Source organism: Rouxiella sp. S1S-2 (assembly GCF_009208105.1).
Classification (GTDB): Bacteria; Pseudomonadota; Gammaproteobacteria; order Enterobacterales; family Enterobacteriaceae; genus Rouxiella.
This window is the reverse complement of record NZ_WFKL01000001.1, coordinates 1498259-1555929: the sequence shown is the minus strand read 5'-3', so window position 1 is coordinate 1555929 and position 57671 is coordinate 1498259. Positions and strand designations below refer to the sequence as shown.

At 52.1% G+C, this 57671-nt stretch carries 54 protein-coding genes (1 of these 54 cut by a window edge); 26 read left to right on the top strand and 28 right to left on the bottom strand.

The window, feature by feature from the left end; translation table 11 throughout:
- The 4 genes from rbsK to GA565_RS07150 all read left to right on the top strand — a co-directional run.
- Window positions 1-1077, top strand: the 3' portion of a protein-coding gene (rbsK, locus tag GA565_RS07165) for a ribokinase (protein ID WP_152197912.1). The gene continues 138 nt to the left of window position 1, outside the view; the window shows 1077 of its 1215 coding nt (coding positions 139-1215); the start codon falls outside the window, past its left edge; the stop codon is at window positions 1075-1077.
- A gap of 94 nt (window positions 1078-1171) precedes the next feature.
- Window positions 1172-2101: a dihydrodipicolinate synthase family protein gene (locus tag GA565_RS07160; protein WP_152197911.1), complete on the top strand. Its 930-nt coding sequence runs from the start codon at window positions 1172-1174 to the stop codon at window positions 2099-2101.
- Window positions 2102-2277: 176 nt separating this feature from the next.
- Entirely contained in the window at window positions 2278-2775 is a 498-nt protein-coding gene (locus GA565_RS07155; protein ID WP_152197910.1) for a YhcH/YjgK/YiaL family protein, read from the top strand.
- A gap of 15 nt (window positions 2776-2790) precedes the next feature.
- A complete protein-coding gene (locus GA565_RS07150; protein WP_193311972.1) occupies window positions 2791-4104 on the top strand; it encodes an MFS transporter in 1314 nt (437 codons plus the stop codon).
- A 120-nt stretch (window positions 4105-4224) separates the two neighbouring features.
- Here GA565_RS07150 and maeB read toward each other — a convergent pair whose 3' ends face one another.
- From maeB to GA565_RS07115, 7 genes are all read right to left on the bottom strand, one after another.
- The gene (gene maeB, locus GA565_RS07145) at window positions 4225-6504 is read right to left on the bottom strand and encodes an NADP-dependent oxaloacetate-decarboxylating malate dehydrogenase (protein ID WP_152197908.1); all 2280 of its coding nucleotides are present in this window, start codon (window positions 6502-6504) and stop codon (window positions 4225-4227) included.
- 159 nt (window positions 6505-6663) lie between these two features.
- Window positions 6664-7626, bottom strand: a complete 963-nt coding sequence (locus GA565_RS07140; protein ID WP_152197907.1) for a sugar-binding transcriptional regulator — start codon at window positions 7624-7626, stop codon at window positions 6664-6666.
- Window positions 7627-7786: 160 nt separating this feature from the next.
- Window positions 7787-8644 (bottom strand): phosphogluconate dehydrogenase C-terminal domain-containing protein, encoded by an 858-nt coding sequence (locus GA565_RS07135; protein WP_152197906.1) that lies wholly within the window; start codon window positions 8642-8644, stop codon window positions 7787-7789.
- 79 nt (window positions 8645-8723) lie between these two features.
- Window positions 8724-9524 (bottom strand): sugar phosphate isomerase/epimerase, encoded by an 801-nt coding sequence (locus GA565_RS07130; RefSeq protein WP_152197905.1) that lies wholly within the window; start codon window positions 9522-9524, stop codon window positions 8724-8726.
- The gene (locus GA565_RS07125; protein ID WP_152201355.1) at window positions 9524-10312 is read right to left on the bottom strand and encodes a triose-phosphate isomerase family protein; all 789 of its coding nucleotides are present in this window, start codon (window positions 10310-10312) and stop codon (window positions 9524-9526) included. The genes GA565_RS07130 and GA565_RS07125 overlap by 1 nt, the downstream gene beginning before the upstream one ends.
- Window positions 10312-12072: a dihydroxyacetone kinase family protein gene (locus tag GA565_RS07120; protein WP_152197904.1), complete on the bottom strand. Its 1761-nt coding sequence runs from the start codon at window positions 12070-12072 to the stop codon at window positions 10312-10314. The genes GA565_RS07125 and GA565_RS07120 overlap by 1 nt, the downstream gene beginning before the upstream one ends.
- 10 nt (window positions 12073-12082) lie before the next feature.
- Window positions 12083-13450 carry an MFS transporter gene (locus tag GA565_RS07115; protein WP_152197903.1) on the bottom strand — a complete coding sequence of 456 codons (1368 nt, stop codon included), beginning with the start codon at window positions 13448-13450 and terminating at the stop codon, window positions 12083-12085.
- A gap of 523 nt (window positions 13451-13973) precedes the next feature.
- On the opposite strand from GA565_RS07115, the gene rpiB reads away from it, so the two are divergent.
- From rpiB to tkt, 3 genes are all read left to right on the top strand, one after another.
- The gene (gene rpiB / locus GA565_RS07110) at window positions 13974-14423 is read left to right on the top strand and encodes a ribose 5-phosphate isomerase B (protein ID WP_152197902.1); all 450 of its coding nucleotides are present in this window, start codon (window positions 13974-13976) and stop codon (window positions 14421-14423) included.
- Window positions 14424-14633: 210 nt separating this feature from the next.
- Window positions 14634-15584, top strand: a complete 951-nt coding sequence (tal, locus tag GA565_RS07105; RefSeq protein ID WP_152197901.1) for a transaldolase — start codon at window positions 14634-14636, stop codon at window positions 15582-15584.
- Window positions 15585-15600: 16 nt separating this feature from the next.
- Window positions 15601-17595 (top strand): transketolase, encoded by a 1995-nt coding sequence (gene tkt, locus GA565_RS07100; RefSeq protein ID WP_152197546.1) that lies wholly within the window; start codon window positions 15601-15603, stop codon window positions 17593-17595.
- 166 nt (window positions 17596-17761) lie between these two features.
- Here the strand turns inward: tkt and GA565_RS07095 are convergent, their stop codons facing one another.
- A complete protein-coding gene (locus tag GA565_RS07095) occupies window positions 17762-18835 on the bottom strand; it encodes a DUF1176 domain-containing protein (protein ID WP_193311881.1) in 1074 nt (357 codons plus the stop codon).
- A gap of 327 nt (window positions 18836-19162) precedes the next feature.
- On the opposite strand from GA565_RS07095, the gene GA565_RS07090 reads away from it, so the two are divergent.
- On the top strand, window positions 19163-20311 hold the full coding sequence (locus GA565_RS07090; protein ID WP_226950922.1) for a hypothetical protein: 1149 nt from the start codon (window positions 19163-19165) through the stop codon (window positions 20309-20311).
- A 48-nt stretch (window positions 20312-20359) separates the two neighbouring features.
- Here the strand turns inward: GA565_RS07090 and nudK are convergent, their stop codons facing one another.
- A complete protein-coding gene (gene nudK / locus GA565_RS07085) occupies window positions 20360-20935 on the bottom strand; it encodes a GDP-mannose pyrophosphatase NudK (RefSeq protein WP_152197900.1) in 576 nt (191 codons plus the stop codon).
- A gap of 167 nt (window positions 20936-21102) precedes the next feature.
- Window positions 21103-21387 (bottom strand): helix-turn-helix domain-containing protein, encoded by a 285-nt coding sequence (locus GA565_RS07080; RefSeq protein WP_193311971.1) that lies wholly within the window; start codon window positions 21385-21387, stop codon window positions 21103-21105.
- A 336-nt stretch (window positions 21388-21723) separates the two neighbouring features.
- Between GA565_RS07080 and acrD the strand changes: the two genes are divergently transcribed.
- Entirely contained in the window at window positions 21724-24891 is a 3168-nt protein-coding gene (gene acrD, locus GA565_RS07075) for a multidrug efflux RND transporter permease AcrD (protein WP_152197898.1), read from the top strand.
- Between the two features lie 316 nt (window positions 24892-25207).
- Here acrD and ypfM read toward each other — a convergent pair whose 3' ends face one another.
- Entirely contained in the window at window positions 25208-25267 is a 60-nt protein-coding gene (ypfM, locus tag GA565_RS07070; protein WP_139804174.1) for a protein YpfM, read from the bottom strand.
- Window positions 25268-25493: 226 nt separating this feature from the next.
- Here ypfM and GA565_RS07065 point away from each other — a divergent pair, with 226 nt between their 5' ends.
- The 6 genes from GA565_RS07065 (at window position 25494) to GA565_RS07040 (ending at window position 28704) form a co-directional block, all read left to right on the top strand.
- Window positions 25494-25940 (top strand): GNAT family N-acetyltransferase, encoded by a 447-nt coding sequence (locus GA565_RS07065; RefSeq protein WP_152197897.1) that lies wholly within the window; start codon window positions 25494-25496, stop codon window positions 25938-25940.
- A 73-nt stretch (window positions 25941-26013) separates the two neighbouring features.
- Complete coding sequence (locus tag GA565_RS07060; RefSeq protein ID WP_152197896.1) at window positions 26014-26247, top strand: hypothetical protein; 234 nt, start codon at window positions 26014-26016, stop codon at window positions 26245-26247.
- Between the two features lie 45 nt (window positions 26248-26292).
- Complete coding sequence (locus tag GA565_RS07055; protein WP_152197895.1) at window positions 26293-26667, top strand: ArsC family reductase; 375 nt, start codon at window positions 26293-26295, stop codon at window positions 26665-26667.
- Window positions 26668-27795 (top strand): succinyl-diaminopimelate desuccinylase, encoded by a 1128-nt coding sequence (dapE, locus tag GA565_RS07050; RefSeq protein WP_152197894.1) that lies wholly within the window; start codon window positions 26668-26670, stop codon window positions 27793-27795.
- Complete coding sequence (locus GA565_RS07045; protein ID WP_152197893.1) at window positions 27792-28472, top strand: M15 family metallopeptidase; 681 nt, start codon at window positions 27792-27794, stop codon at window positions 28470-28472. The genes dapE and GA565_RS07045 overlap by 4 nt, the downstream gene beginning before the upstream one ends.
- A gap of 40 nt (window positions 28473-28512) precedes the next feature.
- On the top strand, window positions 28513-28704 hold the full coding sequence (locus GA565_RS07040; RefSeq protein ID WP_152197892.1) for a YpfN family protein: 192 nt from the start codon (window positions 28513-28515) through the stop codon (window positions 28702-28704).
- A gap of 98 nt (window positions 28705-28802) precedes the next feature.
- Here the strand turns inward: GA565_RS07040 and GA565_RS07035 are convergent, their stop codons facing one another.
- The 8 genes from GA565_RS07035 to GA565_RS07000 all read right to left on the bottom strand — a co-directional run bounded on the left by GA565_RS07035 (window position 28803) and on the right by GA565_RS07000 (window position 36346).
- Complete coding sequence (locus GA565_RS07035; protein WP_152197891.1) at window positions 28803-29465, bottom strand: hypothetical protein; 663 nt, start codon at window positions 29463-29465, stop codon at window positions 28803-28805.
- A gap of 33 nt (window positions 29466-29498) precedes the next feature.
- Window positions 29499-31571 (bottom strand): tRNA(Met) cytidine acetyltransferase TmcA, encoded by a 2073-nt coding sequence (locus GA565_RS07030; protein WP_152201350.1) that lies wholly within the window; start codon window positions 31569-31571, stop codon window positions 29499-29501.
- Window positions 31572-31647: 76 nt separating this feature from the next.
- Window positions 31648-32100 (bottom strand): DUF441 domain-containing protein, encoded by a 453-nt coding sequence (locus GA565_RS07025; protein ID WP_152197890.1) that lies wholly within the window; start codon window positions 32098-32100, stop codon window positions 31648-31650.
- A 116-nt stretch (window positions 32101-32216) separates the two neighbouring features.
- Complete coding sequence (locus GA565_RS07020) at window positions 32217-33101, bottom strand: neutral zinc metallopeptidase (RefSeq protein ID WP_152197889.1); 885 nt, start codon at window positions 33099-33101, stop codon at window positions 32217-32219.
- A gap of 206 nt (window positions 33102-33307) precedes the next feature.
- Window positions 33308-34021, bottom strand: a complete 714-nt coding sequence (purC, locus tag GA565_RS07015; RefSeq protein WP_152197888.1) for a phosphoribosylaminoimidazolesuccinocarboxamide synthase — start codon at window positions 34019-34021, stop codon at window positions 33308-33310.
- Between the two features lie 101 nt (window positions 34022-34122).
- Window positions 34123-35193, bottom strand: coding sequence for an outer membrane protein assembly factor BamC (gene bamC / locus GA565_RS07010; RefSeq protein WP_152197887.1), 1071 nt, complete (start codon window positions 35191-35193; stop codon window positions 34123-34125).
- Between the two features lie 61 nt (window positions 35194-35254).
- Window positions 35255-36136 carry a 4-hydroxy-tetrahydrodipicolinate synthase gene (gene dapA, locus GA565_RS07005; protein WP_055781808.1) on the bottom strand — a complete coding sequence of 294 codons (882 nt, stop codon included), beginning with the start codon at window positions 36134-36136 and terminating at the stop codon, window positions 35255-35257.
- Between the two features lie 27 nt (window positions 36137-36163).
- A complete protein-coding gene (locus GA565_RS07000) occupies window positions 36164-36346 on the bottom strand; it encodes a hypothetical protein (RefSeq protein ID WP_152197886.1) in 183 nt (60 codons plus the stop codon).
- 47 nt (window positions 36347-36393) lie between these two features.
- On the opposite strand from GA565_RS07000, the gene GA565_RS06995 reads away from it, so the two are divergent.
- Window positions 36394-36972, top strand: coding sequence for a glycine cleavage system transcriptional repressor (locus GA565_RS06995; RefSeq protein ID WP_084984484.1), 579 nt, complete (start codon window positions 36394-36396; stop codon window positions 36970-36972).
- On the top strand, window positions 36972-37439 hold the full coding sequence (bcp, locus tag GA565_RS06990; RefSeq protein WP_055781799.1) for a thioredoxin-dependent thiol peroxidase: 468 nt from the start codon (window positions 36972-36974) through the stop codon (window positions 37437-37439). Before GA565_RS06995 ends, bcp begins: the two co-directional genes overlap by 1 nt.
- 218 nt (window positions 37440-37657) lie before the next feature.
- On the opposite strand, the gene GA565_RS06985 is transcribed toward bcp, so the two are convergent.
- Window positions 37658-38731, bottom strand: a complete 1074-nt coding sequence (locus tag GA565_RS06985) for an AI-2E family transporter (protein WP_152197885.1) — start codon at window positions 38729-38731, stop codon at window positions 37658-37660.
- 301 nt (window positions 38732-39032) lie between these two features.
- Here GA565_RS06985 and GA565_RS06980 point away from each other — a divergent pair, with 301 nt between their 5' ends.
- Both GA565_RS06980 and arsC read left to right on the top strand, forming a co-directional pair.
- Complete coding sequence (locus GA565_RS06980) at window positions 39033-40463, top strand: M48 family metallopeptidase (RefSeq protein WP_152201348.1); 1431 nt, start codon at window positions 39033-39035, stop codon at window positions 40461-40463.
- A 52-nt stretch (window positions 40464-40515) separates the two neighbouring features.
- Complete coding sequence (arsC, locus tag GA565_RS06975) at window positions 40516-40872, top strand: arsenate reductase (glutaredoxin) (protein WP_152197884.1); 357 nt, start codon at window positions 40516-40518, stop codon at window positions 40870-40872.
- A gap of 20 nt (window positions 40873-40892) precedes the next feature.
- Here arsC and hda read toward each other — a convergent pair whose 3' ends face one another.
- From hda to upp, 3 genes are all read right to left on the bottom strand, one after another.
- Window positions 40893-41600 (bottom strand): DnaA inactivator Hda, encoded by a 708-nt coding sequence (gene hda, locus GA565_RS06970; RefSeq protein ID WP_055781785.1) that lies wholly within the window; start codon window positions 41598-41600, stop codon window positions 40893-40895.
- 177 nt (window positions 41601-41777) lie between these two features.
- Window positions 41778-43070 (bottom strand): uracil permease, encoded by a 1293-nt coding sequence (gene uraA, locus GA565_RS06965; RefSeq protein WP_152197883.1) that lies wholly within the window; start codon window positions 43068-43070, stop codon window positions 41778-41780.
- A gap of 71 nt (window positions 43071-43141) precedes the next feature.
- A complete protein-coding gene (gene upp, locus GA565_RS06960) occupies window positions 43142-43768 on the bottom strand; it encodes a uracil phosphoribosyltransferase (protein WP_152197882.1) in 627 nt (208 codons plus the stop codon).
- Between the two features lie 288 nt (window positions 43769-44056).
- On the opposite strand from upp, the gene purM reads away from it, so the two are divergent.
- The 6 genes from purM (at window position 44057) to mgtE (ending at window position 52252) form a co-directional block, all read left to right on the top strand.
- Window positions 44057-45094, top strand: coding sequence for a phosphoribosylformylglycinamidine cyclo-ligase (purM, locus tag GA565_RS06955; protein WP_152197881.1), 1038 nt, complete (start codon window positions 44057-44059; stop codon window positions 45092-45094).
- A gap of 159 nt (window positions 45095-45253) precedes the next feature.
- Window positions 45254-45892: a phosphoribosylglycinamide formyltransferase gene (gene purN / locus GA565_RS06950; RefSeq protein WP_152197880.1), complete on the top strand. Its 639-nt coding sequence runs from the start codon at window positions 45254-45256 to the stop codon at window positions 45890-45892.
- A 183-nt stretch (window positions 45893-46075) separates the two neighbouring features.
- On the top strand, window positions 46076-46651 hold the full coding sequence (gene speG, locus GA565_RS06945; RefSeq protein WP_152197879.1) for a spermidine N1-acetyltransferase: 576 nt from the start codon (window positions 46076-46078) through the stop codon (window positions 46649-46651).
- A gap of 190 nt (window positions 46652-46841) precedes the next feature.
- Window positions 46842-48926, top strand: coding sequence for a polyphosphate kinase 1 (gene ppk1 / locus GA565_RS06940; protein WP_152197878.1), 2085 nt, complete (start codon window positions 46842-46844; stop codon window positions 48924-48926).
- A 21-nt stretch (window positions 48927-48947) separates the two neighbouring features.
- Window positions 48948-50489, top strand: coding sequence for an exopolyphosphatase (gene ppx, locus GA565_RS06935; protein ID WP_055781766.1), 1542 nt, complete (start codon window positions 48948-48950; stop codon window positions 50487-50489).
- Window positions 50490-50818: 329 nt separating this feature from the next.
- The gene (mgtE, locus tag GA565_RS06925; protein WP_152197876.1) at window positions 50819-52252 is read left to right on the top strand and encodes a magnesium transporter; all 1434 of its coding nucleotides are present in this window, start codon (window positions 50819-50821) and stop codon (window positions 52250-52252) included.
- Window positions 52253-52370: 118 nt separating this feature from the next.
- Here the strand turns inward: mgtE and GA565_RS06920 are convergent, their stop codons facing one another.
- The 5 genes from GA565_RS06920 to alkA all read right to left on the bottom strand — a co-directional run bounded on the left by GA565_RS06920 (window position 52371) and on the right by alkA (window position 56836).
- A complete protein-coding gene (locus tag GA565_RS06920; protein ID WP_139804148.1) occupies window positions 52371-52526 on the bottom strand; it encodes a DUF2474 domain-containing protein in 156 nt (51 codons plus the stop codon).
- A gap of 100 nt (window positions 52527-52626) precedes the next feature.
- Window positions 52627-53634: a cytochrome d ubiquinol oxidase subunit II gene (gene cydB, locus GA565_RS06915; RefSeq protein ID WP_152197875.1), complete on the bottom strand. Its 1008-nt coding sequence runs from the start codon at window positions 53632-53634 to the stop codon at window positions 52627-52629.
- A gap of 2 nt (window positions 53635-53636) precedes the next feature.
- A complete protein-coding gene (locus tag GA565_RS06910) occupies window positions 53637-55052 on the bottom strand; it encodes a cytochrome ubiquinol oxidase subunit I (protein WP_055781753.1) in 1416 nt (471 codons plus the stop codon).
- 215 nt (window positions 55053-55267) lie between these two features.
- Complete coding sequence (locus GA565_RS06905) at window positions 55268-55663, bottom strand: hypothetical protein (RefSeq protein ID WP_152197874.1); 396 nt, start codon at window positions 55661-55663, stop codon at window positions 55268-55270.
- A gap of 273 nt (window positions 55664-55936) precedes the next feature.
- On the bottom strand, window positions 55937-56836 hold the full coding sequence (gene alkA, locus GA565_RS06900; protein ID WP_226950921.1) for a DNA-3-methyladenine glycosylase 2: 900 nt from the start codon (window positions 56834-56836) through the stop codon (window positions 55937-55939).
- A gap of 61 nt (window positions 56837-56897) precedes the next feature.
- On the opposite strand from alkA, the gene GA565_RS06895 reads away from it, so the two are divergent.
- The gene (locus GA565_RS06895) at window positions 56898-57350 is read left to right on the top strand and encodes an acyltransferase (RefSeq protein ID WP_152197873.1); all 453 of its coding nucleotides are present in this window, start codon (window positions 56898-56900) and stop codon (window positions 57348-57350) included.
- The last annotated feature ends 321 nt before the right edge of the window (window positions 57351-57671 follow it).

Below are 57671 nucleotides of genomic sequence, written 5' to 3'. Positions count from 1 at the left end.
AATTTGGTTCAGCGCTGTCACGGCGGGGCGCGGGTTAATCGCCGCAGTTTGCAGTCGAAGCTGATTACCGGCACCGGCGACAATTTTGAAGTATTGCTAAAACGACTGCAGAATCAGAAAAGAAAGCAGGCCGGGCAGCAGAATAAAGGAAAGAACATGAAAGGTAAGGTCTGCATTCTGGGTTCATTTAACGTCGATATCGTGGCGAAGGTTGAGCGCTTTCCAAAAGGCGGAGAATCACTGATGGCGCTGGGCAGTACGCTCGGTCCCGGAGGAAAAGGTGCCAATCAGGCTACGGCGGTCAGTCGCGCCGGTGCCAAAGTGCATTTCGTGTCTAAAGTAGGAAAAGATCAGTTCAGCCAGTTTGCTTACGATCACCTGACCTCCTCCGAAATTCACTCTTTTACCCTTTATCAGTCGGAAACCGAGCCGACGGGCAATGCCATCATCTATGTCTCGCAGGAGAACGGCGAGAACATGATTGCTATTTACTCCGGTGCCAATAAAACCATCAGCGAAGACGAGGTCGCGGCCATTGCTCCCGAGCTTGAAGATTCGGACGTGTTGCTGGTACAGCTCGAGAATAATTTTTCCGCCACCCTGCGCGCGATGAAATTGGCCAAGGCGCTGGGGGTCAAGGTGATCCTCAACCCGGCACCTTTTTCGACACACGCGCTAGAGTGCCTGGAATACGTTGACGTGATTACACCTAACGAAACCGAGGCATCGCAGCTGTCGGGCATCGACGTGCAGGATTTAGCCAGCGCTAAAGAGGCCGCACAGCGCATTGTCAGCCAGGGCGCAAAGCGGGTCATTATTACCATGGGCTCACGCGGTGCCCTGCTGCTCGACGGCAACCAGTTTCAACACATTCCGGCCTTCCCGGCCCTGAGCGTTGACACCACTGGCGCGGGCGATGCCTTTAACGGCGCGTTGGCGTCGAGCATTGCCAATGGGCAAAGTCTGATTCAGGCGGCGACCTACGCCTCGGCATTTGCCTCACTGGCAGTCGAGCGTGAAGGTGCATCGAACATGCCTGATAACGCACAGGTTTTAGCACGTTTGGCGCAGCGATAAATGCTGCGTTCACTGTTTAGTTTCTTGTGGCGGTCGCTGCCTTGATGCATCACGTTTAGCGGCCACGTAATCGATTACGTTTTAAGGAGCAGTAATGACTAAAAGTATTGAAGGTATCGTGCCGGTGATGTTGACCCCTTTCACCGAAGACAACCAGATTGACTATCCGGGGCTGACCCGTTTGATCGACTGGTATCTTGAGAAAGGCGTAGATGCGCTATTTGCCGTGTGTCAGTCGAGTGAGATGCAGTTTCTGACCCTGGAAGAGCGCGTTGAGCTGGCCGAGTTTGTGGTCAAGCAAGTGGCAGGTCGCGTGCCGGTGATTGCTTCTGGCCACATCAGTGATGATATCAATGACCAAATCAATGAACTGAGCGCGATGGCGAAAACCGGTGCCGACGCACTGGTGCTGGTAACCAACCATCTCGACCCTAAAAATCAGGGCAGTGAGACCTTCTTTGCCACGCTGGATAAGCTGCTGAACGCCCTGCCCGAGTCCATGCCGCTGGGCCTGTATGAGTGTCCAGCCCCGTATCGCCGCCTGCTGACCGACGAAGAGCTGACTTACTGCGCTAACACGGGCCGCTTCGTGGTGCTGAAAGACGTGAGCTGTGACCTGGCAACCGTGACCCGCCGCGTGCAGCTGGTGGCGAATACGCCGTTGAACATCATTAATGCTAATGCCGCGATTGCTTATCCAGCGATGCAGGCGGGTTCTAAAGGATTCAGCGGCGTGTTCACTAACTTCCACCCCGAGCTTTACAGCTGGCTGTATCACAAGGCGAAAACCCAGCCGCAGCTCGCCGACGAGTTGGCCATTTTCCTGTCGCTGGGGGCGGTGACTGAAACCTTGGGTTATCCGAAGAATGCCAAGATTTATCATCAGCGTCTGGGCACGTTCGACAGTGAATTCTGCCGCGTGAATAAAGACAATGTGCTGGAAAAATTCTGGGGACTGACCGTGTTGCTGGATCAAATTCACAGCGGCACGGCGGTGTGGCAGAAAAAAATTGCCGCCGTATAAGGCGCAATAGCGTTAAGTGAGTGATGCGGATGAGCCGTCGTCTTATCCGCTGATTAATTGCCTGGTGGACTATTTTATTCAAATGATTACCCCTCCAGGCCGTAAGTTTTAAATTTATAACGTTTTTAGCTGTAATCCGACCCTAGGTATAAATAAATATAAAAGGATTATTCAACATGATCGTATGTTGCCTGCGAGACTGGGAACGCGAGAAATTCGCTTTCCATCCGATTATTAATAAAGGTATTGAGTATATTACTCAAACTGATTTTTCAACGCTAACACCAGGGAAATTCGACATTATTCCGGGCAAGATGTTTTGCCTTCTTCAAGAAATGAACACCGTTCCTGCTAATGAAATGCGAGCTGAGTCACATTTTAAGTTTGTAGATATTCAATTTCTCTTGCAGGGAGAAGAAACCATCGGCGTGGCACGCGGTGCGGCTGAGCATGAGGTGGTAGAAGACCGGGCAGAGAAGCACGACATTGTGTTTTATCAGGAAACGAATAATGAATCGCTGATCCGTTTGGAACCCGGCATGTTTGCTGTTTTATTTCCGCAAGATTTACACCGTCCTTGTTGTAATACCAAAAACGAGTCTTTTATTCGTAAAGCTGTGATTAAAATTCACCTAAGTCTGTTCAATGATGACTTATTTATGAATAACCAATAGTGGATAATTAAAATGATGAAAGACGCAACCTCTTCTCTCGATACCCCTCTGGTTAAAACGGCCGCCCCCGTTGTTTCGCGCTTGCGCTGGGGCATTATTTTTATTTTGTTAATGGCGGCGGTAATTAATTACCTCGACCGCGCCAATTTAAGTATTGCCAATACCACCATCGCCAGGGAGTTTGGTTTCAGCCAAACGGAAATGGGCCTGCTGCTGTCGGCGTTCCTGTGGCCTTATGCGTTGGCAAACCTGCCGGCGGGCTGGCTGGTTGACCGTTTTGGTCCTAAAAAGATGTTCTCGTGGGGTGTGGGCCTATGGTCCACCTTCACGGTGATGGCCGGTTTCGTGAATGGTTATTCCATGTTCTATGCCCTGCGCGTGCTGCTGGGCATTTCCGAATCCCCATTTTTTACCTCCGGCATCAAGATCACTCACCGCTGGTTCTCTGACAAAGAGCGCGCACTGCCGACCTCCATCATCAACACCGGCTCGCAGATTGCCAATGCCATTGCGCCGCCAATCCTGACCGTGCTGCTGTTAACGCTCGGCTGGCGTGGCATGTTTATTGCGATCGGTCTAGCCGGTATTCCTCTGCTGCTGGTATGGCTAAAATTCTATCGCAACCCGACAGAGCGCGAAGAAAAGGTAATTCACGCCAACTCTCAGTTGGTGCAGCAACCGGTGGCCGACATTCATGGCAATAACAAGGCGAGCTGGGGTGCGTTGTTTAAGCACAAAACCACCTGGTTTATGGTGATCGGCAACTTCTCGATTATGTTCACCATTTGGGTTTATTTGACCTGGCTGCCGGGTTATCTGGAGAAATCGCTGGGCTTTAGCCTAAAACAAACTGGCTGGCTGGCCGCTATCCCCTTCTTTGCGGGTATTTTGGGCGTGCTGTGTGGCGGGATGATTTCCGACCGCCTTATCCGTCGTGGTGTGAAAACCATTACGGCGCGTAAGGTGCCGATCGTTGCCGGTGCTGCGCTGGCGGCCTGTTTTGTGGCGCCAATTCCGTTCGTGCATAACACCACATTGAGCATCGCACTGCTGTCGATTGGCTATTTCTTCTCGCAGTTGCCGCAGGGCGTTATTTGGACGCTGGCCTCAGACATTGCGCCGAAAGAGCAGGTGGCATCAATGGGGGCAATCCAGAACTTTGGGGGCTTCCTGGGCGCAGCCTGTGCGCCCATTGTCACCGGGATAATCCTTGATGCTACCGGCCAGTTCACCAACGTCTTCTTCCTCGGCGCCGGTTTACTGATGCTGGGTGCGCTAAGCTACGGACTGTTTGTGAAAAAACCGATTTTGGTGACCCTACAGAAGTAATTCATGACCGCCCCCAGCGTCTTTGGGGGCATTCTGGCCTTCACTGGCGAAGGCCATTCTCCCGTTTTAATCAGATAGTCAATGTGGGTGAGTCGCCAAAATCTGCCAGCAACGGTAGGCTTACAGCGGCTCGGCCTGCGCCTCAACCACGGCCAGTGCAACCATATTAACAATTCGTCTTACCGAGGCGATGGGCGTTAAAATATGCACCGGCTTCGCGACGCCCATCAGTACCGGCCCCACAGTGACCCCCTCAGAACTGGTGACGCGCAGCAGGTTATAGCTGATTCGTGCCGACTCCATATTGGGCATAACCAGAATGTTAGCCGAGCCTTTTAGCGGACTGTCTGGCATCAGGTCATGGCGGATGCTTTCAACCAGCGCCGCGTCGCCATGCATTTCTCCGTCAATTTCCAGCTCTGGCGCGAGCTTGTTAACCTGCTCCAGCGTTTTACGCATCTTGCGCGCCGTTTGCCCGTCTGAGGTGCCAAAACTTGAGTGCGACAGCAGCGCGACCTTAGGCTCAATACCAAATCGCCGCACGGTTTCAGCCGCCAGCAGGGTTATCTCGGCCAATTGCTCGGCGGTGGGGTCTTCATTCACATAAGTATCGGTGATGAATGTATTACCGCTCGGCAAGAGCAGCGCATTCATTGCTCCCGCCACGCGCACGCCCTCGCGAAAACCAAACACTTTTTCTACCACCTCGTAATGCTCGTGATAGGTACCAATGGTGCCACAAATCATCGCATCGGCCTCTCCGCGCAGCAGCATAATGGCGGCGATCAGCGTGGGATTACCGATAACAGCTCGTCGCGCCTGCTCCTGTGACACCCCGCGTCGTTTCATCAATTGGTAATACTCGCTCCAGTATTCATTAAAACGCGGATCGGATTCGTTGTTTACCACGTCAAAATCTCGGCCAGCTTCAATTTGCAGTCCCAACTTTTTAATGCGCATATCAATTACGCCGGGCCTGCCCACCAGAATTGGCTTAGCCAGTCCGAGTGAAATAATCTCCTGCGTGGCATGCAGCACCCTCGCCTCTTCTCCTTCTGCCAGCACCACTTTTTTGGCCTCTTTTTTAGCCTGCGAAAAAATCGGCTTCATAAACAGGTTGGTTTTATAGACAAACTCGGAGAGCTTTTCTCTGTAGGCGTCAAAGTCGGTAATCGGCCGAGTCGCCACGCCGGAGTCCATCGCCGCCTTAGCTACCGCTGGCGCAATGTTCACAATCAGGCGCGGATCAAAAGGTTTAGGTATCAGATACTCCGGGCCAAAAGACAGCTCTTCTTCACCATAGGCCGACGCCACCACGTCGTTTTGCTCGGCCAGCGCCAGGTCGGCAATGGCGTGTACGCAGGCCAGCTTCATCTCTTCATTAATGGTAGTAGCACCTACGTCGAGCGCACCGCGAAAGATGAACGGGAAACACAGTACGTTGTTGACCTGATTAGGATAATCAGAGCGGCCGGTGCAAATAATAGCGTCAGGACGCACCTCTTTTGCCAGCGGTGGCAAAATTTCCGGCTCGGGATTGGCCAGAGCCAGAATCAGTGGGCTGCGGCCCATCGCTTTCACCATCGGCTGGGTGAGCACGCCGGGACCTGAGCAACCAAGAAAGATATCCGCCCCGGGAATGGCGTCGCCCAGGCTGCGCTGTCCGTTGTCGTCAATCGCGTAGGCGGCTTTGGTCTCGGCCATGTTCTCTTCACGGCCTTTATAAATCACACCACGTGAGTCGCAGGCGGTGATATTTTCGCGTTTAAGGCCAAGCGCCACCAGCAGATTCAGGCAGGCAATCGCCGAGGCACCGGCGCCCGACACCACCAGGCGAACCTCGGCAATATTTTTCTCGACGATACGCAGGCCGTTAAGCACCGCTGCGGTGCAGATAATCGCCGTACCGTGCTGATCGTCGTGGAATACCGGAATTTTCATGCGCTCGCGCAGCTTTTTCTCGATGTAAAAACACTCAGGCGCCTTGATATCCTCCAGATTAATACCGCCGAACGTCGGCTCCAGCGAGGCAATCGCCTCAATCAGCTTGTCGGGGTCATTCTGATCAATTTCGATATCAAACACGTCGATGCCGGCAAACTTTTTGAAGAGCACGCCCTTGCCTTCCATTACCGGCTTGCCGGCCAGTGCGCCAATGTTACCCAGTCCCAACACCGCGGTACCGTTAGAAATCACCCCCACCAAATTGCCTTTTGCGGTGTATTTGTAGGCAGCAAGGGGGTCTTTTTCGATTTCAAGACAGGGTGCCGCCACGCCGGGTGAATAGGCCAGCGCGAGGTCACGTTGAGTTGCCAGCGGCTTGGTGGGGGAGACCTGAATTTTACCGGGAACGGGAAACTCATGAAAATCGAGCGCACTCTGCTTCAATTGATCGTCCATTATCGGTTCCTTTTAATGTTGGCACTGACTGAGAAATTCCAGTTAACCAGTATAAGGAGCTCAAAAAGACAAACCTTGAAGCGGCTCGAAAAGCGGAAAAACAGCTTGCCCGAAGGACTCGGGCAATGCGGGAAGGACTATTTCGACGCCTTTAAAGGACTATTGCGACATGTTCAAAATGGTGCGGATATTCAGCGCCGTGGTGGCGATAATATCAATCGCGCCGGTGCGCAGCGCCCCGAGAATGGCCAGCGCCTTGGTGTTCTCAGCGGCGATGGCTATCACGCAGGGTATTTGTCGCAGCTCGTCAATGCTCAGGCCAATCACCCGTTCGTTCATCACTGTATCAACGTGCTGACCTTGCGCGTTGAAAAAGTCATAACCTGCCACGTCGCCGATCACACCTTGATTGAGGTTGGCGTCGATAATTTCATGCGGAGTGAACCAGCCCAGCTTGACCATGTAGCTGTTTTCGTTCATGTCACCGATGCCCACCAGTGCGATGTCTGCCTTGCGCGCGCGGTCGAGCGTTTCGTTAATGGTGCCATTGCGCATAAACGCCTCACGCTGGGACTTCTCCTCAACGTAGGCTGGGGCGTAAAGCGTTTCGCTGATGCCGCCAAACTTCTTGGCCAAACGACGGCTGATGTGATCAGCATTAATCGAATCACCGGGGCGGTGGGTGCCGCCGATGCCACAAATAAATTTGCACTGGCGTTCCGGCATACTGCCCGGATGGTCGGCGATGGCCGCCACATTGCGGCCCTGCCCGACGGTGACCACGGTATTGTCTTTTAGCGTAGAGGCCAGATAGTTGGAAACCAGTGCTGCGACTTGGCGACGCTGCTCCTCTTCGTCCTGATGGTCGAGGGCAATCAGTGCACGTTTTATCGCAAAGCGTTCCATCATCTGCTGTTCGAGACGAGTGCTGAATACCGGATGGTAGCGCACGTTTATCTCAACAATGCCCTCTTCCTTGGCTCGCTTGAGCAAGCGCCCGACTTTAATCCGCGAAATACCAAATTTTTTTGCGATTTCTTCCTGAGTAATTTCGTCCTGATAGTAAGCGACGGCAATCTCAGTCAGCAGTTCGTTATCTTGAATGACAGTTTGCTTTTCCATCCGGGGCTCAATTCTCCTGGCAAATTCTGCCTTTTTATACGCTAATCAGGGAAACTTGACTACAGCAGGGCATCGACGAGACGGGAAAAAGATCACGGGGCGGGAAAGTGAAGGTGGCGCAAACCTCGTGGGCCTGCGCCACCTGCTGCTGCGTGCTAAATTAGCGTTTTATGGCATCAATTTTCAACATGCGGGCAATCACAATATCCAGCTCTTTTTCCTCGAAGATCTGCTTCCAGTCCTCTTTAATAATTTTTTCACGACCATACTCCATCGCAATCATACAGGCATCAGAGAAAGGATTCGTGCTGCGGAATGCGACGGCCAGCGCAATTTGAATATGGCCGTAGAGCATGGCTTTAGCCGCTTCTTCCGGTACGCCGCAGGACTTAACGGTTTCGTCGAGTGCCTCTTTCATGAAAGAACCGACCATGCAGGCCACGGTTTCGACCAGCGTCGGCTCAAGATAGGCCAGCTGTTTAACGCTCACCCAATGCACCTGCTCAACCGGACCGTACATTACGCTGACCACTTTAGCTAATTCAGTGCGATCGGCATCGCTGCCCTGCTCATAGGAAGCCGCAACGTGCTGAATAGCCGCAATGCCGCCAAAGGCATCGGCGTGCTCTTCTTTGGTATAACGCTCAAGAAACACTGACGGATGACAAGGATGCGCCACCGCATACTTAATGTCATCACGCTGAGAAATCAGGTTAGCGTAGGCCGCCGCAGGGTCCAGCGTCAACAGAACAGCACCCGCTTTCATTTTCGGCACGATGGCGGTAGAAACGGCACCGAGTGCAATATCAGGCACGGCAAGAATAACCACGTCGCTGTGCGGCACAACAGTGTCGGCATCCGATATTTCACGACCCTGTGCGGCAACCTGCTCCTGCGCGCGCGGAGAATTCTCGCAGTAGAACACCTGATAATCGCTATTCTGGAAATTGGCAGAAATACGCATGCCCATTTTACCACCGGCACCCAGTACAGTAATTGTTTTCAATGTTGTCGTCATGATGTGTTCCTCACTTAATATTTAAAATTCAAAGTTGTACTTAAAAGAAGGGGTAATCGATAACCTGCCTGCCGATGCGCTATGCATTTCGCGACAGCAGGTAATCGAGGTTGTGACGCGTCCACGCGTCTTCCATCGCACAGGTTGCGTCGGCATCTTCCTGCCACGGCAACCAATGCTCAATAATCTGGTTAATGCCGCGCGACTGGGGGTTCACCTCAGCAATCATCGCGTCGTAATCCAGCAATCCTTCACCCAGCGGACAGCCGGCAAAGGTAAAGCCCACCCAGCCGTCACGACGGGAAAAGGCAAAGTCTTTAACGTGCAGATTCAGCACATAGGGCGTGGTCAGGGTAATCACCTCTTTCGGTGCTTCCAGTGCCGCCACGCAGTTGGCTGGGTCGAGACAAATGCCCAGCCACGGTGAGTTGAAGTGTTTCACCACCTCAAGATTGCTGGCGGTAGGAACCTGTTCATAGGTTTCGATACACAGCGCCACTTCGCTGCGCTCGAAATCCGGCAAAATCTGCGACAGCTGCTGCTGCGCCTGAGCAATCGTCGGACGCAAATCCGGGCTGTTAAACATTGAGCGCAGAATTTTGGCGTCCAGCGATTTAGCCAGATTTAAATACAGCCCGAGGTGATCCGCTTTCAGACCGCGCGTTCCCAGCTCTAGCACCACGCCAAGCGATTCGGCACGCTGTCTCAGTTTTTCCAGGCTTTCTGCCGACAGTTTTTCAATTTTGGGATAATCGCAAATTTGAAAAACCTGACCGCCCAGCTCGGCAGTTTGTTCGAGCATCGCATCTAGCCCCATCGGGACGGGAACACGGTCTGAATGTCGCCAAAAATAGGCGTAAGTACTCAGTCCAATCGCCATTATCCGTTCCCTTTAGTCGAGGCGTTTAACAGCGTGAAAGCTTCATCGAGGATGGCTTTGTAGGCCGCAGGCTGATGTGAAAACCGCCCGAGGAACAGTCCGCCGCTGCGGTGCCCAAGCTGTGAAAGTAGGCCCGGTCCAGCACTGCCGCCATAAATAACCCGACGCGCGCCGCTGGCATCGCGGGTCAATCGTTCGGCCAAGCCTTGACACACCTCACCGATAAACTCGGCCGAAGCCGGTTCTTTAGCACCGATCGCCCACTGCGGTTCATAGGCCAGAATGGCATCACCGTTCAGCCCGAGTTTTTCAGCCGGTCCCAGCGCCTGATGGGCCTGTTCAACCGCCTGCTCAATCGCCTCGGCGGCAGAGCAGCGTTCGGCCTCACCCATGCAGATAACCGGTATCAGTTGGTTGCGCAACGCGGCGGTGGTTTTATCGGCAATTTGTCGATCGGTCTCGGCAAAATAGCGGCGGCGCTCGGCGTGCCCAATTTCGACATAGCCACAGCCCATCTCATGCAACATTGCCCCACTCACTTCACCGGTATAGGCACCGGTGTCTTCCCAAAACATGTTTTGCGCCCCCACCCTCACCGGCGTGTCGCGAAAAGCTTCGAGCGTACCGGCAATAGCGGGTAGAGAAGGAAACACGAACAGCTCAACCTGCCCGTCGCGCGTCGCCGGATGGTGGCTGACAATTTCGGCTATCTGACGTGACCATTCGAGCGTCTGCTGATAGCCGAAATACATTTTGAGGCTCACCCCCAGCGTCAGTTGCGGTTTCATCACACTTTTTCCTCACGTGGTTTTACACCGTCGCCGGTTTTATCAGCAAACAGCGGCAGCAGTGCATTAACAATCAGCGCCAGCGACACGGCACCGGCATCCGGAGTCCCTAAACTCTTTTCTGCCAACGGTCTGGCACGGCCCACTTTAGGGCGCAGATGGGCGGTCGCTTTCGCCTGAACGTCGGCCTCCTGCGCCGCATGCTGCCACGCAGCACCAAAACTGTCGCCGCGCTGAACGCAGGCGCTTAAGGTATCGCTAAACGGAACCAGCACGTCGACCAGCGTTTTATCGCCGACCTTGGCTTTACCAAAGTGCATGATGCCGTCTTTCGCCTTGCTTACGCCTTCGGCGACAGTGTGCGCATCGGGATATTTTTCATCGCCAATCACCGTGCCCAGCGCGTTAAGTGCCATTCCCCACAGCGCCCCCGAGGTTCCTCCGGCGCGGTCGGCCCAGGCATCGGCGGAATGCTGCAATAATGTGCCCGCACCCGCACCGCGCAGCTGCATTTCGGCAGCTTTTTCCGCCGCCGCCAGCGCACCGCGCTCCATGCCGATTCCATGGTCACCGTCTCCGGCAACGGCATCGATACGCCCCAGCTCGTCGGCGTGGGTTACTACGGTCTGCGCCAAAGTATTCAATACGCCAACCAAACACTGTGCTGCTTTCTTCGATGCTTCGCTGGAAGGTGGCACGCTCACCGCCGCCGTTTCAACAATCTTTTGCGCCTCAAGCGGCTCGGCAGCAATCACCGACCCTTTGCGGAAGGCTGGCGCATCGGCCGGTGCACGCCACAGCGCTTCTAGCTCGTCGTCCAGCCAGAACAGCGTTAAGGATGCCCCCGCCATATTAAAGCTAGTCACAAATTCGCCAACTTCCGCATCGACCGCAACAATTCCTGCTTCATCCAGCAGTTGGGCAATGCGGCGATAAACCACGAACAGCTCTTCGTACTTCACCGAACCGAGACCGTTAAGGATCACGCCAACCCGCTGGCCCTTGGCGCTGGCAATGTCGTCTGGCAATTCATCAAGCAGACTTTTGACCAGCACTTCAGCCAGTTCGTCAGCGGTAGGAATGTCTGACTCACCAATTCCCGGTTCGCCGTGAATGCCCATACCCAGCGCCATTTTACCCTGCGGCACGCTAAATAAAGGATGGTCGGCACCCGGCAAAGTACAGCCGCTGAAGGCGACGCCAAACGAGCGAATACGCTGGTTGGCAAGGCGGGCAATGCGCGTAACCTCTTCTAATGAAAGACCCTGCTCAGCAGCAACTGAAGCCGCTTTGAATACCACTAGGTCACCGGCTACGCCGCGTCTTTTTTCACGCTCGGCCTTGCTGGCGCTGGAGATGTCATCGGTAACCAACACAGTTTCACACGGAATGCCTTCTGAAATCAGGCGATCTCGCGCCAGGCCAAAGTGCAGCACATCACCGGCATAGTTGCCGAAGGTCAACAGCACGCCGCCGCCGTTGTTGGCCGCACGCGCCACTGAACAAATCTGCTGGGCGGACGGCGAGGCAAACAGATTCCCCATCGCCGCACCGTGCGCCATCCCCTGCCCAACCAGCCCGGCAAAGGCAGGATAATGACCCGAGCCACCGCCAATCACTACGGCAACGCTGCCGGGCTGACTGCGCGTACTTCTCACCACACCACCCGGCACCTGCCGAACTTTAGCGGCATGCGCCGCAACGAATCCTTCGATCAGCTCATTGGCAAACGCCGAGGGTTTATTGAATAAATAGGTCATTTCACTACTCCTAGACAGCTTTAGCGGAATGCGAGTCTTTAAGGGTTGATGACACAGGCTTGGCCGGTCGCTGAGTTGCACGCAGCAGCACCATCAACAGAGCCGAAAGCAGCATAAATCCGCCAACGACCATCATCGGAACCGTATAACTCGAGGTGGCATCGTGCAGTGCACCGGTGACATAACCGGCCGAGAAACCCGCCACGTTGCCGAGGGTGTTAATCAGCGCAACTGCAGCGGCGGCAGAAGCCCCGGAAAGGAACTGCGTGGGCAGCGTCCAGAAATTCGGCAGCGCGGCGAAAATTGAACAGGCGGTAATAGTGATGACGGCAATGGTGGCGGCTGGCGAATCCATATACAGCGCCAGCGGTACGCTAACCCCGCCCACCAGTGCAGGCAGTGCGATATGCCAGGTTTTGCAACCACGTTTTGAAGCATCACGCGACCAGAAGAACATCACTACCGCGGCTACCAAATAAGGAATACCGGTGATCAGCCCTTTTTGCAGCACGCTGAAAGTGACGCCAAACTGCTGCTGGAATCCGCCGATAATGGTCGGCAGGAAGAACGCCAATGCATACAGGCCATAGACGAAACCGAAATAGATCATGCACAGCATCCATACGCGACCGCTGGCAAATGCCGCTCTCAGCCCGTGATGGCCGTGAGGGGTTTTCTTGCTCGACTCTTCTTTTTCAAGTTCAGTCTCGAGCCAAACGCGCTCTTCTGTTGTCAGCCATTTAGCATCTTTAGGTTTATCAACCAAATAGAACCAGGCAGCAATCCCCACCAGAATCGCCGGGATCGATACGCCGAGGAACATCACGCGCCAGCCCTCAAGGCCGAACAGCCCGTGCTGGTTAATAAACCACGCGGCCAGCGGTGCGCCAAATACTACGGTCAACGGCTGGGCAAGATAGAACAGCGCGAGAATCTTGCTGCGATAGCGTGCCGGCACCCATGCGCTGAGGAAGAAAATGGCGCCAGGGAAGAAACCTGCTTCGGCCACGCCTAACAGCAAACGCAGACCATAAAGCCCTTGCACGCTGCTAACCCAAGTAAACAGCAGCGACACAATGCCCCACGAGACCATGATACGCGCCAGCCAGCGGCGTGCGCCGTAGCGATGCAGTGCCAGGTTGCTCGGGACTTCCAGCAAAATGTAGCCGACAAAGAAAACACCCGACGCTAGCCCAAACTGGGCCACCTGAATGCCTAAATCGCTAATCATCCCATTGGGGCCAGCGAAAGAGATAGCGGTACGGTCGAGGAAGTTAATAAAGAACATCAGCGCCACGAAAGGAACCAGGCGCAAACAAATTTTACGAATTGCTGATTTTTCAGCAGTCCCAGGTACTGTTTGAGAAATTGTTGTCATTTTTTTACTCCTACTGCCCGCAGGCAGGCAAAGCATTAACTAAGGAGCTTCTGGTGTGCTGGCTGGTGCAGCGTTCAAAAGCGCTGGATGTCTTATCCGACGCTGCAAAATGGGCAGTGCTTGTAGGGCTTTTGCAGGCTTGTCTCATGGTCTCATCCTCTGACGGGTTTTGAGCTGTTCATAAATATCTACATTGAACATATGAACACTACCCTTTCCCTCTTAAATTGCCTACACCCCAACGTTAAAAGTGTGACACGACTCAAAAAGCCGATTAAAACGGATCACACCTGAGTTTACATCACATTTTGTTCAATACATTTACGCGGACGGCATCAGTTTAGATCATTCATCACAAAACATATGAACGATCATTGAACATATGATTGATTTCGCGCTATCTTGATTTTATGCGTTGCGCGCCCCCCAAAAAGGCCGGGAGCCGCAGCAGAAAGATGGCCGCTGTGTTCAATGCCATGACGCCACTCAACATTCATAACCTATTAATTAGGAAGGATAAATTATGTTACCTATCGCGATTGGAGCCGATGATGCGGCTATTGAACTGAAAAACATCGTTAAAGCTTTTATTCAGCAACAGGGGTTGGAAGTGGTCGATTACAGCCAGGATGCTAATAATCCGCTGTACCCGGATATTGCCTTCACCGTGGCAACGGCAATTAAAGAAGGAAAGTTTGAACGCGGCATTTTGCTGTGTGGCACCGGCATTGGAATGAGCATCGTGGCGAACAAAGTTGCTGGCATTCGCGCCGCCCAGTGCCATGACACTTATTCAGCCGAACGCGCCCGCAAAAGTAATGACGCACAAGTGATGACGCTGGGTGCGCGCGTCATTGGCCCGGAATTAGCAAAATCGATCGTCGCGGCCTGGCTGGCCTCTAATTTCGAAGGAGGCGGTTCAACCAGCAAAGTTGAAAAAATTGGCTACTATGAAGGTTTGAAAGGCGCTTAATTTTTCTGCTGTCAGCGGACTTTGTTTAACTGTTTATAATAAGGTCCGCCAACCGGTTTTATAACCTGTTGATATCTAAAGCCATAGCTCTGGCCCATCACAATAATCAGAAAAAGCGCATTCAATGTGTTAATAAAATGATGCAGTCTATGTACTCTAATTAAAACGTAACGACTTTTTGCTGTATCGATTCTTCTTAAGGAGTAAGAGATGAACCAGTTAGACGCACTTAAACAGCTAACGACAGTGGTAGCCGACAGTGGCGATATTGAATCCATTCGTCATTTCGAACCGCAGGATGCGACCACCAATCCTTCACTGATCCTCAAAGCTGCTGATATTCCACAGTACAAACCTCTGATTCAAGAAGCGCTTGATTACGCCCGTAGACAAGGTGGAAGCAAGGAAACGCAAATTATCAATGCTTCTGACAAGCTGGCTGTGAACATCGGTCTGGAGATCCTCAAAAGTGTCCCTGGCCGTATTTCAACCGAAGTTGACGCACGTCTGTCCTTCGATCGCGGCATGTGTGTGGCAAAAGCGCGTAAGCTGATCGGCATGTATGCGGACCACGGCATTGATAAATCGCGTATTTTGATCAAGTTGGCCTCCACCTGGGAAGGCATCAAAGCCGCTGAACAGTTAGAAAGAGAAGGCATCAACTGTAATCTGACTCTGCTGTTCTCCTTCGCCCAGGCCCGTGCCTGCGCCGAAGCCGGTGTTTATCTGATTTCACCTTTCGTGGGCCGTATCTACGACTGGTATAAGGCCAAAGAGCCAAACGCGGCCTACGATGCGACGAAAGATCCGGGTGTGAAGTCCGTGACAGATATCTACAAGTACTATAAAGAGCATCGTTATCAGACGGTGATCATGGGTGCCAGCTTCCGTAAAGTTGACCAGATCTTGGCACTGGCTGGTTGCGATCGTCTGACTATTTCGCCAAACCTGCTGGAAGAGCTGAAAAACAGCAACGAGCCGGTTGAACGTAAACTGACTCCCTCCACAGAAGCATTCCATCAGCCAGCGCCGCTGGCAGAAGAAGAGTTCCGCTGGCAGCATAACCAAGACCCAATGGCGGTTGAGAAGCTGTCTGAAGGCATTCGTTTGTTCGCTGTCGACCAGCAGAAGCTGGAAGATATGCTGTCCGCTCAACTGTAATTAACTGGAGTAGAACATGTCCTCTCGTAAAGAGCTTGCGAACGCTATCCGCGCACTCAGCATGGACGCCGTGCAGAAAGCGAATTCCGGCCACCCTGGCGCCCCTATGGGCATGGCCGACATCGCCGAAGTCTTGTGGCGTGATTACCTGAACCACAACCCGACCAACCCGCACTGGGCCGACCGCGACCGCTTCGTCCTCTCAAACGGTCACGGCTCTATGCTGATTTACAGCCTGCTGCACCTCACCGGCTACGACCTGCCGATTAACGAGCTTGCCAACTTCCGCCAGCTGCACTCCAAGACCCCAGGTCACCCGGAGTACGGCTACACCCCAGGCGTTGAAACCACCACCGGCCCGCTGGGTCAGGGGATTGCTAACGCCGTCGGTTTTGCCATCGCCGAACGCACGCTGGCCGCGCAGTTCAACCGCGAAGGCCACGACGTCGTCAACCACCACACCTACGCCTTCCTGGGCGACGGCTGTATGATGGAAGGTATCTCCCACGAGGTGTGCTCGCTGGCCGGTACCATGAAGCTCGGTAAACTGACCGCGTTCTACGATGACAACGGCATCTCCATCGACGGCCACGTAGAAGGCTGGTTCACCGATGACACCGCGGCGCGTTTTGAAGCCTACAACTGGCACGTCATTCGTCACGTAGACGGCCACAACCCTGACGCGATTAAAGCGGCTATCGAAGAGTCCCACAAGGTGACCGACAAGCCGACGCTCATCCTGTGCAAAACCATCATCGGTTTCGGTTCACCGAACAAGGCCGGCACCCACGACGTGCACGGCGCCGCGCTGGGTGCGGACGAAGTGGCCGCCACGCGTAAAGCGATTGGCTGGAACTATCCGCCGTTTGAAATTCCTCAGGACATTTATGCCCAGTGGGACGCCAAGGAAGCCGGTAAGGCCAAAGAAGCGGCCTGGAACGACAAGTTCGCCGCCTACGCCAAAGCCTACCCGGAGCTGGCCGCCGAGTTTGACCGTCGCGTTAACGGCAAGCTGCCGCAGAACTGGGAAACCGAGTCACAGAAATTCATCGAAGGGTTGCAGGCCAAGCCGGCGAACATTGCCAGCCGCAAGGCGTCGCAGAACTCGCTGGAAGCCTTCGGCAAAATTCTGCCGGAGTTCCTGGGCGGCTCTGCCGACCTGGCGCCGAGCAACCTGACCATGTGGTCCGGCTCGAAATCAATCGGCGACGACCAGGCGGGTAACTACATTCACTACGGCGTGCGCGAGTTCGGCATGACCGCCATCACCAACGGCATCGCGCTGCACGGCGGCTTCTTGCCGTACTCGGCGACCTTCCTGATGTTCGTGGAGTACGCCCGTAACGCGGTGCGCATGGCCGCGCTGATGAAAATCCGCAACGTGTTCGTTTACACCCACGACTCTATCGGTCTGGGCGAAGACGGCCCGACGCACCAGCCGGTGGAGCAGTTGGCCAGCCTGCGCGTGACGCCGAACATGAGCCTGTGGCGCCCGGCCGACCAGGTCGAGTCCGCGGTGGCGTGGAAATACGCGATTGAGCGCAACGACGGCCCGACGACGCTGATTTTCTCCCGTCAGAACCTGACCCAGCAACCGCGTACCGCCGAGCAGTTGGCGAACGTGGCGCGCGGGGGTTACATTCTGAAGGACAGCGAAGGCACGCCAGAGGTTATCCTGATTGCCACCGGCTCTGAGGTGGGTATCACCGTGGAAGCGGCCGACAAGCTGACCGCGGCGGGGACCAGGGTACGCGTGGTGTCGCTGCCGTCAACCGACGCGTTCGACAAGCAGGATGAAGCCTATCGCGAGTCCGTCCTGCCGAAAGCGATTTCGGCGCGCGTGGCGGTGGAAGCGGGCATTGCCGACTACTGGTATAAATACGTGGGCCTGAACGGCGCTATCGTGGGCATGACCACCTTTGGTGAGTCGGCGCCGGCGGAGCTGCTGTTCAAAGAGTTCGGCTTTACGGTAGACAACGTGGTCGCGAAAGCGCAGGCGCTGCTGAAATAAGTCTTTTATCGTCAGAGATTGTTTGAAGCAGGTCTAAAAAGGCCCCGGTGAAAGCCGGGGCCTTTTTTATGGCATCACCCTACCCCTCTCCCGGAGCTAAACCAGAACCGGACAGCCAGAAACCGGTGAAATGGGTGGCTACAGAGGTTTTCGCTTGAGGACAAATCTATGAAGATTTTGTCATCCACAGTACGGGCCACTGTCCACTCTTGCTATAGCCGTCACAGCTTGGTTCAGAGGAATAAAACGCAAGGCGGAAGGTTTTACCGTCAAACATCCAGCGCGAAGATACGCCGCAATCACCCAGCCCGCGTCCTTTATCAAAGATCGAAAGCATCCCTGTTTTCTCATCAAAATCAGCGTTAATGAGCTCGGGAGGCTGGTCGTCCTCACCCGTTTTAAACGGCAGGTCAAGCACCAGAGTATCGGCTTTATAAGGCGCCTGCCGCGAAACCATATAACCCAATACATACAGATTATAGGCCCCCATATCGCAGTTAACGGTCATCAGCGCTTTGTCATTGCTTAGCGGATACAGATGCACTTCCCGCTCCGAGGGGTCGAGGCTGCAGTCGTTATTTTCAATATTGGTGGCGGTATTTTGAGTTATCGCCGAGATTTCCCCTTCCGTCAGCGGATGGGGTTCGTTGAACCGCGGCAATAATGGCACCGCGGGCGCTGCTGGCACCGTTGACGGCGATTTATTGCCACGGCTAGCCCAGGCGGTTTTTGTCCCTTCGCGCGATTGCTGCTCGTCAATAGCCAACAGCGCCGCCTTTAGCCCGTTCAAAGAAATAGCAGGCCGCGTGCTCTGCGCCGGATCCAGCTTTCCAGCCAACTGAATGCTGCTGCCTTCGCGGATAATGTTCACAAAATCACCCACCACCAGACGGTTAATGCTGGCAATATGTTTTTTGCTCACGTCCCATTCACGGCGATTAAATGTGAGTGGCTTGCCGCTGAACGTGAGACGGTTGGCAATGGCCAGGTCTGAGGTCTGCTCGTCACCGTTGCGCTGATAATCAATACTGACGCTCGCACGCCCTTCCGGGCCGGCATCACGGGTTAGCTGCAACACCAGACCCTGGCTGTCCTGCGCACTTCTCGCTGAACAATGGTTTAAATTGTCGCAACTTACCTGCCAATCGTTGTAGATTCTTTGCATCGGTTGGGCATGCGCGTAGCCGGTTAACAGGGTTGCCATCAACAACAGCGGGGTGGATATCCAATTGGGTATCATTAGAATAAGCTCTTTTACGAAGTAAACCTTTAGATATTAACCTAAGCTGTGCAAAGACTCTGCCCGAAAAGCATCATTTTTTTACCAGTAAATAGAAATGGATAGCTTTTTAAAACGTAAAAATGCACTCACGTCAGTTTGGAAGACACGAAATAGTTTCATCATTAAGGGGATAAACACGTTTTGTTGCGCTGTTATACGCTTAAGAACACCCTGAGCTGATATTCTATTGATTAGCACCGGTCATAATATATAAAAGGTACAATAGGGATGGCGATAGTTCGCAATTTTAGTTTGCAGACCATAAAAATAAAAATAATTCTGCTTATGATTTCGTTAGTATCAGCCTCAGCGCTGGCGGAAGAACCGCCAATCGTGCTGACAGGAACCATTGGCCGTACTGCCGTAGTCGTTGAGCTGGATTTAAATAAACCCGAAGCCATAACAGGACGTTACTTTTATCAAAAATATCATCTCGATTTACCGCTAAACGGCAGTGAGCAGGACGGTGAAATTACGCTACAGGAAGGCACCGACGACTTTAACGATACTCCCCGACCAACGCTGCGGATAGAATCCGACGGTAAATCTGGCTGGCAGGGTACCTGGTCAAATCCTCAGGGAAAAATCATGCCCATCGCATTGACTCCAGCGCAATTGCCTGAGTCAAATCCCGATGGGTTCCTGACACGCCTGATCCACGAATCACCTTATGAATATTTGCGCCTGAGCGATTTAACGCTCAAGAAAGGTAAACAGCAAACCTTTATGGGATACCCACTGCAGTGGTGGCACGAGCCAGAATCAGACGTCTCGCTGTTCACCTTGGCCTCCGGTTACCCCGATGCCCAGCTTAATGTCATCAATCAACGACTGATGGCGAGAATGTGGCAGGAAGTCATTGATTACCATAGCTGCATGCTCGGCGCTAGCCAGTTTGGCAAAGGTGATTTTGAACAAACCGTAACGCCTGAACTGCTGTCGCCCACGGCAGTGAGTATTAAAATATCCACCAGCTATAGTTGCGGGGGGGCGCATCCCGACTTTGGCGATTCACCGCTTAATTTAAATGCCCAGACTGGCGCGCCGCTGTCACTGGAAGACATTTTGTGGGTGGGACAGGAAAAACCTTTCCATTATATGTATGCCGACGACCATGCGGATCAAAGCAGTAACACCGTTAGCTTTGATGATTATTCAAACTACCGGGAAAAGAATTTTGCACCGTGGTTGATTCGACAATTTAAACAGCTGTATCCGGGGGAGATGCAAAAACCCAAGGGAGATGATGATTGTGACTACAGTGATGCGGAAATCTGGTATTTCCCGTCCTGGTACATGACCACCAAGGGGATCCACTTCGGGCCATCATTCGCCAGAGCGATGCGTGCCTGTGAAGGGACCCGTTGGTCGGTGCTACCGTGGTCGGCAAGAGGCCAGCATGAAGGCGGCATTTCGCTCTCACTCCCTCAATAAAGAGGTGTTTTAAATCAGACCGAAGCCGCAACTTCGGTCTTTTCTTACTCAGCCCAAAAGGCCATTCAACTGCGCATACTGCAATAAAATCACTGCCTTACCGTCTTTAATCTCACCATTTTTAATCATCGCCAGCGCCTGCTTGAAAGGCACTTCGAGCACTTCAATGTCTTCATCTTCCACGCCACCACCGTTGTTCGCTCGACTCTCATCATGATACTCGGCGGCAAAAAAGTGGATCACCTCAGTGACGCCGCCTGGCGACATAAAAAGCTCAAACAGTTTTTCAACCTCGCCAACCTGATAACCCGTTTCTTCGATAGCCTCTTTACGGATACAGTCTTCCGGCGAATCGTTGTCCAGCAATCCGGCGCAGGTTTCAATCAACATGCCGTTGGCATTGCCGTTAACATAGCTTGGGATTCGAAATTGCTTTACCAACAGCACGGTCTGTTTTTTGCGGTTATAGAGCAAAATTGTCGCGCCGTTGCCCCGATCGTAAACCTCGCGTTTATGTCTGACCTTAGTCCCGTCTTTCTTGGCTATATCATAGGTATAGTTGCGCAGCATGAACCAGTTATCAGACAGCAACTCATTTTTGATGATTTCAATATTAGCGGACATAGCGCCTCGAGGTGAGTGACAGAAGCTGTTAATAGTAGAATGAGCCGAAGGGAATGAGAACGAATAGTTTGTCCCGAATGTTCCTAATATTGATAAAATTTGTATTCCATGCAATCCCTTGGCCATGCATGAGGGCAAGCGTTGGCGCGCGTCAGAACAAAGGTAGGCTACCCCTGTTCAATCGCGGTTAGCAGTTGGTCGTGATGCAAGTCTATCCACTGCGCGTTCAACGGGCCCCAGTGGGTAAGCTGATAGTAACCGTCGTTATTTCGAACGCCCTGTTGGACAAAAACCAGCTCAACGCCCATCCCAGGCAGGGCTTTCAGCACGTCCTGCAGCGTGCGTCTTGGCCATCCGCTCAACGCCATTAATTTAGGTACGTTTGGACGTTCATTATTATTAATTAACCAGCAAAGATAGAGCCGACGGGCAAAAACTGAATTCAACATAATCTCACTCTCAACGTCCCTTATATGCGAATAAATGGTTACTTTTTTAAATTAATCCAGCCATTAAGTGCAATCAACGCAGCTTCAGCGTTCCCCTAAGCCTTTTTTACATCATCTCCTTTTTTTCTCCACGTTTTTTTTAGGTATTGAAGGTAAAGTGCAGAGAGTTATAGGTCGCTTTTTGCGCCTATCGTGGCATCAGTCTGAAAATGAGTGTTACTAATAATTGCGTTTCGCATCGGATTGCATGACATAAAAGTAGGCTACTTTATCAGAAAGAACTTCATTATTATTTCCTGATGTCATCCACCCTGCGGGTGATGACGAGGCTTGTGACACATGGCTAACTTTTTTATCGATCGCCCAATTTTTGCCTGGGTATTGGCGATCATTATTTCTCTGTCAGGGGCCTTGGCCATTTATGACCTGCCCGTTGAGCAATACCCCGCCCTTGCGCCACCGAATGTGCGCATATCCGCCCAATATCCGGGTGCCTCTGCCACTATTGTAGAAAATACCGTCACGCAGATTATCGAGCAGAACATGACTGGACTCGATAATCTGATGTACATGTCCTCGCAGAGCAGCAATGACGGCAAGTCCCAGATAACCCTGAGCTTTGAGGCTGGAACTGACCCAAACGAAGCGCTGCAACAGGTGCAAAACCAACTACAGCAGGCGCTTAAACGCCTGCCGCAAACGGTGCAAAGCCAGGGCGTTACCGTCTCTAAAACCGGTGATACCAACCTGATGATGGTGGCGTTTGTTTCCACCGACGGCAGCATGAGCAAGCAGGATATTTCTGACTATGTTGCGTCGAATCTTCAGGACCCGATCAGTCGCGTGAGCGGCGTCGGTACGATTAATGCCTACGGCACGCAGTATGCGATGCGCATTTGGCTCGACCCCAACAAACTTAACAACTACAGCCTGACCACCTCAGACGTGGTGACCGCGATAGAAAACCAGAACAGCCAGGTTGCGGTCGGCCAGTTAGGCGGCACGCCTGCAGTTGACCAACAGGCGCTTAACGCCACGGTCAACGCACAGTCGCAACTGCAAACGCCGCAGCAGTTTCGCGATATCACTTTACGGGTGAACGCCGATGGTTCACAGGTTACGCTGGGTCAGGTTGCCACGGTAGGTTTGGGCGCCGAGAACTACAACTTCGACAGCCGTTACAATGGCCAACCCGCATCAGGCATGGGCGTTCAGCTAGCCTCCGGCGCTAACGAACTGCAAACCGACACGGCGGTGCGCGCCAAGATTAAAGAGCTGTCGCAGTACTTCCCGCACGGCCTGAAAACCGAGATTGCCTACGAAACGACGCCGTTTGTAAAAGCCGCCATCACCGATGTAGTAAAAACGCTGTTTGAAGCTATCGTACTGGTATTTTTGGTGATGTACCTGTTCTTGCAAAACTTCCGCGCCACGCTGATCCCGACAATTGCAGTGCCGGTGGTTCTGCTGGGAACTTTCGTTGTGCTGCATCAGTTCGGCTACAGTATAAACACCCTCACGATGTTCGCGATGGTGTTGGCCATCGGGCTACTGGTGGATGACGCCATCGTGGTGGTCGAGAACGTCGAAAGGGTAATGAGTGAAGAGGGTCTGAGTCCGCGCGACGCTACGCGAAAATCAATGGGCCAGATACAAAGTGCGCTGGTCGGTATTACCATGGTGCTCTCGGCGGTGTTCGTGCCAATGGCATTTTTCGGTGGCACAACCGGGGCTATTTATCGTCAGTTCTCGGTGACCATTGTCGCGGCCATGGTGCTGTCGGTATTTGTCGCCCTCACCCTGACACCCGCGCTATGTTCCACTATTTTAAAACCTATCGCTCAAGGCCACCACCACGGAAAGCGCGGCTTTTTCGGCTGGTTCAACCGTATGTTCGATAAAAATGCCCGCCGCTATGAGCGCGGCGTTGGGCGAATTTTGCACCACGGTTTCCGCTATATGCTGATTTACCTGCTGCTGGTGGTGGCGCTGGGCTTTATGTTTGTCAAACTGCCGACCTCTTTCCTGCCGCAGGAAGACCGCGGCGTGTTCACGGTGCAAATTCAGCTGCCGCCGGGTGCAACCATGGCGCAAACCACCAAGGTGGTCTCGCGGGTTGAGCAGTATTTCCTGACCCACGAGAAAAAAGACGTGCTGTCGGTATTCTCGACCATTGGTTCTGGGCCAGGCGGCAACGGACAAAACGTCGCCCGCATGTTTGTACGACTCGCAGACTGGGATGACAGAACCTCCGGTGCTAACACGTCATTCGATATTATCGACCGAGCGACCAAAGAGTTCAGCAAAAGTAAATATAACGATGCACGCATTATCGCCAGCAGCCCTCCGGCGATTAACGGCCTTGGCAACTCGTCAGGCTTTGACATGGAGCTTGAGGACCACGCTGGTGTAGGCCATGCCCAACTGATGGCCGCGCGTGATTCGCTTTTGGAGATGGCGGCGAAAAGCCCGCTGCTTTCCCGAGTACGTCATAACGGTCTCGACGACAGCCCACAGTTGCAAATAGATATCGATCAGCACAAGGCTCAGGCACTGGGTCTGTCGATTGCCGACATCAACAACACGCTGAGCACGGCTTGGGGCTCAAGCTACGTGAATGACTTTGTTGACCGTGGCCGCGTTAAAAAAGTCTATGTGCAGGCCGATGCGCCATTCCGCATGCTGCCTGAAGATGTTGACAAGTGGTTTGTACGCAACAGTGCGGGCAGCATGGTGCCGTTCTCGGCGTTCACCTCATCGCATTGGGAAACCGGCTCTCCGCGCCTCGAACGCTATAACGGCAGTTCATCGCTAGAAATAGTGGGTGAAGCCGCCAACGGCGTGAGCAGCGGTGCTTCAATGGATGAAATGGAACGACTGGTGGCAAAACTTCCGGCAGGTATTGGCCTCGAATGGACGGGAATGTCGTATCAGGAACGCCTGTCTGGTTCTCAGGCCCCTGCCCTGTATGCGATTTCGCTACTGGTGGTGTTCCTCTGTCTGGCCGCGCTTTATGAAAGCTGGTCTATTCCTTTCTCAGTCATGCTGGTTGTGCCGCTTGGGGTAATCGGTGCGGTGATCGCAACCTATCTGCGCGGGCTCGAAAACGACGTGTATTTCCAGGTAGGGATGTTGACCATTATTGGTTTGTCGGCGAAAAATGCCATTCTGATCGTGGAGTTTGCCAATGACCTCAACGTGCGCGGCAAGGCACTCCTTGAGGCGACGCTGGAAGCATCAAGGATGCGTTTGCGTCCGATCCTGATGACGTCATTGGCCTTTGTGTTTGGCGTACTGCCGATGGCGACCAGTCAGGGCGCAGGTTCAGGCAGTCAACATGCGGTAGGCACTGGCGTTATCGGCGGCATGATTTCGGCAACGGTATTGGCCATATTCTTCGTACCGCTGTTCTTTGTGCTGGTGCGTCGCCGCTTCCCGGGTAAAAGCGAGAATGCGACTCTGATTAACGACATCATTGAAACTAAACCGAATCTTGACAATGACTAGTCGATTGTTATTAATCAGGCATTGATGAAATAGAAAAGGCGCTAATGTATTAGCGCCTTTTATTATTGAGCTATACCGTATTAAATTGACCAAATCAAATTGAGTGACTGTCTTATTCATTTGTTTCAGTTAAAAACACAGTGTTACAAACAGCGCTCACAGCCTGCTTGAATTTTATCAACGCTCTTAGAGTATCTATAAAATAGTTGAAAGAGGCCTTTTACAAGATGAAGATATTTATATCGGGTTCCCACGGGTGAAAACAGATGTAACTACAGGATCTTGTTATTATCTTTGCCAAAGTAGTGTGAGGGTATTAACCGCGCAGCATTGCTTCGATAAAGTCTTTCCAATTACCTAACTCTTGCTCGACCATATTATTCCCCTTGAATGAACGGAGGGGATTATACGAGCAATATTTAAGCAGACAAACAGTTTATTCCGATAATGAAACCGGGATCACGCAATCTTTACCGGTAAACACGGCCTCCAGAGCTTAAATAATGGGCTTAAAATGACCCCGTGCGGCGTTGCCTGCCAGCATCAGAACGGTTAATCTTTGAAGCATAAGAAATAACCAGCGCATACAGGGATTACAAACAATGAGTTTCGACATCATCAGCAATGACGGCATCGGTTCGGTTGATTGGCAACGGCTGGCCGACATTTTAGAGCTAAGCGGCCTTAATAAACGTGACTTAAATAAGCTGCAACAGGGTTTTGAGCACAGTCAGTTCCGCTATCTGGGATACTGCGACGGTGAGTTGGTTGCCACTGCCCGCGCAATCAGTGATTTTACTTCGGCGTCCTATTTAAGCGATGTGGCAATCCACCCTGATTTTCAAGGGCGGGGTTTCGGAAAAATATTAATGGATCGTGTCATGCGAGATCTCGCGCCGTTGGGCAAGGTCATTATTTATGCTGTACCCGATAAAATTGAGTTCTATAAGCGCTTTAGCTTTCATCCTCTATTAACTGCGATGACTTACGTCGAGGGGGAAAATCTGACCCGCATGCGTCAGCTCGGCTATATTCCTCCGGCGGCATAAAAGTAAAACGCAGATATAAAGTACTGCTTATTCGAAATCGTAATTATTGATTTTTGGCATGCACATATAAACAATGAATCAAATCAATGCCGAAGTTGCAAAATATCCCCTCACCGGCGTAAAAGGCCAGCAATCTCGATACGCCTGTCGTCAAAAGTATCCACCGCCGGAAATCAGCCTGATTGATGGAGGTCTGAGGGTAGATCCAGACGATGTTTTGCAGCATTATGTAACGCATCATTTTTTCAGGCCAAAAACGCAGGCAGATAACGCCCTGCGGCCTGAAACTGGCTACTTTTCCGTCTAATTTCTCCCTTGATTGGGCGAGTTAACTTTTAGGGTACATTTGCACATGGCAGAAACATCCTCATTGACGATTTTTGGCATCAAAAATTGCGATACCGTTAAAAAAGCCCGCCGTTGGTTAGAAGAAAATGGCATTGAGGCACGCTTTCATGATTATCGCGTCGATGGCCTCGATGGCGCACTGCTGCAAAAGCTGATTGATAAACAGGGCTGGGAAGCGCTGCTCAATACGCGCGGCACAACCTGGCGCAAGCTTGCTGAATCACTGCGCGCCGCCTGTGACAACGCCGAAGCCGCCAAAGCCATCATGCTTGAGCATCCCGCCGTTATAAAACGCCCTTTTCTTCTCGCCGCCAGCGGACAATCGCTGCTCGGTTTTAAACCTGAAAGCTATGCGCAATTTGTTGCAGAGGTGAAGTAAATGATTTGTCCGGTTCTGGATCTTGCGCAGCAGCTGATTCGCCGCCCGTCCCTCAGTCCGAATGACGCAGGCTGTCAGGAAATTATGATTGCCCGTTTGCAGGCGATTGGCTTCCATATCGAAACCATGAACATTGGCGATACCCTCAATTTCTGGGCCACACGCGGTCAGGGTAAAACGCTGGCCTTCGCCGGTCATACCGACGTGGTGCCAACCGGTGATCCTTCACTGTGGATAACGCCACCGTTTGAACCAGCCCTGCGCGACGGCATGCTATTTGGTCGCGGTGCGGCAGACATGAAAGGTTCACTGGCCGCGATGGTCGTTGCCGCCGAGCGCTTTGTGGCTGCTAACCCTCATCATCAGGGCCGTCTGGCGTTCCTCATCACCTCAGACGAAGAGGCCAGCGCGGTCAACGGTACGATTAAAGTGGTTGAAGCCTTGATGGCGCGCAACGATCGTCTGGATTACTGCCTGGTAGGAGAACCTTCAAGCACCACGCGCGTTGGCGATATTGTAAAGAACGGCCGTCGCGGCTCAATGACCGCCAACCTGCAAATTCACGGCGTGCAAGGCCACGTTGCCTATCCTCATCTGGCCGATAATCCGGTGCATCGTGCCATGCCTGCGCTGAATGAGTTGGTTGCCACCGAATGGGATCGCGGTAACGAATTCTTCCCGCCGACCAGCATGCAGATTGCCAATATCAACGCGGGAACCGGCAGCAATAATGTTATTCCCGGTGAGCTGTATGTGCAGTTCAACTTCCGTTTCAGCACCGAACTCACCGATGCATTAATCAAAGAACGTGTTGCCACCCTGCTTGATAAACATCAATTAAATTATACGCTTAATTGGGTAGTTTCGGGTCAGCCGTTCCTGACGCCGCGCGGTGAACTGGTTGATGCGGTGGTCAACGCGGTGCGCCACTACAGTGAAATCACGCCTGAGCTGCAAACCACCGGCGGCACATCAGACGGTCGTTTTATTGCCCTGATGGGCGCGCAGGTGGTTGAACTGGGCCCGGTGAACTCCTCAATCCACAAAATTAATGAATGCGTGCAGGCGGCCGATTTGCAGCTTCTAAGCCGCATGTATCAGCGTATTATGGAACAGCTGGTCGGATGATAAATCACGAGATGCTGACCGGCCGCTCAACGGCACATTTGAGCGAGCTATGCGGACCCCATCGACTGCAGGCTGAGGCGGTAGACGCGTTTCACGCACTGCAATCCGCAGCGTCGCAGGCAGGGTTTACTCTGCAACCGGCCAGCACGTTTCGTGACTTCAGTCGGCAACTGGCAATCTGGAATGGAAAATTCCGCGCAGAGCGCCCAGTATTAGACAGTAACAGCCAACCGGTCGACGTAAGCCTGCTTGGCGACGCAGAGCGCGGGGAATTGATCCTGCGCTGGTCAGCGCTGCCCGGTGCCAGTCGCCATCACTGGGGCAGTGATTTGGATATTTATGACCCTAACCTGCTACCTGAAGGCAGCAAGCTGCAGCTGGAACCTTGGGAATACGAGCAAGGTGGCTATTTTTATCCGCTGACCCAATGGTTGACCGAAAATATGGCGACATTTGGCTTTTATAGACCGTTTAGCCACGACAGCGGCGGCGTGGCCGTTGAGCCGTGGCATTTGAGCTACCGTCCGCTGGCCGAGCAGTGTGAACATTTGCTGACGCCGGAGGTGCTAAAACAGGCCTGGATTGGACAAGATCTTGCCGGTTATGCATGGATAACGAGTCAGCTTGAGAGGATCTTCCAGCAATACGTTATAATTAAAGCTGTTGTAGGCAAATAGTTCTGCGAGTGCGCAGAATAACCAGTAAGGGAGCAACGTTATGGAATGGGTTAAAGATTACTGGTGGATAGTGCTGATCGTACTGGCCGGCATCATCATCAGCGGCGTTAAAGAACTTAATCGGGTCGATGTCAAAGCGTACCTCAAAGACAAGCCGGAAGTCCCGCCACATCGCGATAACAACGCTGAATGGGATGACGACGACGATTGGCCGAAGGACAAGAAAAAGTAACAGTCGCGGATTTTAACCTGCCAGGTAGCTAATAGACCTGCACTTGACGCTGTTAAAATCCGCCCGTTACCTCATCTCCTCACCGCTTATCAAAAAATTCAGCCGCGGTGCGACGCATCATAGCTGACACGTAATGTGCCTTTTTTGAACTTGGCTGACTTGATGGTTAAGTCAGCGATTTGATTAATATTGGCCAGGTGCGTTCCCCCGCACAAAATCGGCTCGGTATTTTCAATCAACGTAATCCGGGTTTCTCCCTCACGCCACGCCTTAACCTCCGCCCCGTCGCGCAGCCTTGCGGCCATTTCCTCTTCAATTTCTCTTAATGGCAAAGCGTCGACGGCTACCGCATCAGGGCCAATAGGCGAAAATTCTACCCGCGACTCTCCGGGGAAATGATGACCGGCAATTCCCTTCCATCCATACGGGTAGAGTGCAAAGTTAAGAAAATGCCCGGCCGTATGCAGTGCCGAGTTTCTCAACCTTTCCGCTGACGACACTTTCGCTTGCAGAGCTTCATTCTCCACAAACTCCAGTGGCTGTTCGGGATACAGCGCTACTAGCCCAGAAGCGTGTCGGCGAACTTTTACCGCAATATCATTGACCCAGCCGATATCAGCAGGCTGACCGCCGCCCTGAGGGTGGAAGATATTGTCTTTCAGCGCAATCCACTCGCCGTGCTCATCACTGCCGCGGGCAACGGCTTCACTCTCGATGCTGAAACAATAGGTATCTTCTAGATAGCGTGATTGCTGGGTCATGCAGGTTTCCTTTTTTGATTTTGTCCTGGAAAATTATTTAGATAATTGAGAGATTGGAGCGCAGAACCGTTCCCAGAACTCACTCTTTTGGGCATCAATCTTCCCCAATGCCGTCTGTGTTTCGCGACGACACTGCTGAATAAGGCCCTTTTTGCCGCTCAATCCAGACTGTAAAACGGCTTCGGCCATGCTTTGATCATGAAGCAACACGGCGCACAGCGTGGCTAAAGATGATGGGGATTGCGTTAACAAACGCAAAAGCGCGCTGCGACTGCCGTCGAGCGTGCGGTTAGCATAGGCAAACCCGGCAAGTTCGCGCCAATCATCGTCGTTCAGCGCCTCGTCTTGAGGAATCATTTGCTGAATATCATGCTGTTTATAAGGGTTGCCGTCATTGCAGATCCCCCCCACCTGCCACAGGGTTTGCGTGACCTCAGTGGGCAACTGCTGCCGGTTTCTGAACAGCTGCTGCACGGCCTTTTGGCAAAGTTGTTGGCCGCGCTCACTGAGCGGCAATAGGGCCATCGCGGTATAGCATCCGCTGCTTGCCTCTCGCACTCCGCCCACGCGTGCCATCTCAAAGCCGCAGCTGTGCCAAAAATGCCACAGTTCCGCGGTAAAGCCGAAACTCACCGAGAGATAATCCAGCCGAAGCTGTGCGGCAAACTGGCGCTGCTCGTTAACCAATGCCTTGGCTATGCCCTGCCTGCGCGAATCAACAGCCACCGCGATGCGGGTTATGCGTCTGGAAAGCATCTCGGCCGCTTCAGGGAAACCGCCATGCGCGGCTAAAGACTGCGCCACCAGATTGCCTCTTGGACGCCGACGACCCGCCCAAATTTCATGTGCCAAATCCGCCTCAAGACCGCCTTCATCCACCGTCCACAGTGCCGCCAATAAATGCTCATCGCGTTGGGCAATGGAAAAGGAACTGCCCGGCGCATCCATCATTCGGCGCAGGTCAAGCGGCGAGGTGCGGTAGTGGGCGCTGGTCAGCAGGTGGTAAAATGCCGCCAGCCGCTCAGGATATTTGGCCCAAACCTCGGCGGTAAAATGTAAGAAATGCAAGGGATTCACTGAACGGCTCGGGCTGGCGGCAGTGATAGACTCAGGTTCATTGAACAACAGAATATCGTCGAGCAGTAACTCGAGCGGACAGCCTTGGGCCCAGCGGATAGGCTCAAGGAGGCGCAGGTCGTGCCAGTGCGGCAGTGAGGCACAGAATTTGAGCAAAAAACCGCGCCCTGTGCCTTCATAACCCTGCACCGTAGTGGTCAGTAGCACGCGGGGGAAAGAGGTAATCAGCTGCGCAAGCAGCGGTGTAGGAATAGCGGCGGCTTCGTCAATCAATAACCAGTCGGCGTCAATCGGTGCACCCCTCTCGCAGTGTGCCAGCAGCGCATCGGGTGCCCAAAACGTCGCACCATGCTCGCCCTGCACACTCAGCATTTTTCCCGCCGCCTTACTGGGTGCGGTCATCCAGCAGGTTCCCTGCCACTGCTGCACCAACATGCCGGCGAGTGTCGATTTGCCACGACCGCGCGCGGCAGTCAGCACCCAGACGCCTGCCTGTGCCTTTAACAGTTTTTCCAAAATAGCCTGCTGCCGAGCGGTTGGGTTTCCTTGTGGCGCGGACCACGACGGCGTTGATGCAAGCAGGCAGGGAGCACAGTCTTCTCCCTGTCGCCAGATAATGGCCTGCGAGTCTGACTGCACTTTTTGAGTAAAGCGGGCAATAAACTGCGGAGTGGCAATGGCCTCAGCCTGATCACTCCAGCGCCTGCTGTCGGCATCGGGCAGTTGTGGCCAAATTTGCCACTCCGGCACCAGCATAATGAGCCAGCTTCCGGCGCGCAATACACCGCTAAACGCCGCCAGCGCCTCAACGTTCACCCCCTCTCTGGCATCAAAAACGCCGTGCAGGCACTCCTGACCCAGCAGTTGATTAACCACCTCAGGCGCTAGCGTTTTGAAGTTTGGCTGTAAATTTGGGCTAATCCACAACCAGTCGCCGATAAACGGGCGGATTATCTCTTCTACGCGCGCCTGACACCACGCAGCTTCACCACTCAAAACCAGCAGTCTGCGCACGCCCTGACGCTGCATCTGCTGCTGGCAGCGTTCTAGCTGGGCGATTAACGGCTCGTCTGCGCCTGATGGGCACTTATCGCGGTTCATCGGGTCAAGTTTTCCCCACCAGCAGCGAAAGCAAACCGGCGGCGATCAGCGGGCCAACCGGTACCCCTTTGAAAAAGGCAACGCCCAGCACCGTACCCACTAACAGTCCGGCCACCAGCTGCGGTTGTGTGCCCATTAGGGTGAGCCCACGGCCCCCGAGCCACGAAACGCCCACGCCGACCACGATAGCCGCCAGGGATTTCCAGTGCATAAACGAGTGAATCAGTGTGCTGGCACTCAGTTTGCCATTGGCAATCGGCGTCATCACACCAATAGTAAGAATAATAATTCCCAGTGTCAGACCGTATTTTTCTATCCACGGAAAGAAATTATTCAGCGGCGTAATACGGACCGTGAGCAGAAAGAACATGGCAATCGTCACGGCGGAATTGTGGCTGATAATACCTAAACCGGCGAAAACCAGCAGAATAAGCAAGGTTGGATCGAGGAAAGCCATAGTCATCCCAAAGTTATGTCATTTTTCCCAATAGCTCTCTCACCGCAGCTAAATGGCTGCGGTGAGAGATAAAGGAGATGATTATTTATTATTTTTATACGCTAGGCCAGCCGCATTTAACGACTGGCAAAGGTGTTGCACTGATCAATACGACCGCTATCATAACCGCGTTTAAACCAGTCATAGCGCTGAGCGGAAGTCCCGTGAGTGAAACTGTCCGGCACCACTCTTCCCTGACTTTGCTGCTGAAGCTTGTCGTCGCCAATGGCGCGGGCGGCATCCAGCGCCTGCTTGAGGTCACCACTTTCAAGCACCTGTTCCTGCTGCATGGCGTGACCCCAAATACCGGCAAAGCAGTCGGCCTGCAGTTCCATTTTTACCGACAGACGGTTGATTTCAGTTTGTGAGGCACCCTGCTGCATCTGACGTACTTTGTTGTCGATACCCAGCAGATTCTGCACGTGATGCCCCACTTCATGCGCCACCACATAACCCTGCGCGAAATCGCCACCGGCTCCGAGCTTGTCTCTCAGCTCTTGATAAAAGGATAAGTCGATATACACCGTACTGTCGGCAGGGCAATAAAACGGTCCCATGACCGACTGTCCCGTGCCACAGCCGGTGCGGGTGGCACCACGGTACATCACCAGTTTAGGGTCACGATAAGTCATGCCGTTTTGCTTGAATATTTGTGTCCAAACGTCCTCGGTAGAGGCTAGTATAATCGAGGTGAACTTCGCCTGACGGTCATCGTCAGGACTGATTGAGGCAGGCGTTTGCCGCTGCTGATACTGCGAAGGATTTTGAGACTGCCCACCGTCGATAAAACCGGTAAGATCAACGCCATAGTAACCGGCTATCAGCACCACAATGACAATAACGATGCCGCTTTTGCCGCGAATGGGAATGCGCATACCGCCCATACCGTTTCCGCTCTGGCCGTTGCTTTCTCCTCGGCGGTCTTCCACATTGTCGCTCTCCCGACGCCCTTGCCAACGCATATCATTCACCTCCGCTGTTTTTTACTAATCCTAGTTAACAAGGCAAAGGAATACCACAGGCGGGACGACTATTTAGGGATAGCTCAACATTTATCGTTAAAAAACGATAATTTGCACAAAAAACAACGCCCCCTCAGACGACAGCGCTAAGCCGTGTTAGCAATCTGAGGGGGCGTAATCGTTTGCGCGGTAGGGCTAAAAAAAGATTAGTCTAAATTAACACCAATACGCTTTGCGACTTCTTCATAGGCTTCGATCAGGCCGCCCAGGCTTTGACGATAACGATCTTTATCCATTTTCTCGAGCGATTTGGAATCCCATAGGCGGCTACCGTCTGGAGAGAACTCGTCACCCAGTACCACTTCGCCTTTGAACAGGCCAAACTCAAGCTTGAAATCGACCAAAATCAGACCGGCATCGCCAAAAATCTTGCTCAGCACGTTATTTGCCTTGTAGCTCAACTCTTTCATGCGTGCCAGATTCTCTTCGTTAACCCAACCGAAGGTCTTGCAATAGGATTCGTTGACCATTGGGTCGTGCTTGGCATCGTCTTTCAGGAACAGGTCAAACAGCGGTGGGTTCAGCACCAAACCTTCTTCTACGCCTAAACGCTTAACCAGTGAACCGGCGGCACGGTTGCGGATAACGCACTCAACCGGAACCATATCCAGTTTTTTCACCAGCACTTCGTTGTCTGACAGCAAACGTTCCATTTGGGTAGGAATGCCGGCTTCTTCCAACTTTTGCATAATGAAATGGTTGAATTTGTTGTTGATCATGCCTTTACGGTCGAACTGTTCAATACGTTCGCCATCCAGTGCTGACGTATCATTACGGAACTCCAAAACCAGCAGGTCTGGGTTTTCGGTGGTATAGACGGTTTTCGCCTTTCCGCGATACAACTCAGCTAACTTTTGCATCTTAACTTACTCCAGTGATATGACGTGTTGGGTAGAACTTGAATCTTAATTATTCGCCAGAAATCGGCAAATGCAAAAAGGGGCCGGAGCCCCTTCGCATATTACTTGGTTACTGCACTGCTTTGATTAAACGCCGCTTGCATCACTGCCACCATCGCATCGTTCTGTGATTGGGTCAGAGCATGTCCTTTGGGATCAAGGAACTGCAGACTACTGCGGTTATTCAGGTCGCCGAGCTGGAGTTTATATTCTCCAGACGTCAGTTCAGGGTCTTTCGCGCCCAGCGTGTCCCAGGCATCGCTGCCCAGCGGTGAGTATTTCGCGGTTAAGGTCCCCTGAGGACGGCTGCTGTCGGTCACTTTCATGCCCGCTTTAGCCAACGCGGTTGGCAGACGTTCCCAAACATTGCCGTAAGGTGCGCGAATAATCAGCACCGGCAGGCCGGTATCATCTGCGCCGCTCTGCACGTCAATCTCGCCGATTTTACGGTTGTCGAGACGGCTTTGCGCATCCTGCTGGCGTTTGCCTAGGCCGGCAGTAATCGTGTTCAGCATCTGGCTGGTATAGCGCTGCTGTTCAGCCGCAGACGTGACCGGTTTACCCTGCTGCTGAAGCTCAAGCGTTTTGACGCTCAGCGAGGTCTGATAGCCCTGCGTTTTCACGCTGATTTGATAACGACCCTGATACTGGAAGTCTTCATCTTTACGGTTCCACTGCACCACACCGGTGGTCAGTGTCTGGTTCGCGTCATCACGGTTGGCAATAGGATAACCGTTCTCTTGAACGATAGTCACCACGTTTGCCCACAGGCCGCTGTTCTGCGCGCTGTTTTCAAGCATCACAGTACCGGTATCGGTGGTGTACTGCGCACGTGAACCGTTTACCAGTGCCAAAGGCTGCAGCGGAGGACGAATGTCCAAACTTTTACCCAATGCGCCCTGAAGGCTGCCGGCCGGCACATCATACGTTCCATTCTGCAGAGGCAAAATCATGCCTTCCGGCGTTTTCAGCTCTTGCAGTGGCGTGGCTTGAAGATAGGCTTCGTCGCCGCTTACCTGACGTTTGTAACGTGAATCGTTAGAGCAGGCCGCGAGCAGCATGATCAGGGACAGACCCACAACTTTTGCTACCGTCGACTTTTGAAAACGTGGTTTTGTTAATGAATAGGTCATCAAATATCCCTAAAAGTGTTATCCCCTAAGTACTTAACGCGACCGCGCCAACTACTGCGGGTTATAGCAAACCGGCCTTATTTAGTGCGTCTTCCACTATTGGACGAGCAGCATCGGTCAACGGCGTCATCGGCAGACGCACTGTATCGGTTGCTATCAATCCCAGCGCCTTACAGGCCCATTTCACAGGGATGGGGTTTGCTTCTACAAACAAATGCTGATGCAACGGCATCAAGCGCTGATTTAAACGGCGCGCTTCGGCAAATTTGCCTTCCGCTGCCAGACGACAAAGCTCGACCATTTCGGCAGCCGCAATGTTCGCAGTTACGGAAATAACGCCCTTGCCACCCAGTTGCATGAAGTCCAGTCCGGTAAAGTCATCACCACTGAACAGGATGAAATCTTCATCATCAACCAGCACTTGGATCTGACTAACGCGACTTAAGTTCCCTGTTGCCTCTTTACAAGCAACAATATTTTTAATTTTTGCTAAACGCGCAATGGTCGCAGGCAGCATATCGCAACCGGTGCGAGACGGTACGTTGTATAAAATTTGTGGCAGTGCCGTATTTTCAGCAATGGCTTTAAAGTGCTGATAAAGGCCTTCCTGAGTCGGACGATTGTAGTAAGGCGTTACCGTCAGGCAGCCTACAACGCCGGAATTCTCAAAGCGCTTTGTTAACGCGATGGCTTCAGCGGTGGCATTTGCACCCGTTCCGGCAATGATCGGAATACGTCCGTCGGCCAGCTCCAGCGTCTGCATCACCACGTCAGCGTGCTCGTCGTGGTTCAAGGTTGCAGACTCACCGGTTGTGCCTACGGAAACGATCGCCGCAGTACCACTGGACACATGATAATCAATCAGTTTTTTTAGACTCGCGCGACAGACGGCACCTTTGTCGTCCATCGGCGTAACCAGTGCAACAATACTTCCCGTAAACATTGACCTTCCCCTCCACAAACAGGTGACTCATGGTACTTTTGACACTTGGGCAAAGCAAGCAAACAACGTGATGTAAGCGCCCACCAGACGGTTTTTTTTCTGTTTACCGACATTTTTACCACGCAGACTATTTTTTAAACGATCGTGGATTTTTATCAGCTTGAGCGTTTTTACAGTTGAAATAGTTTTTCTGTTTGCGATAGTTTTCATGTCTGCGATAGTAAGCCCTACAACAGGGCATGACAGGAAGGGCTATTTTGTCACAACCACAACAACATTATCTGGTTATCACCGCGCTGGGTGCCGACAGGCCTGGCATTGTGAATACCATTACTCGCCAGGTGAGCAGCTGCGGTTGTAATATTGAAGACAGCCGCCTCGCCATGCTGGGTGAGGAATTTACCTTTATCATGTTCCTCTCGGGCAGTTGGAATGCCATCACGCTTATCGAGTCAACGCTGCCGCAAAAAGGCGCTGAGCTTGAACTGCTTATTGTGATGAAAAGAACCAGCGCGTCCGAACGACCGCCGATGCCGGCCACCGTTTGGGTCAAAGTAGAGGTTAAGGATTCACCGCACCTGATTGAGCGTTTTACCAACCTTTTTCATACGCATCAGATGAATATTGCCGAACTTGCGTCTAAAACTACGCCAGCTGAAGGCTCGCGCAGCGCGCAATTGTCTATTCAAATCACGGCGCACAGTCCGGCAAATACTGATGCAGCGATTATTGAGCAAGCGTTTCACCAGCTATGTACAGAATTGAATGCACAAGGCAGTATTAACGTCGTCAGCTATTCACAGCCTGCAGATAAACATAATGATGGAGAAAAATAATGAGCCCACTGAAAGCCGGAGATACAGCGCCGCAGTTCAGTTTGCCTGATCAAGACGGTGAACAAATTAATCTGGCCGACTTCCAGGGACAGAGAGTCCTGGTCTATTTCTATCCGAAGGCCATGACGCCAGGCTGTACCGTACAAGCCTGTGGCCTACGCGACAACATGGATCAACTGAAAGAAGTTGGCGTGGAAGTTCTAGGGATCAGCACCGATAAGCCAGAAAAACTGTCTAAATTCGCAGAAAAAGAGCTTTTGAACTTCACGCTGCTTTCAGATGAAGATCACAAGGTCTGTGAGGCGTTTGGCGTGTGGGGTGAGAAATCCTTTATGGGTAAAACCTATGACGGCATTCACCGCATCAGCTTCCTGCTCGACGGCAACGGCAAGGTTGAAAAAGTCTTTGATGACTTCAAAACCAGCAATCACCACGACATCGTACTGGCTTACGTAACGGGTCAATAAGGGCGGCAACGCATTGACCCTTACCCGGTCAGTGAATAAACCCCTTCTCTCTTTTACGGGGTTGAAGTGAGCGGTGAGTATGCCCCTTCCCTCGTTCACGGGAGAAGGATGGGATCGGGGAGTAAGCGACCAATAAATCAGTCATTTTATGGCCAATTCTTTAAATTGGAGTCGCTTATTTCCCCACCCTACCCCTCCCAATAAATGGGCGAGGGTTTTTAGCTTTGATCAATTTCTTCGTTAAGCAGTTCATCCGGCCATGCGTGATATACCGCCTTCACCAACGTCGCGAGTGGAATGGCAAAGAACACGCCCCAGAACCCCCACAGTCCGCCAAAAATCACTACCGCCAGAATAATCACCAGCGGATGCAGGTTCACCGCTTCAGAGAACAGCAAAGGCACCAGCAGATTGCCGTCAAGCCCTTGAACGACCAGATAGGCAATAACCAGCGTCCAGAAATCAGCGCCGATCCCCCACTGGAATAACGCCACCACGAATACCGGAATTGTCACCAGCATGGCACCAATATAAGGAATAAGCACCGAAAAACCGACCAGCACCGCCAACAGCAGCGAATAGCGCATGTCCATAAAGAAGAACACCAGATAGGTCGCGAAGCCGACGATAATCATCTCAAGCACTTTGCCGCGAATGTAGTTGGTGATTTGCTGATTCATTTCTGTCCACACCAAGCCTGCCAAACCGCGGTCTCTTGGCAGCACGCGGCGTACCGCACTTAGCATCTGGTCTTTGTCCTTAAGCAGAAAAAACACCATTAATGGCACAATAACCAGGTAAATCGCCAGCGTCAGTATCCCTACCAGCGAGGCCAGTGAATATTTCACCACCGACTCACCGGCACCTGAAAGTTTAGCCCGCAGGTTGTCGGTCATCATGTCGATAATGCCTGCATCGACCAGCGCCGGATATCGTTTAGGCAAGGTAGCCGCCAGCGCATAGAAGCGGTTAAGCATGCTCGGCAGATCAGCCAGTAAATTTACCCCCTGCTGCCAGGTCAGCGGTGCAATGACAAACACCATCAGCATGACAATACCGGTAAATATAATGAACACGATACTGACCGAAAGCGTGCGCGAACAGCCGAGATTTTGCAGGCGAACGGTGGGCCACTCAAGCAGATAGGCGAGTACGATCGCCACCAGCAACGGTGCCAGAATACCGTTGAGAAAATAGAGAATACAGAAACCGACCACCAGAATCGCCAGTAGCGCTATAGCCTGCGGGTCAGTGAATCGACGGCGGTACCATTGTAATAACATCTCGAGCATCAGTGCTAACTCCTAAATTCCATTACCCTATCGCCGACGCATATGCCGCAGATAAATCAGGTACAGTGGTTCCAATATTGCATCGCTTAGATAAAATAGGGAACATCAGTGTTATGTGCGAAACAACAAAACGTGATGCTACTCTGACCTCAGTCAACCCGTAGCCGAACCTTATCACGGATGAACGGCTCAAGGTCTTTTGCAAAGCAAACTTGGCCTATGTTTAACAAAGGGTTTCACGGCGAGGCGGTTAAAAATGAAGTTGAGAAAGAGAGCAGCGCGTTTTATCACCACCGGCCTAATGGTTACCACGCTGAGCGCAGGTGTGCCATTTTATGCCAAAGCGGACAGCGCCGATCTTTTGCCCGATATGGGCACCACGGCGGGCGGCACGCTGACTATCGATCAAGAGCTGCAAATGGGCGATTTTTATGTCCGTCAGCTTCGGGGCAGCGCGCCGCTTATCAATGATCCTCTGCTTAATGAGTATATTAATCAGCTAGGACAGCGGCTAGTTGCTCACGCCTACTCCGTACGTTTTCCGTTTCATTTCTTCATCGTTAACAATGATGAACTCAACGCCTTCGCCTTCTTTGGCGGCAACGTGGTGCTGCACTCGGCAATATTTCGCTATACCGACAACGAGAGCCAGCTCGCATCTGTTTTAGCGCATGAAATTTCACACGTTACCCAGCGCCATCTTGCGCGCGCAATGGAAGACCAAAAACGTAAATCTCCGCTGACCTGGGTCGGTGTACTAGGTTCCATCCTGTTGACCATGGCCAGTCCGCAGGCCGGTATGGCAGGACTCACCGGCACGCTGGCAGGCACGCAGCAGGGTATGATCAGCTTTACACGATCGAATGAAGAAGAGGCCGATCGCATCGGTTTGCAAGTGCTACAGCGTTCAGGGTTTGATCCCGAGGCGATGCCAAACTTCCTGCAGAAACTTGCCGACCAGTCGCGCTACTCCAGCAAACCGCCGGAAATGCTGCTCACTCATCCCCTGCCCGATAGCCGACTTTCTGACGCCCGCAATCGTGCAAACCAGATGCCACGCATAGTCTTGCAGTCTTCACAGGATTTTCTGTTCGCCAAAGTCCGCATATTGGGCATGTATGGCACGGAGGATCATCCGCTAACCGACGACTATCTCAAGCAGCTTAGCCAAGGCAACGTGCGTGAACAAAATGCCGCGCAGTATGGCAAGGCAATGCTTTTCTATAAGGCCAAAAGTAATACTCAGGCCAGAAATATCCTCGAGCCGATGCTCATTAAAGACCCGGGTAATATCTGGTACCTCGATTTACTGACCGATATCGATATCGATCAGAAACGCGCTCCGCAGGCTATTGCACGACTCGAAAAGGTCAATGCCGCGACCAGTAAAGACGCTGTGCTACAGTTGAACTTGGCCAATGCCTATATTGAAGGGGGTCAGTTTGCCAAGGCCAGCCGGCTACTTTATCGCTACACTTATGCTCATCAGGACGATCCTAACGGATGGGATTTGCTGACACAGGCCGTTGCGGAGCAAGGTCTTCGCGCGCAGGAACTGGCCGCACGTGCTGAAAGTATGGCGTTAGTCGGTCGTCTCGATCAGTCCATCAGCATGCTGAGCAATGCCAGCGCGCTGTCAAAACTTGGCAGTCTCGATCAGGCTCGCTACGACGCCCGCATTGACCAGCTGCGCCAATTGCAAAAACGCTTCCAGCAATATCAGAAAGGCTGACCTAATCGTGACTATTTCTCAGTCAATGCTGGAGCAAAATAAGGAGATATTTATGAAGCACGATGTCGCTATCTATCACAACCCGCGATGCAGCAAGAGCCGTGAGACGTTAAAGCTGCTAGAAGAAAAAGGCATCAAGCCTGACGTTATCCTCTATCTCGAGACGCCGCCCTCCCTCGATACCCTGAAAAAATTGCAGCAGGAGCTGGGCTTTACCTCCGCCAGAGAGATGATGCGTACCAAAGAAGAGGTTTATAAGGAGTTGAAACTTGAGGATAAAAGCCTGAGCGATGAGCAGCTCCTGCAGGCCGTTGCCGACAGTCCGCGCCTGCTTGAACGCCCGATTGTGGTGAAAAAAGGTAAAGCGCGCCTGGGCCGTCCGCCCGAGCAGGTGCTGGAGATCCTCTAACGCTTTGCAGACCTTGGGGATTAGAGGCTGAGGGTCTCTTTAACAAAAGGGATAGTCAGTTTGCGCTGCGCCGTGATTGAGGCCCTGTCGAGCTGGTCGAGGGTCATAAACAGCGTTCTCATCTCGCGATCCAGACGTTTTAACAGGAAACGTCCTACGTCCTCCGGCAGCTCAAAGCCGCGCAGTTTAGATCGCAGTTGCAACGCCTGGAGTTTTTCTTCGTCAGACAGCGGCTGCAGACGATAGATTTGCCCCCAGTCAAGGCGCGAAGCCAGGTCAGGCAGGCCAAGATTCAGCTGACGCGGCGGGCGATCGCCGGTAATAAACAGACGTGTACGGCCGGTTTCGAGAATTCGGTTATAGAGGTGGAAAACGGCCGCTTCCCAAGCTTCGTCACCGGCAATGCCTTCAATGTTATCAATGCACACCAGTGCAAGTTGCTCCATTCCGTCGAGTACTTCAGGCACAAAATAAGCGCGTTTGTCTAAAGGAACATAGCCGACAGCCTCGCCGCGCAGCGAAAGTTCTGCGCAGGCTGCGTGCAGCAGATGACTGCGTCCCCCGCCTTCTCGCGACCAGAAATAGACATAAGTGCCGTGTTCCTGCTGCAGCGCGGTTTGAATAGCGGAGAGCAGCGAGGTGTTCTCCCCCGGATAAAAACTGGCAAAGGTTTCGTCATCGGGAAGATAAAGTGGCAGGGAAAGCTGTGCCGGCGTATTCAGAAGCACCTCAACCAAAACTGGCGAATAATAAAACGTCAGGGCAAATAATTAATCACAGAATTCTATCATAGGATCCGTGAAGAATTGAACTTTAGGTACGCTAAACGCTGGTTAAGCGAGCGACTTACCGGGCAAAACAGCGTTTGCCCGGTAAAACCTGCCTGAGTTTAGCGAAAACTTGTATTAAACGGTCGGTGTATTACGATCGTCCGGCACGTCAATGATCTCTTCTTCGCCACGATAAACTTCGCTCACTTTAAACAGCAGGCTCAGGAAAACGCCGACTAGGGTGGCCAGCGCCATGCCCTTGAGTTCTGTGGCGCCGATGTGCACTTTTGCCCCGCTCACGCCGATAATCAGCACTATTGAGGTTAGGATCAGGTTCTTGGGTTTGCTGTAGTCCACTTTAGATTCGACTAATACGCGGACTCCCGAGGCGGCAATCACACCGTACAGCAGCAGCGACACGCCGCCCATCACCGGAAGCGGCACGGCCTCAATCGCCGCAGCCAGCTTACCGATGCAAGAAAGCAGGATAGCCAAAATCGCCGCGCCGCCGATAACCCAAGTGCTGTAAACCTTGGTTATCGCCATCACGCCAATGTTTTCACCGTAGGTGGTATTAGGCGTGGAGCCAAAACAACCGGAGAGAATGGTTGAGAGTCCGTTTGCTAGCATTGAACGATGCAGGCCTGGGTCACGCAGCAGATCTTTCTTGACGATGTTAGCGGTGACCACCAAATGTCCGACGTTTTCAGCCATCACCACCAGCGCCGCCGGGATAATGGTCAGAATCGCCGCCCACTCGAATCGCGGGGTATAAAAGGTAGGTAAGGCAAACCAATCCGCCTGCTCAATGGAGGCGACGTTGACCACGCCCATAAAATACGACAGCGCATAGCCGACCAGCACGCCGATAAGCACCGGAATAATCGCCAGAAAACCGCGAAAAAGTGCCGAGCCAAGCACCGTCACCGACAGTGTGACCACGGAGATAATTACCGTAGTGTTGTCAATCGCTGCGCCGTCTGCTGGAAGCAGTCCGGCCATTTTCGCTGCCACGCCAGCCAGTTCAAGTCCGACTACCGCCACAATCGCGCCCATCGCCGCCGGAGGAAACATCACGTTTATCCAGCCTATACCGGCTTTTTTGACAAACAGCGCCATCACACAAAACAGGATGCCGCAGACAATAAAGCCGCCCAATGCCGCCTCGTACCCCATCGGTAACAATAGCAACACCGGTGAAATAAACGCGAAGCTCGACCCAAGATAGGCCGGAATTTTACCTTTACAGATAAAGAGGTAAAGCAGAGTACCAATGCCGTTGAACAGCAGCACGGTGGCTGGATTGATTTTAAAAAGTATCGGCACCAGCACGGTTGCGCCAAACATGGCAAACAGATGTTGAAAACTGAGGGGGATCATCTGCAAAAGGGGTGGACGTTCGCTGACCTCAATAACTCGTCGTGTCATATAGTTATCCTATCAAAAAATATCACGCTAAAAAAAATCAAAAAAAAGCCGACTTCTCAGTCGGCTAATACTTACTTGGTACCAAATATTTTATCGCCTGCGTCACCGAGGCCCGGGATAATGTATCCCTTGTCGTTTAGCCCCTGGTCAATCGAGGCGGTGTACAGCTCAACGTTTGGGTGCGCCTTCTCGAGGGCGGCAATCCCTTCCGGTGCTGCAACCAGCACCAGCACTTTAATGCTTTGGCAGCCGGCTTTTTTCAGCAGATCGATAGTGGCAATCATTGAACCCCCGGTCGCCAGCATCGGGTCAACCACCAGCGCCATGCGTTCCTCTATATTTGAGGCCAGCTTCTGGAAGTAAGGTACCGGCAGCAGCGTTTCTTCGTCGCGGTACACGCCGACAACGCTGATGCGTGCACTTGGCACATGTTCCAATACGCCTTCCATCATGCCCAAACCCGCACGCAGAATAGGCACTACGGTGATTTTCTTGCCTTTAATCTGTTCAATTTCAACCGGACCGTTCCAACCTTCGATGGTCACCTTCTCAGTTTGAAGGTCTGCGGTTGCTTCATAGGTCAGTAAACTGCCTACCTCAGAAGCCAGTTCGCGAAAGCGTTTTGTGCTGATGTCATTTTCACGCATCAGTCCCAGCTTGTGTTTTACCAGCGGGTGTTTCACTTCAACGATCTTCATTTTTCTCTCTCTCCTAAGGCTGCTGACCAAAAAAATCGCGTGATTATAACGCCTTTTATTTTCAACGCCAGCGCCAATAACTGATACTGATCGACAGTATAGACTGATGCAGATCAAGGAATTTGCACAAAGCACCCAAAATTTATTTTCTCAACGTATTCCAAGTATAGAGAGATAAACATAACGAGACCTCTCGCAAACGTTTGCCTGCGCTGTTAGAATTAGCGCGCTTCAAGCTTCCAGTTTTTAACAACAACCACAAAACGCATACGTCGTGGGGATTCCGCAGTGACCGAAAAGACCTCTCTCAGCTATAAAGACGCAGGTGTGGATATTGATGCAGGTAACGCATTGGTAGACCGCATTAAAGGTGTAGTAAAACAGACTCGCCGTCCAGAAGTCATGGGTGGACTGGGTGGTTTTGGTGCCCTGTGCGCGCTGCCGCAAAAATATCGTGAACCCGTGCTGGTTTCGGGAACCGACGGCGTTGGCACCAAGCTGCGTCTGGCAATGGATTTAAAACGCCACGATACCATTGGTATCGATTTGGTCGCCATGTGTGTGAATGACTTGGTTGTTCAGGGCGCAGAGCCACTGTTCTTCCTGGACTATTACGCGACGGGCAAACTGGATGTGGATACCGCAGCCAGCGTTATCACCGGCATCGCCGAAGGCTGCCTGCAGTCTGGCTGTGCATTGGTCGGGGGCGAAACCGCAGAAATGCCGGGCATGTACCACGGTGATGATTACGACGTCGCAGGATTCTGCGTTGGCGTGGTTGAAAAATCAGAAATTATTGACGGCAGCAAAGTGCAGGACGGCGACGTTCTGGTTGCGCTGGCTTCAAGTGGCCCGCACTCAAACGGCTACTCTCTGGTTCGCAAAATTCTCGAAGTCAGCAAGGCCGATCCTTTGACCACCCGTCTGGCGGATAAAACTCTGGCCGACCACCTCCTTGAACCGACTAAAATCTACGTAAAATCAATCCTTAAACTGATTGAAAACGTTGAAGTTCACGCAATCTGTCACCTGACCGGTGGCGGCTTCTGGGAAAACATCCCGCGCGTATTGCCAGAAAACACCCAGGCAATTATCGATGAATCAAGCTGGAAATGGCCGGACGTGTTCGGCTGGTTACAGCAAAATGGCAACGTCAGCAGCCACGAAATGTACCGCACGTTCAACTGCGGCGTGGGCATGCTGGTTGCATTGCCAGCAGAGTTGGCTGATCAAGCTATTGCCCTGCTCAATGACAACGGCGAACAAGCCTGGGTTATCGGCAGTATTAAAGCTTCCGACTCAGAAGAACGCGTTATCATTAAATAACTAAAATTTGCTACAACGTTAATGCAGGTAAATTCTTTACCGAGCTTTTGGCGTTGTAGCAAGGCCGCGAGCCTGCGGATCCCGATGAGCTGACATCAGTCAGTGATTCGGGTAAACAGGCGAAGCTAACGCCGCAACAGCGTTAAGAGTGAAGGTAAAATGAAAAGGATCGTTGTTTTAGTTTCTGGCGATGGAAGCAACCTCCAGGCATTAATCGATTCCTGCCAGCAGGGAAGAGTTAACGCCACACTCAGTGCCGTTTTCAGTAATAAAGCGTCGGCCTATGGTCTTGAACGCGCGCAGGCGGCGGGTATTCCCGCTCATGCGTTAGACCCAAAGGCGTATGCCGATCGCGTTGCGTTTGACGCCGCTCTTATGGAAGAGATTGACGCCTATCAGCCCGACCTCGTGGTTCTTGCCGGGTATATGCGTATTCTCAGCCCAGACTTCGTGGATCGTTACGCGGGTCGCATGCTGAATATTCACCCTTCTCTGTTGCCGAAATACCCTGGGTTACACACCCACCAAAAGGCTATCGACAATAAAGATGCTGAACATGGCACCTCAGTGCACTTCGTCACTCAGGAGCTCGACGGCGGACCCGTTGTACTTCAGGCTAAAGTCCCTGTTTTTGAAGAAGATACCGCCGAAGATTTGAATGAGCGCGTGCAGACTCAAGAGCACAATATTTATCCTCTGGTGGTGAGCTGGTTCGTTGACGGACGCCTGGTTTTGCGCGACGGACAGCCGGTTCTCGACGGGAAAATCTTGCCTGCCGAAGGCCACGCCGCCGACTGATTATCTCGCTGACGCAGTGAATACTTTCTGGAAACCGGCTAAATGCCGGTTTTTTTATTTCCGAATCGCGTCGGCGCGCCCCGGTGTAATAAGTTTAAAAAATGCGCTATCATTGCAATCAAATTGCACAATGCAGTTTTTTAAACTAGTTAACCTAAAATAAATAGAACATTAAGGACCATCATGTTCAGCGCCAACCGCATCAGACTTCGCCCACTGGAAAAGGACGATCTGACGTTCGTACACCGCCTTGATAACAATGCTAACGTCATGCGTTACTGGTTCGAAGAACCTTACGAAGCCTACGTTGAGTTAGAAGATCTCTACGCCAAACACATCCATGACCAAAGCGAGCGCCGCTTTATTACTGAATTTCAGGGAACCCGTGTCGGTCTGGTTGAACTGGTTGAAATAAACCACATTCACCGCCGCGCTGAATTTCAGATAATCATCGACCCCAACCATCAGGGCCAGGGTTTTGCTAGCGAAGCCGCTCGTTTGGCGATGGATTACGCCTTTTCCGTCCTCAATTTGTACAAATTGTACCTGATTGTTGATAAGGAAAATGACAAGGCTATCCACATCTATCGCAAACTGGGCTTTGAAATGGAAGCCGAGCTTAGAAACGAATTCTTCGTTAACGGCGAATACCGCAGTGTGATCCGCATGTGCATTTTCCAACCGGAATTTTTAGTCCGCTACAAAACTAAAACCGCCGAAAGCCCTGCTATCGAAGCACTGGGCGCGGGCGTACTCTAAGTTATTCTGCTACCACTCTCTGACGGGTCCCAACATTTCCAAACAATATGGATTTATTGGGATTTATTGGACATTCTTGTCAATCTCTCGCAATAATGAAGGAAGATACTAGGCCCTCTCCCTGAAGGCAGCGCAGGCTGAAAAATGCGTCTTGATGGGCCAGGTTTCAGGCTAAATGAACGGAGTTAACATGGGTCAGGAAAAACTGTATATAGATAAAGAGTTGAGTTGGTTGTCCTTCAATGAGCGAGTACTGCAGGAGGCGGCTGACAAGAGTAACCCATTGATCGAACGTATGCGCTTTCTGGGGATTTATTCGAACAACCTTGATGAATTCTATAAGGTCCGTTTTGCCGACTTGAAGCGACGTATCCTGATCAGCGAGGAGCAGGGTTTTATCGGCGCATCACGCCATTTGCTAAAAAAGATCCAGGCAAAGGTGATGCGTATCGATCAGGAATTTGACAGCCTGTACAATGATTTGCTGTTAGAAATGGCCCGCAACCAAATATTTCTAATCAATGAGCGTCAGGTTTCAGAAAACCAGCAGGCCTGGCTGCGTCAGTATTTCAAGCATCACCTGCGCCAATTTATTACGCCGATTTTGGTCAATCAGGAAACGAACCTGGTTCAGTTTCTTAAGGATGACTACACCTATCTGGCGGTAGAAATCATTCGTGGCGAAAAAATAGACTATGCGCTGCTCGAAATCCCTTCCGACAAGGTTCCTCGCTTTGTGAACCTGCCGCCAGAAGCGCCGCGTCGCCGCAAGCCAATGATTCTTCTAGATAACATTCTACGTTACTGCCTCGACGACATCTTTAAGGGCTTCTTCGATTACGATTCGCTCAACGCCTATTCGATGAAAATGACCCGCGATGCCGAATATGACCTGGTCACAGAAATGGAGTCTAGCCTGCTGGAGCTGATGTCATCGAGCCTGAAGCAGCGTCTGACTGCTGAACCGGTGCGCTTTGTTTATCAACGCGATATGCCTGATGAAATGGTCGAACTGCTGCGCGAAAAGCTGGGTATTTCCAACTACGATTCCGTCATCCCCGGCGGGCGCTACCATAACTTTAAAGACTTTATTAATTTCCCGAACGTCGGCAAGGCCAATATGGTCAACCGCCCGATTGCGCGCCTTCGCCACCTGTGGTTTGACAATTTCCGCAACGGCTTCGCCGCTATTCGAAAGCAGGACGTTCTGCTTTACTACCCTTATTACACCTTCGAGCACGTGCTCGAACTGCTGCGTCAGGCAGCCTTCGATCCTAACGTGCTGTCGATTAAAATTAATATTTATCGCGTCGCCAAAGACTCGCGCATCATTGAATCGATGATCCATGCAGCGCACAACGGTAAAAAAGTCACCGTAGTGGTTGAGCTTCAGGCGCGATTTGACGAAGAGGCCAATATTCACTGGGCCAAACGACTGACCGAGGCCGGTGTACACGTTATTTTCTCCGCGCCGGGGCTTAAGATCCACGCCAAACTATTTCTTATCTCGCGCCGCGAAGATGATGAAATTGTCCGCTATGCTCATATTGGTACCGGCAATTTCAATGAGAAAACGGCCCGTCTGTACACCGATTATTCGTTACTGACCGCCGACTCCCGAATCACCAATGAAGTGCGTCGCGTGTTCAACTTCATTGAAAATCCTTACCGGCCGGTGACCTTTGAACACCTGATGGTGTCGCCACAAAATTCACGCAGCATGCTGTATGCGCTGATAGACCAGGAAATCGCCAACGCGCAGGCCGGCGAAAAGGCAGGGATTACCCTTAAAATAAACAACCTTGTTGATAAAGGACTGATCGACAGACTTTATGCCGCCTCCAGTTTCGGGGTCAAAATACGTCTATTGATCCGCGGCATGTGCTCACTGGTGCCCGATTTGGCAGGCGTCAGCGAAAACATTCAGGTCACCAGCATTGTCGACCGTTATCTTGAACATGACCGCGTTTATACATTTGAAAACAAAGGCGATACTAAGGTCTATCTGTCGTCAGCAGACTGGATGACGCGCAATATTGATTACCGAATCGAGGTGGCGGTTGCCCTGCTCGATCCGGTGATAAAACAGCGCGTGCTGGACCTGCTGGCGATACAGTTCAGTGACACGGTAAAAGCAAGAGTTATTGATAAAGAGCTCAGTAACCGTTATGTTCCACGCGGAAATCGTCGCAAGGTGCGCGCTCAGGTGGCGATCTATGACTATTTAAAAGCGTTTGAACTTAATAATCAAACACCACCTAAAGACCCTGCGTGATACTTTGGAGCATACAAACTCATGCCGTTAAACAGCTCAATGACTGCCAAACCACAGGAAATTGCCGCTATCGACCTTGGGTCAAACAGTTTTCATATGGTGATAGCCCGCGTCGTTAACGGCGCACTCCAGGTATTAGGCCGATTGAAGCAGCGCGTTCATCTGGCAGACGGTCTGGACAGTAATAGCAAACTGAGCGAAGAGGCCATTCAGCGCGGTCTTGACTGTCTTGCGCTGTTTGCTGAACGGCTACAGGGTTTCTCAGGTGAGAACGTGACTATTGTAGGCACTCACTCACTGCGTCAGGCGATTAATGCCGAAGAGTTTCTGCTGCGTGCTGCTGAAGTCATTCCCTATCCGATTGAGATTATTTCGGGTCAGGAAGAGGCGCGTCTGATTTTTATGGGCGTTGAGCACACTCAACCTGAGAAAGGCCGCAAACTGGTGATTGATATCGGCGGTGGCTCAACCGAACTGGTGATCGGTGAAGACTTCGAACCACTGCTGGCCGAAAGCCGCCGCATGGGCTGTGTGAGTTTTGCTCAGCTATTTTTCCGCGGTGGCGAAATCAGCCGCAGTAATTTTAAACGCGCCCGCCTGGCCGCCGCGCAAAAGCTCGAAACGCTGGCCTGGCAATATCGCCTGCAGGGCTGGCAGTATGCGCTCGGCGCCTCCGGAACAATAAAAGCTGCCCATGAAGTGCTGATTGAAATGGGTGAGAAAGACGGATTGATCACCGCCGAGCGTCTTGAGATGCTGGCCGATGAGGTCATGAAGTATAAAAACTTCTCCTCACTCAGTCTTCCGGGCCTTTCAGAAGACCGTCAGTCAGTGTTCGTGCCTGGATTAGCTATCCTGTGCGGCGTGTTTGACGCGCTGGCAATCAAAGAGCTGCGCCTGTCTGACGGTGCGCTGCGTGAAGGCGTGCTGTACGAAATGGAAGGTCGTTTTCGTCATCAGGATATTCGCAGCCGCACGGCAAAAAGCCTGGCCGATCACTATAATATCGACCGCGAGCAGGCCCGTAGGGTATTGGAAACCACCGAGACGCTGTACACCCAGTGGCTGGCGCAAAATGCGACACTGGCTCAGCCACAGCTTGAATCGCTGCTGAAGTGGGCCTCTATGCTGCATGAAGTGGGCCTGGGCATTAACCACAGCGGCATGCATCGTCATTCTGCCTACATTTTGCAGAACTCAAATTTGCCGGGCTTCACTCAGGAACAGCAAACGCTGCTGGCTACGCTGGTACGTTTTCAGCGTAAAGCGATTCGCTTGGATGATCTGCCGCGCCTTAACCTGTTCAAGAAAAAACATTACCTGCCACTTATCCAGCTGCTGCGCCTCGGCGCACTGTTGAACAATCAGCGTCAGGCCACCACGCAGCCTGAAAGTCTGCGACTGCATACCGACGACAACCACTGGACGCTGCGTTTCCCGGCAGGATTTATGGCGCAGAACAACTTGGTTCAACTGGATTTCGAACGCGAGCAAAATTACTGGAGTGACGTAACAGGCTGGAAACTGATGCTGGAAGAGGAAGAAGGCGAGCAAGAACAGTAGCGCCCTCTCATTTGCCATGCGCGCCCTTTTGCTTAGGAAGAGCGCGCATCGCCCCACCTCAAATGACACTGTAGATACCACAATGCGTAAAAAAAATAACATAAAGATGACGAAAATCGTTCTGACGATAAGCTTCATAATCTTGTTTGGACGTCTGATCTACGCCGCAATAGGGTCTTATTCCCATCATAAAAGTCAGAAACAGGCGCAGATTGAACAAAGTATGTCCTCAGCAACACAAGAAAATCCGTCAGATAAAACGCCTTAACCGTTATTCCGCCCTTATTTTAACGCGCCATTTTAGTTTCCAGATTGCAGAAGGACTCTGAATGTCAGCAGCAAAACCGCAGAACCATTCACAAAAACTGGCAGAATTACGCCATCATATTCTTGATTTACTGCTTAATAACGATGATTTAGCCGACAGCATTCTCGGTGAAAAGTCAGCAGAAAGCCGCAACACTCTTCTGATGGACCAAACCGCTGACCTCAGCGCCAGCGTAGCCAGCCTTCACGCCGCCGACCTTGCCGATATACTCGAAGCACTGCCCGAACGTCAGCGTCTGGCACTGTGGAGCCTGGTAGATACTTCGGCGCGCGGCAAGGCGCTGGTTGAAGTGTCAGAAACGGTTTGGGACAGCCTGATTGAGGAGATGAGCGACCGAGACCTGCTCAAGGCTATCGCTCTGCTAGACCTTGACGATCAGGTCTATCTGGCCGAGTACCTGCCGCGTGATTTGACCGGTCGCGTACTGACCTCACTTGAACCCCGCCTGCGCGACAAAGTGCGCGAGGTTATGAAGTTCGGTAAGACCTCGGTGGGCCGTATTATGGACTTCGAACTGTTGTCCATTCGTCCCGACGTCACGCTGGCCACCGTGCAGCGCTATCTGCGCTTTCGTAAAATCATTCCCAAAGGCAGCGATAAGCTGTTTGTCACCGACCGCAAAAACCTCTTGCTCGGTGAACTGCCCTTAACCACCGTACTGCTTAATGCGCCACAGAGGCGGGTAAGCGAGGTGATGAATGATGACCCAACCTGCTTCAGCCCCGATGATAAAGCCGACGATGCCGCCGGTGCGTTTGAGCGCTATGACCTGATAACCGCACCGGTAGTAGACTTAAAAGGCAAGCTGATGGGCCGACTGACGGTTGAGTCTATTGTCGATTTTGTTAACGAAGACTCTGATACCAACATCCGTCGCATGGGTGGCCTAAGCCCGGAAGAAGACATTTTCTCGCCGGTGACCAAGGCGGTGAAAAATCGTTGGGCGTGGCTGGCCATCAACCTGTGTACCGCCTTTGTCGCCTCGCGCGTTATTGGGCTATTTGAGCACACCATTTCCGAGTTGGTGGCACTGGCGGCGTTGATGCCCATTGTTGCCGGGATCGGCGGTAACACCGGTAACCAGACCATCACCATGATCGTTCGCGGGCTGGCGCTGCATCAAATTCAGCTCGGCAACCTGCCGTTTTTGCTGTTCAGAGAGCTTGGCGTGGCGCTGATTAATGGCCTCGTTTGGGGCGGCCTGATGGGGATTGTGACCTGGCTGCTTTACGGCAATATGGCGATGGGCGGTGTCATGACGCTGGCAATGGTGCTCAATCTGCTGGTCGCGGCACTGATGGGGGTGATTATTCCGTTAACGATGGTGCGGCTGGGGCGAGACCCGGCGCTGGGGGCGAGCGTAATGATTACGGCGCTGACCGACACCGGCGGATTCTTTATCTTTCTCGGTCTGGCCACCGTCTTCCTGCTGTAACGCTTTCTTGTTTCTACGCCATCCTGGCTACTGCAAGCCGCTCCCTGAAACTCAGGGAGCGATGTGGTGTACGCCAACATACTCGCAGCTAATTATCTCAATAACTTACCTGCGTGAATTAGCCGTGCGTTCTCATTCCGGCAGCAAACATCAAGATGTGAAACGCGCTGGCGACCACGAACAGAGCCAGTACGCTGCCGCCGTAGATAATCACCAACCAGGAAATCTTTTTCCAAAAAGAGACGTTTTTCGCCGGGACGGTTTTGTCGTCCATCTTTTGAATATTAATAATACTTTTCATTCAGCCCTCCAATCTTTTGAAAAAAGAGGGGCAGCGCGTTGCCCGCCCCTCTCGTCATCACGTCAACACGTTATCAGTGGTAACCCTGATCCGGCGTCACTTTCCCACGGAACACATAGTAGCTCCAGAAGGTGTAAACCAGAATGATGGGGATAATCACCAACGCGCCAACCAGAATAAAGCCCTGACTCTGCGGCGGGGACGATGCCTGCCAATACGTGATGGACGGTGGAATGATGTTTGGCCATACACTGATGCCCAAACCGCTGTAACCCAGGAACACCAGTGCCAGCGTGAGCAGGAACGGCGTGTAATGCGCATTGCGGTTTACCGCTTTCACCAACCAGAATGACACCAGCAGCACCAGAACAGGCACCGGCAGGAACCAGAACAGGTTAGGCCTGCTGAACCAGCGATGCGCGATGTCAGCGTGGGTCATTGGCGTCCAGATGCTGACGACAGCCAGCACGGCCAGCAGAGTGAACAGCAAAGGTTTCGCCATGTCGTGCATTTTTTGCTGCAGCGAGCCTTGGGTTTTCATGATAAGCCAGGTACAGCCAATCAACGCATAAGCCACGATCAGACCCAGACCGCAGAACACGGTGAATGGCGTCAGCCAATCCATCGGGCCACCGGCGTAAACGCGGTTAACAACCGGCATACCGTCGATGAAAGCACCCAGCACCACGCCCTGACAGAAGGTAGCCACCAGTGAACCCCAGATGAAGGATTTGTCCCAGATGTGACGCTTTTCTTCACTGGCCTTGAAACGGAATTCAAACGCCACGCCGCGGAAAATCAGGCCAAACAGCATGATGGTCAATGGCATCGCCAATGCATCAAGGATCACCGAGTAGGCCAGCGGGAACGCGCCATAAAGGCCCGCACCGCCCAGCACCAGCCAGGTTTCGTTACCGTCCCAAACGGGGGCGACGGTGTTCATCATCACATCACGATCTTCGCTCTTTTTAACGAACGGAAAGAGCAGACCAATACCTAAGTCGAAACCATCCATTACGACATACATCATGATGCCGAAAATGATAATGACGAACCAGATCAACGGCAAGTCGATACCCATTATTAGCTCCTGGAATCTAGTTTTTCATCTACTGCAGAAAGCGGACGCGATGGGGTACGTGTTTGACCCGGGCCACCGTGCTCGTGAGTTTCGCCTTCGTGTGCCTGAGGGCCTTTCTTAATCAGGCGCATCATGTAGGCATAGCCCACACCGAATACGGAACAGTAGATAACAATGAAGGCAATCAGCGTGATGCTCATGTGCACAACACCGTGCGCCGAAACCGCGTCTTTAGTACGCAGCAGACCATAAACAACCCACGGCTGACGACCCACTTCCGTCGTGAACCAGCCCGCCAGCAGTGCAATAAGACCCGACGGCCCCATCAGCAGCATAAAGCGCAGGAAGTTTTTGTTCTCATACATCGTACCGCGACGACGCAGCCACAGGCCCACGAAGCCTGACAGAATCATCAGCATGCCCAAACCGGCCATGATGCGGAATGACCAGAACACGACGGTCGAATCTGGACGGTCTTCTTTAGGGAAAGACTTAAGCGCCGGGATCTGCTTGGTCAGGCTGTGCGTCAGAATTAAGCTTCCGAGATCGGGAATTTCAATCTTGTACTTGGTCTCTTCGGCGTCCATGTCTGGCCAACCGACCAACACCAACGGCGTAGGTTTGTTGTCCAGGTTTTCCCAGTGGCCTTCAATCGCAGCAATCTTGGCAGGCTCATACTTCAGGGTGTTCAGACCGTGCGCATCACCCAGGAATGCCTGGATTGGAGAGACGATCAGCGCCATCCACATGGCCATCGAGAACATTTTGCGGGTCGCCGCCGTGTTGTTTCCGCGCAGCAAGTGGTATGCCGCGGCAGAAGCCACAAAGAACGCCGAGGCCAGGAATGCGGCCACGCTCATGTGCATGAGACGGAACGGGAACGACGGGTTGAAGATAACTTTCAACCAGTCAACCGGCACAATCAGACCGTTTACGATGCTGTAACCCTGTGGGGTATGCATCCAGCTGTTTGAGGCCAGGATCCAGAAGGTTGAGAAGATAGTTCCCAGGGCCACCATACAGGTAGAGAAAAAGTGCAGGCCAGGACCAACACGATTCCAGCCAAACAGCATGACACCCAGGAAGCCGGCTTCGAGGAAGAATGCGGTCAGTACTTCATAGGTCAACAGGGGACCCGTAATAGCACCGGCGAAATCAGAGAAGCCGCTCCAGTTAGTACCGAATTGGTAAGCCATAACCAGACCAGAGACGACGCCCATACCGAAGTTTACGGCGAAGACCTTGGACCAGAAATGATAAAGATCACGATAGGCATCTTGTTTTGTTTTCAGCCAGAGCCCTTCGAGCACAGCCAGAAAACTCGCCAAACCTATGGTGATAGCCGGGAAAATAATGTGAAACGACACTGTAAAGGCGAACTGGGTCCTTGCAAGATCCAGTGCAGTTAAGCCAAACATGGCATTACCTCAGATTGCATAGAAAGTTTCATATGACAGACAGTCAGTTTGTTCGAAAAAAAAGTCGCAGGCGTCCTGAAGCAAAAAAAGCAACACGTTACCCAATGACTAAAATAAAAATAAATATATTCTTGGTAGAAAATCCTTTGTAGAAAACCTTTTATGGTCCACTACGGATTCAACACGATGTCTGTAAGTGTAAACGCAGGTGTTAATTAAAAAGGTGGAGCGCGGGGTTGAGACTCCGACAGTTTAAATATACTAAACAGCGGAGAATCGAAATGTTCTCTGGGTAGGACAGAACTCAGTTTACCCGACCAATGAAGCATAACATTTCCCACATTGATTATAGTCAACTGGTCAATTAATGCGCAATGCGAGCAAGATAAATCTTCGTGCACCGAGACATCATTCGCCGACGCGTTCAGCTGCATCTGCATGCGGCCAAGTTGGTCTGAGATTGATGACTGATGGTCCTTGATGCCTGTCGCAATGACTCGGTTTGCCCCCGACACAAAGCTCGCCACCGAGTTCGTCGTTGCAGACGACTCTGCAGTACCCATACTAAAGTGTTCCAGCGATCGCGAGATAGCAGGAGCAAGCAGTAACATGAGTATCGCGAAGATACCCCACCACGCGGGTGAGAAACTTCGTGAAGAGTTGATCAAGATTAAAGACACGTTCAGCCTAATGAAGTAGAGAAATTTCGATTCGCATGAATTGTACGTGTATTTCTTTAAAATGTTAAAAAACTTTCGGCCACTTTGTGCGGTTTTTTGATTTCAAATTCTGTCGATGTAAATAGGATTTCATTTATTTAATAACTGTATCCTTATGGACACCATGGGATAACATTTATTATCAACAAATTTAACAATTGATTATTATGGTTTCCAATTAGGGTTATTCCAAATAAGTAACGTCGCGTAACTTCTCCACGGTTTCCAAATTTGAGCATAGCGATTTATTGTCGCCGGCGTCATATTTGGAAATCTTTGCTTAATTAAATAGTCACTGTGCAGAAAAATATCCCTTTCTCCCCACGCACGCATTGCGACGTAGTTTGCCGTCCAGGCACCAATGCCGGGCATCGCCACTAATTGTCTGATGCCCTGCTCAACATCGCGGATGCTGTAAAGAGGCAGCTCGCCGTTTTGCACCGCCTTGGCGATACCAATCAGGCAAGCAGCGCGCTTGGACTGAACACCGATAGCGCGCAGGTCCTCAACGCTGAGTGCGGCAATGCGCTGTGGCGTAGGAAACAACCGAGTCAGGCTGGCAAACGGCGTGACTATCGGCTCACCGCACAGCGAGGCAAGTCGGGCGCAAAAAGTGGCGGCCATCTTAATGCTCACCAGTTGGCCGAGAATAGCGCGCACGGTAAGCTCAAAACTGTCGATACAGCCCGGCAGCCGCAGTCCCGCGTCGTCGTCGGCCAAGGGGCCAAGTGTTTGTGCAATCTCCTGCGGATTGGCATCCAAATCCAGTAAATTATTGACCCGCTTTTTAACCTCTTCACGATGTGGCGCCAGCGAAGCAGAAATCTCAAGCTCCACGGCGTGCTTATCCTTAAGAGGTCGCCAGCAAATCCAGCCGCTTACTGCGCTCTTCCCCTGCCCCACCGTCAGCGTGCGCCGATAGACAATCTGGGTTGAATCACCGTCGGCATCTGCCGCGCTTTCAAAATGCTCAATGCCCGCCAGTGCCCTCGCCCCGAGAAACGCAGCCATCCAGCTCCAGTCATACGGAGGCATATAAGGAAGAAGATGTTTTGTCGTTTGCACGCAGGCAGTTCCTCAATAAGTTGTATAATGACTCTGTTACGGAAAGAGCGATGGGAAAATAATGCAGATTATTGAATGTAGCATAAGGGATGTGAAAGCAGGACAGAACGTCAGAGTAATGATGCCCTCCAACGTTTACGGCTGCACCTTAGGGGATGAGGTTTTCGTCGGCCCGTTTGTCGAGATACAAAAAGGCTGCATTATTGGACGCGGCAGTAAAATACAGTCGCACTCTTTTTTATGCGAAAACGTCACACTGGGCGAAAACTGCTTTATTGGGCACGGCGTCACCTTTGCCAACGATTTGTTTAAAAGTGGTACACCTGACGCCAATGCGGAAAATTGGCTGAGAATCGTTCTGGGCGATAACGTCACCCTCGGTAGCGGGGCCACCATCCTCACTGACACGATTTGCAGCGGTGTCGTCATCGGTGCGGGCAGCGTTGTGGTGAAACCCATTACGCTTAAAGGTGTTTATGTCGGTAATCCGGCGCGGTGGGTCAGAGAGTTGTAATATCGCCGCGTCTTCATAGGCAGACATGGCGATAATAAAGGGTAAAATACGTAGAAACAGACTTTTTTATCCCTGCCAACGTTGATAAGGTCATCCCTTCTATTTTCATTTACTCCACTCGGGGAAAAGCGCCATGCGTTTTCTATTTTTCACAGGGGAGTAAGATTTCATTGCTCTTTACCCGATAAGTTAAATGTTCGCAGTATCGCGAAGCAAGAATAGTGATAGCATCCGAGAAATTATAAAAACGTAGATTTCATTACTTCAACTAACTGGGTGAAATAAAGCATTTACTATGAATAGCATTTTACTCGTATTGTA

What these genes read in the sequence shown, in the direction of transcription:
- GA565_RS06920 (WP_139804148.1), bottom strand. Translation starts at nt 52,526, where the DNA reads ATGGACGACAAAACCGTCCCGGCGAAAAACGTCTCTTTTTGGAAAAAG.
- GA565_RS07115 (WP_152197903.1), bottom strand. Translation starts at nt 13,450, where the DNA reads ATGACAACAATTTCTCAAACAGTACCTGGGACTGCTGAAAAATCAGCA.
- GA565_RS07090 (WP_226950922.1), top strand. Translation starts at nt 19,163, where the DNA reads ATGATTTCGTTAGTATCAGCCTCAGCGCTGGCGGAAGAACCGCCAATC.
- tal (WP_152197901.1), top strand. Translation starts at nt 14,634, where the DNA reads ATGAACCAGTTAGACGCACTTAAACAGCTAACGACAGTGGTAGCCGAC.
- GA565_RS07135 (WP_152197906.1), bottom strand. Translation starts at nt 8,644, where the DNA reads ATGACGACAACATTGAAAACAATTACTGTACTGGGTGCCGGTGGTAAA.
- GA565_RS06905 (WP_152197874.1), bottom strand. Translation starts at nt 55,663, where the DNA reads ATGTTACTGCTTGCTCCTGCTATCTCGCGATCGCTGGAACACTTTAGT.
- acrD (WP_152197898.1), top strand. Translation starts at nt 21,724, where the DNA reads ATGGCTAACTTTTTTATCGATCGCCCAATTTTTGCCTGGGTATTGGCG.
- arsC (WP_152197884.1), top strand. Translation starts at nt 40,516, where the DNA reads ATGAAGCACGATGTCGCTATCTATCACAACCCGCGATGCAGCAAGAGC.
- GA565_RS07095 (WP_193311881.1), bottom strand. Translation starts at nt 18,835, where the DNA reads ATGATACCCAATTGGATATCCACCCCGCTGTTGTTGATGGCAACCCTG.
- GA565_RS07060 (WP_152197896.1), top strand. Translation starts at nt 26,014, where the DNA reads ATGAATCAAATCAATGCCGAAGTTGCAAAATATCCCCTCACCGGCGTA.
- rpiB (WP_152197902.1), top strand. Translation starts at nt 13,974, where the DNA reads ATGTTACCTATCGCGATTGGAGCCGATGATGCGGCTATTGAACTGAAA.
- ppk1 (WP_152197878.1), top strand. Translation starts at nt 46,842, where the DNA reads ATGGGTCAGGAAAAACTGTATATAGATAAAGAGTTGAGTTGGTTGTCC.
- GA565_RS07155 (WP_152197910.1), top strand. Translation starts at nt 2,278, where the DNA reads ATGATCGTATGTTGCCTGCGAGACTGGGAACGCGAGAAATTCGCTTTC.
- mgtE (WP_152197876.1), top strand. Translation starts at nt 50,819, where the DNA reads ATGTCAGCAGCAAAACCGCAGAACCATTCACAAAAACTGGCAGAATTA.
- dapE (WP_152197894.1), top strand. Translation starts at nt 26,668, where the DNA reads ATGATTTGTCCGGTTCTGGATCTTGCGCAGCAGCTGATTCGCCGCCCG.
- GA565_RS07150 (WP_193311972.1), top strand. Translation starts at nt 2,791, where the DNA reads ATGAAAGACGCAACCTCTTCTCTCGATACCCCTCTGGTTAAAACGGCC.
- GA565_RS07140 (WP_152197907.1), bottom strand. Translation starts at nt 7,626, where the DNA reads ATGGAAAAGCAAACTGTCATTCAAGATAACGAACTGCTGACTGAGATT.
- GA565_RS07065 (WP_152197897.1), top strand. Translation starts at nt 25,494, where the DNA reads ATGAGTTTCGACATCATCAGCAATGACGGCATCGGTTCGGTTGATTGG.
- GA565_RS07020 (WP_152197889.1), bottom strand. Translation starts at nt 33,101, where the DNA reads ATGCGTTGGCAAGGGCGTCGGGAGAGCGACAATGTGGAAGACCGCCGA.
- speG (WP_152197879.1), top strand. Translation starts at nt 46,076, where the DNA reads ATGTTCAGCGCCAACCGCATCAGACTTCGCCCACTGGAAAAGGACGAT.
- GA565_RS07000 (WP_152197886.1), bottom strand. Translation starts at nt 36,346, where the DNA reads ATGAAAACTATCGCAAACAGAAAAACTATTTCAACTGTAAAAACGCTC.
- GA565_RS06980 (WP_152201348.1), top strand. Translation starts at nt 39,033, where the DNA reads ATGGTTACCACGCTGAGCGCAGGTGTGCCATTTTATGCCAAAGCGGAC.
- dapA (WP_055781808.1), bottom strand. Translation starts at nt 36,136, where the DNA reads ATGTTTACGGGAAGTATTGTTGCACTGGTTACGCCGATGGACGACAAA.
- GA565_RS07045 (WP_152197893.1), top strand. Translation starts at nt 27,792, where the DNA reads ATGATAAATCACGAGATGCTGACCGGCCGCTCAACGGCACATTTGAGC.
- purN (WP_152197880.1), top strand. Translation starts at nt 45,254, where the DNA reads ATGAAAAGGATCGTTGTTTTAGTTTCTGGCGATGGAAGCAACCTCCAG.
- tkt (WP_152197546.1), top strand. Translation starts at nt 15,601, where the DNA reads ATGTCCTCTCGTAAAGAGCTTGCGAACGCTATCCGCGCACTCAGCATG.
- maeB (WP_152197908.1), bottom strand. Translation starts at nt 6,504, where the DNA reads ATGGACGATCAATTGAAGCAGAGTGCGCTCGATTTTCATGAGTTTCCC.
- GA565_RS07030 (WP_152201350.1), bottom strand. Translation starts at nt 31,571, where the DNA reads ATGCAGCGTCAGGGCGTGCGCAGACTGCTGGTTTTGAGTGGTGAAGCT.
- GA565_RS06910 (WP_055781753.1), bottom strand. Translation starts at nt 55,052, where the DNA reads ATGTTTGGCTTAACTGCACTGGATCTTGCAAGGACCCAGTTCGCCTTT.
- GA565_RS07120 (WP_152197904.1), bottom strand. Translation starts at nt 12,072, where the DNA reads ATGACCTATTTATTCAATAAACCCTCGGCGTTTGCCAATGAGCTGATC.
- uraA (WP_152197883.1), bottom strand. Translation starts at nt 43,070, where the DNA reads ATGACACGACGAGTTATTGAGGTCAGCGAACGTCCACCCCTTTTGCAG.
- GA565_RS07025 (WP_152197890.1), bottom strand. Translation starts at nt 32,100, where the DNA reads ATGGCTTTCCTCGATCCAACCTTGCTTATTCTGCTGGTTTTCGCCGGT.
- purC (WP_152197888.1), bottom strand. Translation starts at nt 34,021, where the DNA reads ATGCAAAAGTTAGCTGAGTTGTATCGCGGAAAGGCGAAAACCGTCTAT.
- GA565_RS07125 (WP_152201355.1), bottom strand. Translation starts at nt 10,312, where the DNA reads ATGAAACCGCAACTGACGCTGGGGGTGAGCCTCAAAATGTATTTCGGC.
- bcp (WP_055781799.1), top strand. Translation starts at nt 36,972, where the DNA reads ATGAGCCCACTGAAAGCCGGAGATACAGCGCCGCAGTTCAGTTTGCCT.
- nudK (WP_152197900.1), bottom strand. Translation starts at nt 20,935, where the DNA reads ATGTCCGCTAATATTGAAATCATCAAAAATGAGTTGCTGTCTGATAAC.
- GA565_RS07055 (WP_152197895.1), top strand. Translation starts at nt 26,293, where the DNA reads ATGGCAGAAACATCCTCATTGACGATTTTTGGCATCAAAAATTGCGAT.
- GA565_RS07160 (WP_152197911.1), top strand. Translation starts at nt 1,172, where the DNA reads ATGACTAAAAGTATTGAAGGTATCGTGCCGGTGATGTTGACCCCTTTC.
- GA565_RS06895 (WP_152197873.1), top strand. Translation starts at nt 56,898, where the DNA reads ATGCAGATTATTGAATGTAGCATAAGGGATGTGAAAGCAGGACAGAAC.
- upp (WP_152197882.1), bottom strand. Translation starts at nt 43,768, where the DNA reads ATGAAGATCGTTGAAGTGAAACACCCGCTGGTAAAACACAAGCTGGGA.
- cydB (WP_152197875.1), bottom strand. Translation starts at nt 53,634, where the DNA reads ATGGGTATCGACTTGCCGTTGATCTGGTTCGTCATTATCATTTTCGGC.
- bamC (WP_152197887.1), bottom strand. Translation starts at nt 35,193, where the DNA reads ATGACCTATTCATTAACAAAACCACGTTTTCAAAAGTCGACGGTAGCA.
- GA565_RS07130 (WP_152197905.1), bottom strand. Translation starts at nt 9,524, where the DNA reads ATGGCGATTGGACTGAGTACTTACGCCTATTTTTGGCGACATTCAGAC.
- GA565_RS06985 (WP_152197885.1), bottom strand. Translation starts at nt 38,731, where the DNA reads ATGCTCGAGATGTTATTACAATGGTACCGCCGTCGATTCACTGACCCG.
- GA565_RS07040 (WP_152197892.1), top strand. Translation starts at nt 28,513, where the DNA reads ATGGAATGGGTTAAAGATTACTGGTGGATAGTGCTGATCGTACTGGCC.
- GA565_RS07035 (WP_152197891.1), bottom strand. Translation starts at nt 29,465, where the DNA reads ATGACCCAGCAATCACGCTATCTAGAAGATACCTATTGTTTCAGCATC.
- ppx (WP_055781766.1), top strand. Translation starts at nt 48,948, where the DNA reads ATGCCGTTAAACAGCTCAATGACTGCCAAACCACAGGAAATTGCCGCT.